Here is a 47,212-nt window from a genome sequence, read left to right on the forward strand (position 1 = left end):
GCTATGCGGCGCGCACCAAGGTGGGCAAGGAGGTGCATTTCAGCACCACCCCGGCCGGAGCCGCCCTGTGCCACCAGTACAGCGAGATCCGCGAGCAGTGTCTGATCCAGGTGATAGTGGAGAGCGGGCTGGCCGGGGCGAACGGCTCGACGGCGGAAATCGCGCAGCAACTGCGGCTGTTTGCCAGCCTCTATGATCAGGCGTCAAGGGCCGCCGCCTCCCTCTAGTTGCCCGAGCGCCCATAAAAAAAGCCCACCCCTCGCGGGGTAGGCTCTTGAGCGGCAGAGGCGGGAATTACTTGCTGCCGGTGCCCGAGTTGCGGGTCGAGGCTTGCGGCTTGCGGCGGGCCGTGGTGGCACGGGCGCGCGGCTCCTTGCCCTGCATCTCCTTGTGGCGCTTGACGGCGCGACGGATCTGGGCGGCCTGCTTGTGGCGGGTGCTCTTGCCATCCTGCTGCAGGTCGACCTTGGACTCGGTCTCGTTGGGCAGGTTGACCAGACCGCGCAGGTAGTTCACCTCGGGCAGTTTGAGCTCCTGCCAGCCACCGCGGGGGATGCCGCGATCCAGGGTGACGTCACCGTAGCGAATGCGCATCAGGCGGCTCACCTGCACTTCCTGGGATTCCCACAGGCGGCGCACTTCACGGTTGCGACCCTCGGTCAGGGTGACGTTGAACCACTGGTTCAGCCCTTCACCGCCGGCCGGCTTGATCTTGTTGAACTTGGCCATGCCGTCTTCCAGCTGGACGCCCTTGCGCAGGCGCTGCAGCATGGCTTCGGTGATCTCGCCAAAGACGCGCACCGCGTATTCCCGCTCCACTTCGTGGCTCGGGTGCATCAGCCGGTTGGCCAGCTCGCCGTCGGTTGTGAACAGCAGCAGGCCGGAGGTGTTGACGTCGAGGCGACCCACCGCAATCCAGCGGGCCCCGTCCATCTTGGGCAGACGATCAAACACGGTGGGACGACCTTCCGGATCGTGGCGGGTACACATCTCCCCTTCGGGCTTGTGGTACGCCAGCACGCGGCAGATCTGCTCCTCGGCCGCACGGGTCTTGACCTGGTGACCATCCACCCGGATCACGGCGTTCACTTCGACGCGATCCCCCAGCATGGCGACCTTGCCATCCACGCTGACCCGACCTGCGGTGATCAGGGCCTCCATCTCACGACGGGAGCCTTGACCCGCGCGGGCCAATACTTTTTGCAGTTTTTCACTCATCGGGTTTACCTGATTGTTGATCGCTGCCCGCTGACATAGCGGACAACATTGACTCCTGTGACGCGCCATCGGGCATCGTCACCACGTTCATTCTCAAGACGGCCTGCCGCTTATTGACCGTCGCTCCCCTCGCCCAGCATGACCGGCAAGGGGGAGTGCAGTTCGGGATCCAGCTCGGGGAGCTGCTCCAGACTCTGCAGATTGAAATAGTCCAGAAACTCTCGGGTGGTGGCGAGCAGCTCGGGGCGACCCACCACCTCCTTGTGACCTATGCTGCGCACCCAGCCGCGCTCTTTCAGGGTATTGATGATCTGGCTCGATACCGCCACCCCGCGGATGGCTTCTATCTCGGCCCGGGTGATGGGCTGACGATAGGCAATCAGCGTCAGGGTTTCCAACACGGCGCGCGAATATCGGGGCGCCCGTTCGCTCCACAGGCGCGACAGCTCCTCGGCGTACTCCTGGCGGGCCTGGAAGCGCCAGCCGGAGGCGACCTCCTTGAGCTCCACCCCTCGCTCGCTGTAGTCCTGCCTGAGCTCCGCCAGCAGCAGCTGCACATAGCGGCTGGTGACAGGGTAATCCGCCAGCACGCTGCTTTTCAGCTCGCTGACATTGAGCGGACGGCCGGCCACGAACAGCGCCGCTTCGATCAGGGTCTTCAGCCGTTCAGCCGGCAGCGCCATGACGCATCCCTCCCTGAGTCAGGGTCTTGAGTCGTTCAGTGGGCAGCGCCACGCTCGCTCTCCTCGTGCTGGCCAGCCAGGGCAAAGTGAATAGGCCCCAGGGGTTCGGCCTGCAGGATCCAGATCAGTTGCTCCTTGCACAGCTCCAGCAGGGCCAGGAAGGTCACCAATACCCCCATGCGCCCCTCCTCGGCCCGCAGCACCTGCTCCAGCCGCAGGGTCTGCCCCAGGGACAACATGGCGAGGATCTCCGCCATGCGCACCCGGGTCGGGATCTGCTCACGGCGGATCTGGTGATGTTCAAAATGAGTCGCGCGTTTTACCACACTTTGCATGTAAAGGGCGAGCTCAACCAGAGAAACATCGGGGGCCAGCGGCTTCAAGGCGCCAAAATCCGGTGGCAGGGCGCTGGCGATGAAGATCTCCCGCTCCAGCCTCGGCAAGGCGTTGACCCGCTCTGCGCCCAGCTTGAAGCGCTCGTACTCCTGCAGCCGGCGGATCAGGGTGACGCGGGGGTCTTCCCCCTCCTCCTCGTCCTCCAGCTCCGGCGCCTTGGGCAGCAGCAGGCGGGATTTTATCTCCGCGAGCCAGGCCGCCATCAGCAGGTATTCCGCCGCCAGCTCCAGATTGAGCCCCTGCATCAGCTCCACGTACTCCATGTACTGGGCGGTGATCTGCAGGATCGGCAGGTTCAGGATGTCGAGCTGCTGACGGCGGATGAGGTAGAGCAGCAGATCCAGCGGCCCCTCGAAGGTGTCGAGAAACACCTCGAGCGCATCGGGCGGAATAAACAAATCCTGGGGCAGCTCATGGTAGGGCTGCCCCAGTACTTTCGCGATGGGCGGGGGAAGCAGGGCCTCCCCCGTCGCACCCGGCGCGATCACCGCCTCGGGTACGGGCTCGGCAGTATCACTCAAACGGCGTCGGATCCCCGGCACCGCGACGGCGCAGCACGGGCTCGTCGTCGGAGAAGTCCACCACAGTGGTAGGCTGCTCACCCAGATAGCCGCCGTTGACCACCAGATCCAGCTGCTTGCCGAGCTTGTCGGCGATCTCTTCGGGGTCGAACTCCGCCATCTCGGAGCCCGGCAGGATCAGGGTGGTGGAGAGCAGCGGCTCACCGAGCGCCTCCAGCAATGCGAGCGCGATATTGTTGGCGGGCACCCGAATGCCGATGGTCTTCTTCTTCTCGTTCATGAGGCGACGTGGCACCTCCTTGGTGGCCTTGAAGATGAAGGTGTAGGGCCCTGGGGTGTTGTTCTTCACCAGCCGGAAGGCGGTGTTGTCCACCTTGGCGTAGGTGGAGATCTCCGAGAGATCCCGGCACACCAGGGTGAAGTCGTGGTTTGGCTCGATGCGGCGGATACGGCAGATGCGCTCCAGCGCATCCTTGTTGCCCATCTGGCAGCCCAGGGCGTAACCGGAGTCGGTGGGATAGACGATGACGCCGCCGTTTTGCAGGATCTGCACCGCCTGGCTGATGAGGCGAACCTGGGGGTTGTCCGGATGTACGTAAAAATGCTGACTCATATGCTCTTCTCGCGATAGGGGCACGCCGGGTGCCCGCTTCATGGTCAAGGGCCCCTTGGCCCATGACACTACCTTAACCTGTTTGGCACAGACTCGCCCGTACCAAAGATCCGTGTCCGCCCATTGTGCTCAGCGGCTGGCCAGCAGGCTGGCGTGCTGCTCCTGGCTGAGCCCGAAGTGATCGGGGTGGCCGAGCCAGAGCGGCATGCCCTCCTTGGGCAGCCACAGATGGCGGCCCAGCTCGGTCCAGTTGGAGGGGAAGTGAAAATCGGACCCCACCGAGATATAGAGATCGTGATCCTTGGCCCACTGACCGAGATTGGCCCGCTCCTGGGGGCTCTGCTGGGGCAGGGAGACCTCCATGGCATCGCCACCGGCCGCCTTGAAGGCCACCAGCAGCCGCTTGATCCACTTGGCGGTGAGGTCGTAACGACTGGGGTGGGCCAGCACCGCCAGCCCGCCCGCGGCATGAATAGCCGCGATGGCCTCTCCCATCTCGGGCCACTCGGCGGGCACATAGCCCTTGTTGCCCCGGCTCAGGTACTTCTTGAATACCTTTTGCATGTTGTCGGCCACCCCACGCGCCACCAGCACCCGGGCAAAATGGGCCCGGGTCACGGCGGCGTCACCGGCGAGCTGCTTGGCCTCTTCATAGGTGCCCGGGATGAGGCACTTCTCCAGACGGCGCCCTATTTCCTGAGCGCGCGCCTCGCGGCGGGCCCGCTGACCGGCCAGGAAGGTGACCAGCTGCGGATTTTTTTCATCCACCCCGAGCGCCACTATGTGGATCTCGTGGTGCTCCCACCCGGTGGAGATCTCGACCCCGCTCACCAGTCGCAGCGGCAACTGTTCGTTCTGGATCGTCTGACGGACTTCATCAAGCCCGTCAAGGGTGTCGTGGTCAGTGACCGCTAACACCTCCACCCCTTTCTCGGCGGCGCGGCGCACCAGATCGGCAGGGCTCAGCACGCCATCCGAGGCCGTGGTATGACAGTGAAGATCGAATCTCATCGGCTTGTTTCGCTCTCATCAGGGGGCCTGCTTGGGGAAAAGAAGGCAAAAAAGCGACTTGACTTGGCCGCGGCTTTATCGTTTTCTGTAGGCACTTCATTGCAAACATCTTTTTACAGGACGCTATCATGCAAACGACTTCCATCCTGACCATCTGGTGGTGGCACACTCCCTGACATGCGGGCGTGTGGTCGTTGCTGTACCTGTAATCTGACAGCAAATTAAGAACCCAAAGAAAAAGCCCGCTGACCCCAGCGGGCTTTTTTATTATCCGGCAAATGGACCTGTGATGAAACCGACAATTCAGACAAGTGCACTGACATGGCGATGGCGAACTCGCTGACGTGACGAAAACCCAATCCCAACTCGAGAGAAACGCCATGAACATCGGTTACACACAACACATGCAAGGGAAGGCATTATGACAGGCAACAAGACCCGGTTACCCCTGGGCGAATTCGACACCATCCGGCTCAATGCCCCTTATGTGACAGATCCCCTGGCGCTCTACACCCAGCTCTGCCAGCACAAGCCCAACAACCTGCTGCTGGAATCGGTGGAGATCGACTCCAAGGCCGGCACCCAGAGCCTGCTGCTGGTGGATGCCTGCATGCGCATCGAGTGCCGTGGCCGCACGGTGCTGGTCCGCGCCCTCACCAGCAACGGCGCCGCGCTGCAGCGCCTGCTCGAGCAGCGCCTTCCCGCCGTCATCACCCAGACCCGGGTGGCGGACGAGCTGCAGCTCGACTTCCCGGCCTCCGACCGCACCCTTGACGAAGACAGCCGCCTCAAGGGCAGCAGCGTGCTGGACGTGCTACGCACCCTGCAACGGGAGCTGCAATGCCCGCAGGGCAAAGAGGCCCTCTTCATGGGGGGCAGCTTTGCCTACGACCTCATCGCCTCCTTTGAAGACTTGCCCGAGGTGCCGGAAGGGAGCAACGACTGCCCCGACTACTGCTTCTATGTGGCCGAGACCCTGATCACCATAGATCACATCAAGCAGAGCACGGCCCTGCTGGCCTGCCTCTTTGGCGGCGAGCAGGACGAGCGCCAGCTCAATGAGCGTTACGCCCAGCTGACTGCGCGCCTCGAGGCCTTCAAGCAGGCCTGCCAGCAGCCGCAACCTGGGGCGCAGGGCGCCAAGCCACTCACCGGCAACCTCCAGATCGACAAGAGCGACAAGCAGTTCTGCGCCGAGGTGGAGAAGCTCAAGGGCTTCATCCGCCGTGGGGACATCTTCCAGGTGGTGCCGTCCCGCAGCTTCTCCCTCCCCTGCCCCGACCCGCTGGCCGCCTATCGCCGCCTCAAGCAGACCAACCCCAGCCCCTACATGTTCTATGTACAGGACGAGGGTTTCACCCTGTTTGGCGCCTCCCCGGAGAGCGCGGTCAAGTTCTGCGCCGCCAGCCGCCAGGTGGAGATGTACCCCATCGCCGGCACCCGCCGCCGCGGCCTGAACCCCGATGGCAGCATCAATCTGGATCTCGACGGTCGCATCGAGCTGGAACTTCGCCAGGACGAGAAAGAGGTGGCCGAGCACCTGATGCTGGTGGATCTGGGTCGCAACGACATCGCCCGCATCTCCGAGCCCGGCACCCGCTACGTGAAGGATCTGCTCAAAGTGGATCGCTACAGCCACGTGATGCACCTGGTCTCCCGGGTGGTGGGCACTCTTCGCTCGGATCTCGATGCCCTGCACGCCTATCAGGCCTGCATGAACATGGGCACCCTGACCGGCGCCCCCAAGCTGCGGGCCAGCGAGCTTATCCGCATGGTGGAAGGCAAGCGCCGCGGCAGCTACGGCGGCGCCGTGGGCTACCTCAACGGCGCGGGAGAGATGGACACCTGCATCGTCATCCGCTCCGCCTTCGTGAAAGCGGGCCTGGCCCATGTCCAGGCCGGTGCCGGCGTGGTCTATGACTCCAAGCCCCAAGCCGAAGCGGACGAGACCCGCGCCAAGGCGGCCGCCGTGCTGGCCGCCATCGCCGCCAGCCATGGCACCTCCCTGCAAGCCCTGAGCGCCCAGCAGGAGCAACATAAGGACGTGAGCCATGACTAACATCTTCCTGCTCGATAACTTCGATTCGTTTACCTACAACGCCTTGGCCGATCAGTTCCGCACTTCGAAGGAGCAGCCCCATGACTAACATCTTCCTGCTCGATAACTTCGACTCCTTTACCTACAACCTCGTGGACCAGTTCCGCACCCTCGGCTATCCGGTGCGCATCTACCGCAACAGCCTGCCGGCGAGCCGCATCATGCAGGAGATCGAAGCCTGTGACGGCGATGCCGTGCTGGTGCTCTCCCCGGGGCCGGGCGCCCCCCACGAGGCGGGCTGCCTCATCGATCTCATCAAGCTGGCCCGCGGCCGGGTGCCCATCCTCGGCATCTGCCTCGGTCATCAGGCCCTGTGCGAAGCCTACGGCGGCACAGTCGGGGCGGCCGGGGAAATCGTCCACGGCAAGCGCTCGCTGATTGAGCACAACGGTCACGGCGCCTTCGCGGGGCTCCCGAGCCCGCTGCCGGTGGCCCGCTACCACTCCCTGGTGGCGACCTATGTGCCGGAGGAGTTGCAGGTGATTGCCCACTATCAGGGCATGCCCATGGCCATAGAGCAACGGGACGAGCGGGTGCTGGGCTTCCAGTTCCACCCGGAATCCATCATGACCTCGGAAGGGGCCCGCCTGCTGACCCAGGCCCTCGCCCACATCACCCGTCCAGAAAGCCACGTGCGGTAAGGAGACCCCATGCATCAACATCTCAACACCCTCTATCAGGGGCAGTCTCTCACCCGCGACGCCGCTCGCGACGCCTTCGGCCAGGTGGTCCGTGGCGAAGTGGATCCCATCGTGCTGGCGAGCCTGCTCACCGCCCTCAAGCTCAAGGGGGAGACCCCGGAGGAGATCGCCGGCGCCGCCGAGGCCCTGCTGGCGGAGGCCCGCCCCTTCCCGCGCCCGGACTATGCGTTCTGCGACATCGTCGGCACAGGTGGCGACGGCCTCAATACCATCAACGTCTCCACCACCTCGGCCCTGGTGGCCGCCGCCTGCGGCCTGAAAGTCGCCAAGCACGGCAACCGCTCCGTCTCGAGCAAGTCCGGTTCGAGCGATCTGCTGGACAAGATGGGGATCAAGCTCGACATGAGCCCGGCCCAGGCGCGCCGCTGTCTGGACGAGCTCGGCATCTGCTTCCTGTTCGCCCCCCAGTACCACGCCGGGGTGCGCCACGCCATGCCGGTGCGCCAGGCCTTGAAAACCAGGACGCTATTTAACGTCCTGGGGCCGCTCATCAACCCCGCCCGCCCCAGCTACCAGCTGATGGGGGTCTATGCTCCCGAGCTGGTGCGCCCCATCGCTGAAACCCTGCTGGCACTGGGGCTGAAAACCGGTATGGTGGTACACGGCGCCGGGCTGGACGAAGTGGCCATTCACGGTCCGACCCAGGTGGCCGAGATCCGTGACGGCGAAATTCGCGAATACCTGCTCACCCCGGCAGACTTTGGCCTCGAGACCTACCCGGTCAGCGCCATTCAAGGGGGGGAGCCGGAAGAGAACCGCGCCATCACGGACGCCATACTGGCAGGGGAAGGCACTGCGGCCCACAACGCCGCCATCGCCGCCAACGTGGCGCCGCTGCTGGTGATGGCGGGCAAGGCCCCGGACTTCAAGCAGGCGGCCGCGCAGGTGCTGGCCAAGCTTGCAAGCGGTGAAACCCGCCTGCTCGCCCAGGCCCTCGCCACCCTGAGCCATCAGGAGGCATGATGTCAGTCAGTACTCACGGCAGCCAACAAGGCAGTACCACTCTTAGCAAGGATATCGAGATGCTCGACCCCCTCTCCTCCCCCGATGCCTTCCTGAATCGGGCGTCCATCAACCAGACCATTCTCGGCAAAATCGTGGCCGCCAAGCAGGAGTGGGTCGCGGCCCGCAAGCTGGCCCAGCCCCTGGAGAGCTTCCAGGGCGCCCTGGTGCCAAGCGATCGGGACTTCGAGGGCGACCTGCGTGCAGGCTCCACCCGCTTCATTCTCGAATGCAAGAAGGCTTCCCCCTCCAAGGGCTTGATCCGCGACGACTTCAGCCCGGAGGCCATCGCCGACATCTATGGCAACTACGCCACCGCCATCTCTGTGCTGACGGACGAGCAGTTCTTCCAGGGGGATTTTGCCTTCCTGCCCAGGGTGCGCGGCCGGGTCAAGCAGCCGGTGCTGTGCAAGGACTTCATGATTGACCCCTATCAGGTCTATCTGGCCCGCCACTATCAGGCGGACGCCATCCTGTTGATGCTCTCCGTGCTCACCGACGAGGGCTATCGCGCCCTGTTCAAGGTGGCGAAAGAGTTAGGTCTAGGGGTGCTCACCGAGGTGAGCAATGCAGAGGAGCGGGATCGCGCCGTCGCCCTCGGCGCCCCCGTGATTGGCATCAATAACCGGGATCTGCGGGATTTGAGCGTGGATCTCGCCCGCACCCAACAGCTGGCGGCCGAGATCCCCGCCGATCGGGTGGTCATCAGCGAGTCCGGCATCAACCACCGCGCCCAGGTGGCGGAGCTGCGCGCCCATGCCAAGGGTTTCCTGGTGGGCTCCTCCCTGATGAGCGAGCCGGATCTGGAGGCGGCGGTGCGCAAGCTGGTGCTCGGCCAGAACAAGGTGTGCGGCCTCACCCGCCCCGAGGATGCCGCCGCCGCCCATCAGGCGGGTGCCGTGTTCGGCGGCCTTATCTTCGTCGCCAAGAGCCCGCGCTACGTGGACATTCCCGCCGCCCGCGCCGTGATGGCGGGTGCGCCGCTCTCTTATGTGGGGGTGTTTCGCAATGCCCAGCCCCAGACCATCGCCAAGACGGTAGAGGCCCTGAACCTCGCCGCCGTGCAACTGCACGGGGACGAGGACGCCGCCTATATCGAGACCCTGCGCCCGCTGCTGCCAGCAGGCTGCCAGATCTGGAAAGCGGTCGGCATCACAAGCGGCGAGCCCCTGCCCTCCCTCGACTACCCGGCGGATCGCCTGCTGCTGGATACCAAAGTGGGCAGCCAGAGCGGTGGCACCGGCCAGGCATTCGACTGGGGCCTGCTGGGAAGTCTCGATAAAGCCGGGCTGATGCTGGCGGGGGGGCTCAATCCCGACAACGCCCTGCAGGCGGCCCGGGTGGGCTGCGTGGGCCTTGATTTCAACTCCGGGGTGGAGAGTGCCCCGGGCCAGAAGGATGCACACAAGCTGGCGGCGACCTTTGGCGCCCTGCGCCAACTGTAAGAGTGCCCTGCGCCAACGGTAAGCGTGCCCTGTGCGCCCTCTGATGCGACACCCAATTGACGTTTCGATTTCGCTTTTAGCTACAAGGAATAATGTATGACCCTGCTCAATCCGTTTTTCGGTGAATTTGGTGGCATGTATGTGCCCCAGATCCTCATCCCCGCCCTGCTCCAGCTGGAGAAGGCCTTCGTCGATGCCAAGGATGACCCTGCCTTCGTCGCCGAGTTCCAGTCCCTGCTGACCGAGTATGCCGGTCGCCCGACCCCGCTCACCCTGACCCGCAATCTGACCAAGGGCACCAAGACCCGGCTCTACCTCAAGCGTGAAGATCTGCTGCACGGCGGCGCCCACAAGACCAACCAGGTGCTGGGCCAGGCCCTGCTCGCCAAGCGCATGGGCAAGAGCGAGATCATCGCCGAGACCGGCGCCGGTCAGCACGGGGTCGCCACTGCACTGGCCTGCGCCCTGCTCGGCCTCAAGTGCCGGGTCTACATGGGGGCCAAGGATTGCGAGCGCCAGAAGCCGAACGTGTTTCGCATGAAGTTGATGGGGGCCACCGTCATTCCGGTGCACTCCGGCTCCAGCACCCTGAAAGATGCCTGCAACGAGGCGCTGCGCGACTGGGCCGCCAACTATGAATCGGCCCACTACCTGCTCGGCACCGCCGCCGGCCCCCACCCCTTCCCCACAATAGTGCGGGAGTTCCAGAAGATGATCGGGGAAGAGGCCAAGGCCCAGTGCTTCGAGAAGGAAGAGCGCCTGCCCGACGCGGTGATCGCCTGCGTCGGCGGCGGCTCCAACGCCATCGGCATGTTTGCCGACTTTATTGATGAGCCGTCGGTGCGCCTTATCGGCGTCGAGCCCGGTGGTCACGGCATCGAAAGCGGCGAGCACGGCGCGCCGCTGGGTCACGGCAGCAAGGGGGTCTTCTTTGGCATGCACTCCTACCTGATGCAGGACACTCAGGGCCAGATCCAGGAGTCCTACTCCGTCTCGGCGGGTCTGGACTTCCCCTCCGTCGGCCCCCAGCACGCCCACCTGGCCGCCATCGGCCGTGCCGAGTACCCCTCGGTGACCGACAAGGAGGCGCTGGACGCCTTCCAGGAGCTGGCCAAATCCGAAGGCATCATACCGGCGCTGGAGTCCTCCCACGCCCTGGCCCACGCCCTCAAGATGGCCCGCAGTGAACCGGAGAAAGAGCAGGTGCTCATCGTCAACCTCTCCGGCCGTGGCGACAAAGACATCTTCACCGTTGCCGACATTTTCGAGAAAGAAGGAACCTTGTCATGAATCGCTACGCACAACTCTTCTCCCGTCTGGACAAGGCCAATCAGGGCGCCTTTGTGCCGTTCGTGATGCTGGGTGACCCCACCCCCGAATTGTCCCTGGCCATCGTCGATGCCCTGGTCGAGGGGGGCGCCGACGCCCTCGAGCTCGGCATTCCCTTCTCCGATCCGGTGGCGGACGGCCCCACCATTCAGGGTGCCGCCCTGCGTGCCTTTGCCAGCCACACCACCCCGGACGACTGCTTCACCCTGCTCGCCCGCATCCGCGCCAAGTACCCGGAACTCCCCATTGGCCTGCTGGTCTACGCCAACCTGGTCTATGTGCGCCACATCGACGGCTTCTACGAGAAGTGCCAGCAGGCGGGGGTGGACTCCGTGCTGGTGGCCGACGTGCCGGTGCAGATGTGCGAGCCCTACAAGGCGGCGGCCGACAAGTTCGGCATCGACAGCATCTTTATCGCCCCGCCCAACGGTGACACCGAGACCCTGAAAGCCGTGGCCGAGCTCGGCAGCGGTTACACCTACCTGGTGAGCCGCGCCGGCGTGACCGGCGCCGAGACCAAGGCCGGCATGCCGGTGGATGGCCTGATCAACACCTTGCGCGAGTTCAATGCTCCCCCCGCCCTGCTCGGCTTTGGCATCAGCGAACCGGCCCAGGTGCGTGAAGCGATCGCCGCTGGCGCCGCCGGTGCCATCTCCGGCTCCGCCGTGGTGAAGATCATCGAGACCCACCACAAGAACCCGGAACATATGCTCACTCGCCTGAAGGAGTTTGTGGAAGGGATGAAGGCTGCGACCAATCGATAGGGAATGGCATTAGCCAAATGCCATTGGCCGTGTCTACAGAAAAGGGAGCCTGATAGGCTCCCTTTCTATTTCCTGCTTATTGCCGCTCCCAGCGTCTTTATCCCCTCTCCCCTTGGGAGAGGGTCAGGGTGAGGGAACCCATAATCCCCCGGCGTTATCGAATCGTAGGTTCGAATAGCGCAGCGTATTCGGACATTCGCGATCCAGGCGGAGTTAATCCGAACTCCCGAGCCAGCGGTGAGGCGTTTGATGCGGCTGCGCCGCATGGGACGCGAGGACTCCGTCCTCGACGGGGTTTCGCCCGCCCTTCGGGCTGAGGCTAGTGACTTTGGAAAGACCCAAAGTCACCAAAAGTCTTCTCCCCCGCCAAGCCGCCCGCCTACGGCGGATTCCCTCATCTCGCTCTCTGGGTCGGACGGAACGCCGCAGATGGTACATCCATGTACCAACTGCGGCTGCGCCGTCATCCCTGACGGCGCTCCTGACCCATTGAGCTCGACTCGGCAGCTTGGAGGGGGATCAAAACCGTGCCCGCCTGAGGCTACCGTGCAACAGTGAACAAGCACCCTCTCCCTCTGGGAGAGGGCTGGGGTGAGGGGAATTTCCGCACTCTCTCTACTAACCCAACAACCCATTTAAAGCAGCTGTTTATCACTAATTGGTTGAACCCGCTCAGATTTCTATCAACCACCCCTTCCCATGCCTCGTTCAGGGCCCTTAAGATAGCCAAACGACGATCCATCTTGTGGGAGAGCATCATAGGAATGATTGCTGACATAACACAGGTTAAAAGCAGCAGACTGGGGACTGTAACTCAGGGGCGGTAGCGTTTCCGAAGATAAATATTTCTAGGGAATTTTAATAACTATCTTCCTAGCTAGCATTTATTTTAGTAGAAGAAGGTAAACGCCAACTAAACAATGAAAGAAGTCATGAGAAAACTGCCTAATAGGAAATTACATGCACAGTGAACTTATAGAAACACACTGTTCAAAACCACCTCATACCAAGCAATTAATCAAATAACAAAACAATCATTTAATTATGTTCACTTTAGATGTAAACACCCCTTAGAATCAAATTAATACTTATATCACAATAGTACTGCAGGAGAATTTATGGCAGCTAGTGAAGATGTATATCGTGAGGCACAAGTAAGACTACACAGGATTTTAGGTAGTTACTTGTCTATGCAGGCATGGAAACTTGGTGCCGATAGTTTAGTTATCCAAAGAGAGGAGCTTTTAAATTTCCTAAAATTAACTAGAATGAAAAACGTTAGGGTTGATTGGATAAAAGAAGACCTAAAACATCTATTCAAATATACCCAGACAACTTTCTACTTAAAATCAGGGAATTATGCAGAGCTTTATTTGTCAAGAAAGGAATTCCCTAAAAACATCTGCAGTGATTACATGGAAACTAAACAGCGGATTGAAAAGTTTAAAGAGTATGGACTAATACTTGTTGATGTTCATTTACCTACCGAAGGAGAACTAATCAGTAAAATGGCTTTGATAATGTCTGGAATAGAGAAAGCTTAGCTTACTATGCCATTCAATATCTTTGTGATTCGTTAAAAAATTAGGACACCCATCTTTCTGAGCAAGATGTTGTATCGACAGAACACAAGAGATGGGAGTCCAAATTTTGTTGTTCGCGGCTTGGGTGTTAGCATGTTTTAAAATTGTACGACTGCACATAACAAGGGGCAACAACCGAGCTTCGGCAATTGTGCCAGACGTTATGCACTAAAGGAGTGCAGTATGCGGTATCAGGTGATTAGACGTGATCTGACTGAAACTACCAGAAAGTGTGACTTCTGCCCACAGTATTTAACCTCTCTGAAAGCTTATGTCTTAGAACATTTAGAGACAGGAGAGTTGTCATACGCAGGGCCAACCTGCGCAAAGAATAATGCTGGGGAAGGTTCGTTATCCGGGATTCCAGACTTAACCAAATTTACTTTCCCAAAAAATGATCGAGAAGGCGGTGGTTATGGTGGCGGAGGGGGTGTACTTGCGGACAATCCAGAGAAAAGAGCGATTGAGTACTTAATGCTAAGAGAATCGAAGCTTGTTGGCGAACTCAAATGTTCATACTCAGTGTTGAAAAAATACTATGAAAAACACAATAGTCAGCGACTTTCGGAAGCTGATATTCGCCATATAAATAATATTGCAGCTAAAGCCCCCGAAAACCTCCGTCCAGAAACGCTGCAAAAAATATACAACTATTTATTTTGGATTGATGTGGCTATAGCAAAATTGCCGGAAGAGAAAACTGAGTTCCTGGCTGGTGTCAGAAGCACTATTGTTTCGAAAGGTAAAATTTCAGAAAAACAAACCGCATCTATAAATAAGTGGCTTGAAAATATTGACGGCGTACCACAGTTAAAATAGCGCATGACAGGTTGCCGTAAAATCAGGACACCCACCTTTCTGAACAAGATGCTACAAAGCCAGCACAAAAAAGGGGGGCGTCCCAGTTTCTTTACATTTATCTATTAGGCAAATAATGATTGTATACCTGCTTTTACTACTTCTATTTTCAACCCATACCCTGGCACTTGATCCCGTATCAGTTGCAATTTCACCTGATCAGAACCATACCGTTTCACTAGCCAAGCAGGCGCAGCTGAGCCAGCAAGAAAAAAAGATAACTCTAAGCTGCGCCAATCAAATGCTCACTTTTGAGCAGGATGGTATGGGGGATATCAAAAGTACCGTGCAACGCTACGACTATCCACACTTTAGTCTGCTGACACTCCCGGTGAGCTCGGGTTATGGCGGGGTAAATATATTCTACCGTCTGGTGAGACTGGTTGGCAGCGATTGCTCGCTCGCGACCGATAATGAAATTGCCAATCCAGAACTGATGTCAGACAAGATTGAGAGTTCGATGAAATCTGGCCCCAGATATATTGATCGTACCTATCAGCTCAACGCTGACGGTGAGATGACGCTTGTCAGCGAGCGGGAGAATTACGCCAATTTCTGTATCGAAACTCTACATCCGGCCGAGATTGCCGCTATCGACTGCAATAGCAAAACACCGGATATCTACCTGACAGTCGGTGTGCCACGAGCCTCTTTTTATGCCAGCGCCGAGAGCGAGAACCCACGAAAGAGTTACCTCATCAAGGGTGATCGGGTACACCTACTTGATTTCAGTTTTCCGTATGCCCGCTACAAAGTGGCGTTTCACGGCAAGAGGGTCACTACCGGCTGGATTGCTGCTGCGGATATCGATTTACCACAATGAGTCGCAACAAAATCAATCCCGACATCAAGGCTACCCCCGGCAGCCAGACCCAGTAGAGCTCGGAGAGGATCACCGCCTCACCTCGGGCGGTGAGATAGGCTTCCAGCTTGAAGGGGGCAACCCGGATCACCTGCCAGGGGGCGAAGAAGCGTTCGTCACGCCATGGCCAGAGCCAGCCAACCCCCTTGCCGCCGGTGGTGAGGGAATCGAGCAGGCTGTGGGAGAGCAAAGAGACCAGCAGAAACAACCAGACGGTGGCGACGCTCGCCCGAAATTGGCGGTGAAACAGCATGGCCAGTGTGGGCAGGGCAAAGGCGAACAGCAGGGAGTGGGTAAAGCCGCGGTGGCCAAAGACATGGCCGTAGGCGACCCCCAGTTTAAAGGCGAGCACATCGGCATCGGGCAGCATGGCGATGGCAACCCCCGCCAGCAGCAGGCGCGGCGGGATGATCCGGCTGCCAAGCCCGAGCCCAAGGCAGAGGGGTACGGCGGCGTGGGTGACTATGGTGGGCATAGGGTGAAGCTCCAACTGAAAACGTTGGCCTACCTTATTCCCGCTCGGTGAAGTGAAGGTGAAGTTGCGGGTCGCCAGCCTTGAGCCCATGGCGGGCATTGCCTACAATGACCCACTTTTTATCAAACTCAGGTCTATAAAATGAGCGACAACAAACCTGCACTGCCCGACCGCCTGGCGGCCAACCCGCGCAGCCCGCACCATGTGGCAGAGTGCTTCCAGCACGAGATCGGCATTCGCGTGAACGGCAAGGAGCGCACCAATGTCGAGGAGTACTGCATCAGCGAAGGCTGGGTGAAGATCCCCTCCCCCAAGGCCAAGGATCGCTACGGCAATGCCATGCTGATCACCGTCAAGGGCACTGTCGAGGCCTTCTACGCCTAAGCTGCGTATGGCCGCGACGCCCCGAGCAGGGGTGCGACCCTGTGATCCCAGAACACCGGCCAAGCGCCGGTGTTCTGCTTTTTGGGCCGGCCCTGGCTTATAGGCGGGCTCTCTTTCTTTGTTCTCCTTTGCCTTCCTTTTTCTTCCTTTCCCTCCCTCTCTTTCGCCTTTTCCCTTTCGCCTAGGCCCTGATCCGGTTGGCGAGCAGCCTTTTGCATCCAGACAAGGGTGGCGCTCTTGTCATCCCTGCCGGTTTACCCAGGCCATCGCCGCACCGCTCATCCTCGGGAGCGCGGCTTGCCGGCCTGCCAGCGTTGCAGCGCGGCGCCCGCCAGCACCAGCAGGATGCCGAGCAGATCGCTCGCTGCCAGCCGTCCGGCCAGGGCATCGAGCAGGGCGCCCCCCGCCAGCTGGCCCGTGACGATGAGCAGGGCGCAGGCCAGGGCGCCGACCCGGCCTATGGCCCAGCTGCTGATGGCGACGAACAGCGCCCCCAGCACGCCGCCGAGCAGCAGCCAGGGGTCGAGCCCGGCGAGCCGCTCCCAGGGCGCCCCCTTGAGGATGAGCAGGGCGCCGAGCAACCCGAAGCCGAGCAGGTGGTTGGCAAGGGAAGCCGTCATGGTGCCCCGGGCGCTGGCGAGGCGGCCATTGAGGGTGCGCGACAGGCTCACCGCCACGCCGTTCAGCAGTCCCAGCAGGATCAATATGGTCATGGTGTTTCTCCTAACGCAGCACGATAAACAGGGCGCCAGCCAGCACCAGCAATGCGGCGAGCAGTCCCAGCAGGATCAATAGGGTCATGGTGTTTCTCCTAGCAGAGCACGATAAACAGGGCGCCGGCCAGCACCAGCAAGGCGGCGAGCGCGTCCTTCCCCGAGGGGCGGCGGCGGGCCAGCCCGAGCCAGCCGAGGCCATCGCACAGGGCACCAAACAGCAGCTGACCGAGCAGCAGCAGGGCCAGGGTGCCCGCCATGCCGAGGGGGGAGTTGAGGCACAGGGCCGCCAGCACCACGGTAAGCGCCCCCGGCAGACCGCCGAGCCAGGCCCAGGGCGGGGCCGCCTCCGGCGTCGGGGGCCTTGGGGAGAGCCACCACAGGAGCCCGGCCACCAGGCTGCCGACCCCATGGGCCAGCCAGCTCGCGAGCCAGGGGTCGGTGGCGTGGGCCAGGGCGCCGTTCTGGGCGATCATCAGCGCCAGCAGCAGGCCAGCAACGAAGGCGGCCAGGGCGCCTATGCTCTGGCCGAGTGTCTGGCCGAGGGCGGGGCGGTCGGGGCCGCGGTCAACAAGAGGGGGGATCATGGGGTTGCTCCTTGGTTGAACTGACGAGCAGGGTAAATTGTTTTTGATTTGGGGATAATCCACGCTTCTGGAACAACATTGTTTCCATATCGAGAACAACATGAACCAGGAAGCCTTCGCCCTGCTCCCGGCCTTCGTCGCCGTGGTGGAGTCGGGCTCTTTCTCCGGCGCCGCCCGTCAGCTCGGTCTCAGCAAGTCGGTGCTGAGCAAGAAGGTGAGCCAGCTCGAGCAGGCCCTCGGCTGCCAGCTCCTCTATCGCACCACCCGCTCCCTCACCCTCACCGAGGCGGGGGAGCGCTACTTCGAGACGGTGCGCCATGCGGTGCGCCTGGCCTGCGACGGGGAAGATGCCATCGGCGCCCTGCAATCGGCCCCCCGCGGCCTGCTGCGGGTGACTGTGCCCATGGTCTATGGCCGGCGCCACATAGCCCCCCTTGTCCCCGAGTTTCTCGCCCTCCACCCCGAGGTGCAGTTGCAGCTCGAGATGAGCGATGCCCAGCAGGATCTGGTGGCCGAGGGGTTCGACGTGGCGGTGCGCATCGGCGAGCTGGAGGATTCGAGCCTGGTGGCCCGCCGCCTCGCCCCCTGTCTCAGCACATTGTGCGCCGCCCCCGCCTACCTGGCGCAGGCCGGCACGCCCCGCACCCCGGTCGATCTCGAGCGCCACAACTGCCTCTTCTACTCCCTGTTTCGCGGCGGCACCCAGTGGCGGCTGCACGGGCCCGAGGGGGAGGTGGCCATCACCCCCAGGGGCAATTTCGAGGTCAACAACAGCGACGCCATCCACACCGCGCTGCTGGCGGGGCTCGGCATCGGCAACATGCCGGACTTCATCGTGGCGCGGGATCTCGCCGCCGGCCGGCTGGTGCCCGTGCTGCCTGACCATGCCCTGCCCGAGCACGGCATCTGGTGCGTCTATCCCAGGCGCCGCCACCTGCCCGCCAAGGTGGAGGCCTGGCTGGCCTTCCTGCAGGAGCGGCTGGGGCTGCGCTGAGGGCACCATCGGGATAACCGTAAGGGTTCACGTTTTTTTCATCGGGAAGGGAGTAGAGTAGGCAGCAAACCAAGCATCTGTTTTTATTGGAAAAGCATTCAGGGGACGAGCCACGGTATCGCGCCCCTCACCCCAGGGGGAGCCCCATGATGAAGAAAACCGCGATTGCCCTGACCCTCACCAGCCTGCTGGCGCTGCCGCTCTTTGTCGCATCCGATGCCTGGGCCGCCCCGGTGCGCTCCCTGCAAAAGGAGCAGAATTACGATCAGTACATCAGCAAGCGCCAGGTGGTGGACCAGCTGCTGGCAGACGCCGCCCGCATCTTCCACTCCCCCGCCCGGGTCTCCGATGCGGGCTTCACCGCCAAGATGCCGAGCAACATGGAGCAGGTGACCACCCTGCTGCTGGAGGCGCACCAGCTCGAGCCCTATCGCACCGATCTGCTCATCTCGGCGGCCAACGCCCAGATCTACAACGGCAACGTGGAGAGGGCCATCGCCCTGTTCGAGCAGGCCCTCACCGCCGCCCCGGACGATCTGGACATCAACACCTATCTCGCCACCTGGCTGCGCTTCAAGGGCGATCAGGCCAAGTCCGATGGCTACCTCAAGCGGGTCGGCGAGCTCAACGCCGGTCGCGCCGCCGACTTGCAACGGCTGTTCGCCACCGTGGACCGGGTGGTCGCCACCCCCCTCAAGGAGCGTCAGGGACGAGGCGAGAAGAAGGGGCGCCGCGCCATCGTCACCCTGGGCTATGCCCTCAATCCCGATGGCTCCATGCACGAGATCCTGCTGGGGCGCCTCGAGACCACCCGCGCCCTGGCCCAGGCCGATCCGGCGGCCCTCGTCATCCTCACCGGCGGCGTGCCCCAGAACCGCCAGACCGAGGGCAAGCTGATGGCGGACTGGCTGGCAAAGAAGGGCATCGACCGCTCCCGCATCATCGAAGAGAACTACGCCACCAGCACGGTGGAGAATGCCCTCTACAGCGGCTATGCCCTCGCCCGCCACGAGATTGAGTTCGCCACCCTGGTGAGCTCGGCGAGCCACGTGCGCCGGGGCCAGACCCTGCTGGAAATCGCCTGCTGGCAGAGCGGCCCGGCCAATATCCGCATCGACAGCGTCGCCTACCCGGACAAGCCCCTTTCCGCCCTGGCCAAGGCGAGCCCGGAGGAGCTGCTCGGCATCTACCGCGACGCCCTGCGCACCTATGGCCTCTGGAGCTACCGCTCGGCCCCGCTGGTGGAGCGCTGATCCCCTGGCCCCGCCACCCTGGCGGGGCCTTTTCCTCTCTTCCCCCTGCCAGTCACTGCCCTCCCTGCTGGCCTGCCCCTGTGCGCACTTTCCGGCACCTGGGGTCTGGCGCTTTGCCCCTTGCGCCAACCACCCGATAGACGGCGGGTGAGCAAGCTATTCACCTCCCGGCATATCTCAAACAGATCATTGATTTACCGTTCTTTTTCTAAGAACCAAACGGCATGAGAACACCCTTCTCGTTCCTTCGCACTCGGGGATGTTCAGATAAAGATGTGGCTTCCAACCCCCCCGAACAAGGAAGTGCATCATGACAGCAAAAGGCATCTCTCTGTGGCTCGCGGCCTTAGTGCTGCTCGGCCAGTCCGCCCAGGCCCTCGAGGTCACCGTGGCCTACCAGACCTCGGCCGAGCCCGCCAAGGTGGCCCAGGCCGACAACAGCTTCGCCAGGGAGAGCGGCGCCACCGTGGATTGGCGCAAGTTTGACAGCGGCGCCAGCGTGGTACGGGCGCTCGCCTCCGGCGATGTGCAGATAGGCAACATCGGCTCCAGCCCCCTGGCGGTGGCGGCGAGCCAGAACCTGCCCATCGAGGTGTTCCTGCTCGCCTCCAAGCTTGGGGAGTCCGAGGCCCTGGTGGTGAAGCAGGGGCTCGCGAAACCCGAAGATCTGGCGGGCAAGCGCATCGCCGTGCCCTATACCTCCACCACTCACTACAGCCTGCTGGCGGCCCTCAAGCACTGGAACATCGACCCCACGACGCTGCAGATAGTGAACCTGCAACCGCCGGCCATCATCGCCGCCTGGCAGCGGGGAGACATCGACGGCGCCTATGTCTGGGCCCCGGCCCTCAACCAGCTCACCAGGGAGGGCAAGGTGCTGACCGACTCCGCCCAGGTGGGTGACTGGGGGGCGCCGACCCTGGATGTCTGGGTGGTGCGCAAGGACTTTGCCAAGGCCCATCCCGAGGTGGTGCAAGCCTTCGTGAACAGTACCCTGGCCGCCCAGCAGGCCTACCTCGCCAACCCCGACGGCTGGCTGGCCCAGCCCGAGCATCTTGGCAAGCTCGCGGCCCTGAGCGGCGTTCCCGAGGCGGACGTCCCCACTCTGGTGAAGGGCAATACCTATCTCGATGCGAAGGCCCAGAGCGCCGAGCTGGGCAGCCTGGTCAACCAGACCATCATCGACACCGCCCGCTTCCTCGAGAGCCAGGGCAAGGTGCCAAGCGCCGCCTCGGATTACCGCCAGTTCGTGACCGATCGCTTCGTGAAAGCCGTGGCCCAGTAAACCGGAGGAGACGACCATGCTGCAGCTCTCTCATGTGTCCGCCGAGTACGCCGGCAGGCGAGTGCTCGACAACATCAGCCTCTCCCTGCCCGAGGGGGAGCTGATGGTGGTGCTCGGCCCCTCGGGATCGGGCAAGACCACCCTCCTCAACCTGGTGGCGGGCTTCGAGCCCTGCCACCACGGCCAGATAAGTCTCGAGGGAAAACAGGTCACCGGCCCCGGCGCCGAGCGCGGCGTGGTGTTCCAGAGCGAGGGGCTGCTGCCCTGGCGCAACGTGCTGGACAACGTGACCCTCGGCCTGCAACTGGCGGGGGTGCCCAGTGCCCAACGCACCGAACAGGCCCAGGCACTGCTGCGTCAGGTGGGGCTGGAAGGCGCCGGCAATCGCGCCATCTGGCAGCTCTCCGGCGGCCAGCGCCAGCGGGTCGGCATCGCCCGAGCCTTGGCCACCCGGCCCCGCCTGCTCCTGCTGGACGAGCCCTTCGGCGCCCTGGACGCCTTCACCCGGGAGCAGATGCAGACTCTGCTGCTGCGCCTGTGGCACGAGCATCGGCGCCAGGTGCTGCTCATCACCCACGACATCGAGGAGGCCATCTTCATGGCCACCGAGCTGGTGCTGCTCTCCTCCTCCCCCGGACGGGTGATGGAGCGGCTGACCCTGGAGTTCGGTCGCCGCTTCGCCGCCGGGGAGCCCTGCCGCAGCATCAAGTCCGACCCGGCCTTCATCGAGCGCCGTGAATACGTGCTGGGGCGAGTGTTCGCAGAGCGGGAGGCCTTCCCATGACCCTCGCTCTCGCCCGGCAGCGGGATGTCACCCACGCACGCGCAACGGGCTGGCCCCTGCCCCGCCGTCTGACCCTGAGCCTCGCCACCCTGCTCGTCCTGTTGGCCCTGTGGTGGCTGGTGGCGCACCTTGGCTGGGTCGATCCCCTGTTCCTGCCGCCCCCGGAGCGGGTGTTGGCACAGCTCATCACCATCGCCGGGCCCCAGGGCTTTATGGACGCCACCCTGTGGCAGCACCTGGGGGCGAGCCTCGGCCGCATCCTGGTGGCCCTGGTCGCGGCGGCCTTTTTTGGCATCACTGTGGGCATCGCCATGGGGCTCAGCCCCACGGTGCGCGGCGGGCTGGACCCCCTCATCGAGCTCTACCGCCCGGTGCCGCCACTGGCCTACCTGCCCCTGATGGTGATCTGGTTTGGCATAGGCGAGACCTCCAAGGTGCTGCTCATCTATCTGGCCATCTTCGCCCCCGTGGCCCTGGCGACCCTGGCGGGGGTGCAGAGCGCCAACGCGGTGCGAGTGCGGGCGGCCCAGGCGCTGGGAGCATCCCGGCCCCAGGTGCTGTGGCACGTGATCCTGCCAGGCGCCCTGCCGGACATCCTGACCGGGCTGCGCATCGGGCTCGGGGTGGGCTGGTCCACCCTGGTGGCGGCCGAGCTTATCGCCGCCACCCGGGGGGTGGGCTTCATGGTGCAATCCGCCGGCGAGTTCCTCGCCACCGACGTGGTGCTGGCAGGCATTCTGGTGATCGCCCTGATCGCCTTCGTACTGGAACTGGGCTTGCGCGCCCTGCAGCGCAGGCTGACCCCCTGGCACGGAGAAGGACAATGAACCACAAGCTGACCGCTCCCATGGTGATCCTTCACATCGCCTTCGTACTGGAACCGGGCCTGCGCGCCCTGCAGCGCAGGCTCACCCCCTGGCATGGAGAAGGACAATGAACCACAAGCTGACCGCGATCCTTCACATCGCCTTCGTATTGGAACCGGGCCTGCGCGCCCCCTGGCATGGAGCAAGACAATGACCGACAAGCTGACCATCACCCCCCTGGGCCCCCATATCGGCGCCGAGATCGCCGGCGTCAATCTGGCCGAGCCCCTGACCCAGGGGCAGTTCGAGCAGATCCATCGCGCCCTGCTCAAATACCAGGTGCTGTTCTTTCGCGACCAGCCCATCACCCCGCGAGCGCAGCGGGCGCTGGCGAACCGCTTCGGGGATCTGCACATCCACCCCGTCTACCCCCACACGGAGGAGGCCGAGGAGATCATCGTGCTCGATACCCACGACGACAATCCGCCGGACAACGACAACTGGCACACCGACGTGACCTTCATCGAGACGCCCCCGGCGCTGGCCATTCTGGCCGCCAAGCAGCTGCCTCCCACCGGGGGGGACACCCTCTGGGCCAGCGGCATCGCGGCGCTGGCAGCCCTCTCCCCCCCCCTGCAAACCCTGCTGGCGGGGCTGGAAGCCGAGCACGACTTCACCAAGTCCTTCCCGGCTCACCGCCACGACGGCAGCGAGGAGGAGCGACAGCGCTGGCAGGCGGCCGTGGCCCGTCACCCGCCCCTGCGCCACCCGGTGATCCGCACCCATCCGGTGAGCGGTCGGCAGGCCCTGTTCGTCAACGAGGGGTTCACCACCCGGCTGCCCGGGCTGCCCCCAAAGGAGAGCGAGGCACTGCTCGGCTTTCTGTTCGAGCACATCCGCCGCCCCGAGTTTCAGGTGCGCTGGCGCTGGCAGGAGAACGACATCGCCATCTGGGACAACAGGGTGACCCAGCACTATGCCAATGCCGACTACCTGCCGGCACGCCGGGTGATGCACAGGGCCACCATACTCGGGGACAAGCCCTTCTGGCGCCCGAGCTGACTTGCGCGACGTCCCCTCGCCCAATGAAAAAGCCCGCCAAATGGCGGGCTTTTTGTACCGGCGGCGGGCCCTCAGCCCTTGAGCTCCAGCCACAATGGTGAAGCCCCAAGATCAGGCTGAATGGCGTGCTTGGGTGTCGCCGACGGGCCCTCATCCCTTGAGCTCCAGCACTGTGGTGAAGCCGCCAAAGATCATGCGGGCCCCATCGAAGGGCATGGTCTGGTGCATGGGGCTGGCCGGATCCATCCTGGGGTCCTTCATCATCTTGGTCATGGCCTCGTCCCGCACCGCCTTGCTCGGCCACTCCACCCAGGAGAAGACCACGGCTTCGTCCTCCTTGGCCGCCACCGCGCGGTAGAAGTCGGTCTGCTTGCCGTGGGGCACGTCATCCCCCCAGCACTCCAGCACCCGGGTGGCCCCATATTCGAGAAAGATGGGGTCAAACAGCCCAGCATGATCGATCAGGGCCTGCTTGTTGACCGTGGGCACGGCGATCACGAATCCGTCTACATATGACATGAGAGGTTCCTCCTGTGGTTGAGGATCTCAGCATAGCAGCCGTGCCCCTGGCCGCCCTCGGGGCCCGGTCACCCTCAGAGGGAGACCAGCCGCTCCAGATCGCTGCGGGTCAGGCGCTTGCTGTCCACCTTCACGTAGAGGGAGTGCTCCTCGCGCACCAGCAGCACGTCGCTCACCCCGTCGCAGGCGCGGATCCGCTGCTCCAGCGCCGGGGTGGCCTCGACCCCCTCCGGCAGCACGATGCGCAGGCTGCTGACGTAGGGAGGCTCCGCCATGGTGAGGCTCACCCCGAGCCAGAGCAGGGCCAGCACGGCGCAGCCGCCAAACACCAGAGGACCGCCCCCCAGGCTGTAGAGCAGGCCGCCGAGGCTGCCGCCGATGGCGACCCCGAGGAACTGGCTGGTGGAGTAGACCCCCATGGCGGTGCCCTTGTAGCCGGGCGGGGACTCCTTGCTGATAAGGGACGGCAGCAGGGCCTCCATCACATTGAAGCCGACGAAGAAGAGCTGCAGCCCGGCGAGCAGGCCCCAGAGTTGCAGGCCGCTCTGCCAGAGCACCAGCTCGGCGGCCAGCATCACCCCCACGCACCCGATGAAGACCCGCTTCATCTGGCGGTGCTTCTCGGCATAGATGATGAAGGGCACCACACTCACGAAGGCGACCAGCATGGTGACCAGGTAGGCCTGCCACTGGTGCTCCCGAGCCAGGCCCGCTTGTTCGAGCAGGGGCGGCAGAGCCACGAAGCTCGACATCAGCAGGGTGTGAACGCAGAGGATGCCGAGGTTGAGCCTGAGCAGGCGCGGGTTGGTGAGCACGGTGCGAAAACCGCCACGCACCATGGCGGACTCGCGATTCTGCAGGTGGGCCGCCGGGGTCGGCACCACCCAGATCACCATGGCGATGGCCGCCAGCGCCAGCAGGGCGATGAGCCAGAACAGACCGGAGAGTCCCACCGCCTGGGTGATCAGGGGGCCTGTCACCATGGCGATGGCGAAGGTGATGCCAAAGCTCACCCCGATGAAGGCCATGGCCTTGGTGCGATTCTGCTCCCGGGTGAGATCCGACAGGAGCGCCATGACGGCGGCGGAGATGGCGCCGCTCCCCTGCAGGGCGCGCCCGACGATGACCCCCCAGATGGAGTCGCTCAGGGCGGCGATGACGCTGCCCAGCGCAAACATCAGCAGGCCGCCGACGATGAGGGGCTTGCGGCCGATGCGATCGGAGAGCAGGCCGAAGGGGATCTGGAACAGGGCCTGGGTCATGCCGTAGATGCCGATGGCAAGGCCGATCAGCGCCTCGGAGGCGCCCGCCAGGGACATGCCGTAGGTGGTCAGCACCGGCAGGACCATGAACATGCCGAGCATGCGCAGCGAGAAGACGGAGCCGAGCGCCCAGGTCGCGCGGCGCTCGCCCCTCGTCATGGTGAAATCATTCATGATGGCCTCGATAGGTCAGGGAGAGGAGACAGAAAGGGGCGGATGACAAGGCACGCCACACCCGAGAAAGCCGACAAGGTGCCCCGTGGGGCGGGCCTCATAATAACAGAGCCGGGAAGGTTCCCGGCTCTGGATTCTATTGATTTTCCCGCGTTGCATCACAACACCGAGTCTGGCTGGCACCTGCCTCAGGGCAGCATGCTCACCAATACAGGCGCGGCATCCGGCTGGAAGTCCACCGACATCATCACGCTCAAACACGTGATGGTGACGATGGAGAACATGAACAGCTTGCGGGCCCAGAGGGAGTCATCCACCGCCGCCTTGTAACCGGACAGCGCCATCCCCAGCCACCAGACGCTCACCGCGGTGGCCACCACCAGATACTTGTAACCGGCGTAGCCGCCGAGGAACAGCATCAGGGTCGGCACCATGAACGCCAGTATGTAGAGGGTGATGTGGAGCTTGGCCACCGGGATCCCCTTCACCACCGGCAACACCGGGATGTTGGCGGCCTGGTAATCCTTGAAGCGGAAGATGGCGATCGCATAGGAGTGCGGCATCTGCCACAGGCTGAAGATAGCCAGCAGGATAAACGCCCCAGAGTCGAACTGGCCGCTCACCGCGCAGTAGCCGATGACGGGTGGCGCGGCGCCGGAGAGGCTGCCGACCAGGGTGCCATAGACCGAATGACGCTTCATGTAGAGGCTGTAGACCCCCACATAGACCAGGAAGCCCAGCACCGCCAGCAAGGCGGCAAACGGATTGGCCGCGAAGTAGAGCAGTGCAATGCCCGCAACGCCCAGTGCCGTCGCATACCAGAGCGACACACCGGGGGCGATGAGCCCCCTCACCAGGGCGCGGTTCTTGGTGCGCTCCATGATGCAGTCGATGTCCCGGTCGATGTAGTTGTTGAACACGCAACCGGAGGCCACCACCAGTGACACCCCCACCATGGTCAGGATGAACAGGGGCACATCCAGGCTCCCCTTCGAGGCCAGCAGGAAGCCGCCGATAACCGAGATGAGGTTACCGAAGATGATGCCCGGCTTGGTCACTTGCAGGTATTGCTTCATCATCACATCAACCCGCTCAGTGAACCATCATGTTGATGTTGAGGTTGTACATGATCCACAGGGAACCCACGACCACGATGGCGATGATGAGCACGGTAAAGACCAGTGCCACCAGGTTCCAGCGCTCCTCGGAGGAGGTGTTCATGTGCAGGAAGTAGACCAGGTGCACGAAGATCTGCACCACCGCCATGGCCACTACTGTGCCGAGCACCATGGCATGGGAGGCGGAGCCGTCCATCACCATCCAGAACGGGATCGCGGTCAGGATGAGTGACAGCACGAAGCCGGTCAGGTAGGACTTGACGCTGCCGTGGCTGGCGCCGTGATTGTCAACGGAATGAGTGCTCATTTACATGACCCCCTTCAGATAGGTTCTGACACTGTCGTGGCTGGCACAGTCAATATTGTCAACAAAATGACTCATTTACATGACCCCCATCAGATAGACCACGGTGAAGACGCAGATCCACACCACGTCCAGGAAGTGCCAGAACAGGCTCAGGCACATCAGGCGCGTGCGGTTGCGCTCGGTCAGCCCCTTCTTGCTGATCAGGACCATCATCACGATGATCCAGATAAGGCCGCTGGTCACGTGGATACCGTGGGTACCGACCAGGGTGAAGAAGGCGGAGAGGAAGCCGCTGCGATCCGGGCCCGCATCATTGACGATCAGATGATGGAACTCGTAGATCTCCATGGCGATGAAGCCGGCGCCGAGCAGGAAGGTGACCAGCAGCCAGGTGTTGACCGCGGAGACCTTGTTCTTGTTCATGGCCAGCATGCCGAACCCGAAGGTGATGGAGCTCAGCAGCAGCAGCATGGTTTCGGCGAACACGAACGGCAGTTCGAAGATGTCCTTGCCGGTGGGGCCGCCGGCGGTGCCGTTGACCAGGACCGCATAGGTCGCGAACAGGGTCGCGAACAGGATGCAGTCACTCATCAGGTAGATCCAGAAACCGAATACCTTGGTGGCACCGGCATCATGGTGCCCATCCTCATGGGCACCGTGAGAGTGATGTAGAACGTCAGTCGCCATGGAGTTAAGCCACCTTGTTGATATTGTCGAAATGCTGACCTTCGGGTGCCCATGTTTTCTGGGCACCGTTGAGGTGAATGTGATCTGGAGCGCCAGTTGTCATAGCGTCAGGCCACCTTGTTGATATTGTCGAAATGCTGACCTTCGATGCGCTCGATCTCGTCAACCTGTACGTAGTAGTCCACATCGTCGTTGAAGCTGTGGATGATCCAGGTGGCGATCATGCCGACGAAGCCGGCGATGGCCATCCACCAGATGTGCCAGATCATGGCAAAGCCGAACACCACGCTGAAGGCGGCGATGATGACACCGGCACCTGAGTTCTTCGGCATGTGGATGGGAGCGTACTTGGCCGGCTGGCGATAGGCGCTGCCGTCCTCTTTCGCTTCCCAGAAGGCGTCCAGACCGGTCACCTTGGGCTCGATGGCGAAGTTGTAGAAGGGCGGCGGAGAGGAAGTGGCCCACTCCAGGGTACGGCCACCCCAGGGATCGCCGGTCCAGTCACGGTTCTTCTCGCGGTCACGGATACTGACCACGACCTGGATGAGCTGGCACAAGACGCCGATGGCGATGAGGCCGGCGCCGCAGGCGGCAACAACCAGCCAGCCGTGGAACTCGGGATCGATGTTCTGGCTGACACGACGGGTCATGCCCATGAAGCCCAGCACGTAGAGCGGCATGAAGGCCACGAAGAAGCCGGTGATCCAGAACCAGAACGCACGCTTGCCCCAGACGTCATCGAGCTTGAAGCCGAACGCTTTCGGGAACCAGTAGGTGATACCGGCGAAGCAACCGAACACCACGCCGCCGATGATGACGTTGTGGAAGTGGGCAATCAGGAACAGGCTGTTGTGCAGCACGAAGTTGGCGGCCGGTACGGAGAGCAGTACCCCGGTCATGCCACCCACGGTGAAGGTGATGATGAAGCCGACGGTCCACAGCATGGGCGAGGTAAACTCGATGCGACCGCGGTACATGGTGAACAGCCAGTTGAAGATCTTCACCCCGGTCGGGATGGAGATGATCATGGTGGTGATGCCGAAGAAGGCATTCACGTTGGCCCCAGACCCCATGGTGAAGAAGTGGTGCAGCCAGACCACGAAGGAGAGCACGGTAATGGCCACGGTCGCCCACACCAGGGAGGTGTAGCCGAACAGCTTCTTCTTGCAGAAGGTCGCCACCACTTCGGAGAAGATCCCGAATACCGGCAGCACCAGGATATACACCTCGGGGTGACCCCAGGCCCAGATCAGGTTGATGTACATCATCATGTTGCCACCCATGTCATTGGTAAAGAAATGGGTACCCAGGTAGCGGTCTGCGGTGAGCAGGGCGATGGTGACGGTCAGGATCGGGAAGGAGGCAATGATCAGGATGTTGGCGCACAGGGCGGTCCAGGTGAACACCGGCAGACGCATCATGGTCATGCCGGGGGCACGCATCCGGATGATGGTGGCAAAGAAGTTGACACCGGTCAGCAGGGTACCTAACCCGGAAATCTGCAGACTCCAGATCCAGTAATCGACCCCGACCCCGGGACTGAACTCCAGCCCCGACAAGGGCGGATAGGCCAGCCAGCCGGTCTGGGCGAATTCACCGACCCCGAGGGAGACGTTGATCAGCACCACGGCCGCGGCGGTAAACCAGAAGCTCAGGTTGTTCAGGAAGGGGAAGGCGACGTCACGGGCACCGATCTGCAGCGGCACCACGATGTTCATCAGGCCGATCACCAGCGGCATGGCCACGAAGAAGATCATGATGACGCCGTGGGCGGTGAAGATCTGATCGTAGTGGTGCGCGTTCAGGTAGCCTTCGCTACCGGCGGAGGCCATGACCTGCTGACCACGCATCATGACCGCATCGGCGAAGCCGCGCAGCAGCATGACCATCCCTAAGATGAGATACATGATACCGAGGCGCTTGTGGTCCACCGAGGTGAACCACTCTTTCCACAGATATTGCCACTTGCCGTAATAAGTGATGAGACCGGCAAGCGCCAGCCCACCCAAGATGATACCGGCTATCGTAACCATGATGATGGGTTCATGGTACGGAACAGCCTCGAGTGTCAATTTTCCAAACATCGATTATTCCTCGGATCCTGCTTTCACACTCTTGTCAGCCATGGACGTGGCCATGTGTCCGGCATGCTCGTCGTGACTCATGGCCGCGTGGTCCATGGGTTCTGCTTTTGCAGCGTCATGGTTCATGGCCTTGTGGTCCATGGGTTCTGCTTTCGCGGCGTCATGCTTCATGGCCTCGTGGTCCATGGCGCCATCTTTTGCAGCGTCATGGCCGCCATGGGACATGCCGCCCATGAACTTGTTGATCACATTGACGAACAGCTTGGGATCGGCGCTGGCGAAGTACTCAACCGGGTGGTTTTCGCTCTTCTTGGCCAGGGCATCGAACTCACCCATAGTGCTCAGCATCTTGGGAGACTGTTTCACCTTGGCGACCCAGGCATCGAAACCGGCCTGGTCCTGGGTGGCAATCGCCTTGAACTTCATGCCAGAGAAACCGGCACCGCTGTAACTGCCGGAGATCCCCTTGTACTGACCCGCCTCGTTGGCAATCAGGTGCAGCTTGGTCTGCATCCCGGCCATGGCGTAGATCTGACCGCCCAGCTGGGGGATGAAGAAGGAGTTCATCACTGTGTCTGAGGTCACCCGGAAGTTGATCGGGGTGTTGACCGGGAAGGCCAGCTCGTTGACCGAGGCGATCCCCAGCTCCGGATAGACGAACAGCCATTTCCAGTCCAGCGAAATCACATCGACCTGGATCGGCTTGACGTCAGATTCCAACGGCTTGTAGGGGTCGAGGGAGTGAGAGGTTTTCCAGGTAATCACCGCCAGGATGGCGACAATAATGACGGGCACGGTCCAGACGACCGCTTCAATCTTGTTGGAGTGGGACCAATCCGGGGTGTATTTGGCAGTGGTATTGGATGCTCTGTATTTACGAGCAAATGCCACCGTCATAATAATCACAGGAATCACCACGATTAACATCAACCCGAGTGCGGTCAATATCAGTGACTTCTGCTCCAGACCAACCTGCCCCTTGGGGCTCATCAGAGCCATGTCGCAGCCACTCAGCAAGCCAGCGGTTGCCATCAACAGCAAAGCGCCCAAGCCCCTCTTTACTTCAAAAGGTCTCATGCAATGTCCTCATCGTTTCAAGGCTTATTGGTATAATAAAAATGCCGCATTTTATTGCATCAGACCGGCATGTGAACAACATGAAAAATTAATCCCAAAAATGTTCCAAGGGTGGTGAAAACAGGTATCAGATGTTAATCGCTTGACAGCGACCAATTTATTAAATTCACAGTTCATCAATTCATCTCCCGTTAATTTATCTCCCCGCCAAAATCGCTCACCGATTAATCAAAACGGTCCATACCCCTTATTTCAAGAGGGAGAAACAGGGCAAGGAAGAGTCATTCAACCCCCTCCAGATGCACAAGCGCCCTCTCCCTTCCTTGATCTGGATGCGTATATTCCGAGGTGGAATAAAAAAATAATTAATCAAACGAATGTATGATTAACTTCCCGGGACCGAAAGAAGTGCAGAAGGGGCTGCCCTGTCTGGGGCCCGCCATGAAAAACGGGCCTCATGTAAGGCCCGTTGAAGACGACACCCCACCTCGGGGTCTCCCTCAGGGGTGTTTATGCTCCATTCGGGTCGCCACAGCGATGCGGTTCCAGGCATTGATGGTGACCACCTGCATCAGGCACTGGGCCAGCAGGGTTTCCCCCAGCAGGGCCAGGGCCTGTTGGTAGGTCTCCTCGGTGAGCCCTCGCTCGCCGATCAGGGTTACCTCGTCGGTCAGGGCCAGCACGGCCCGCTCCCGCTCATCGAACAGCGGGGATTCGCGCCAGGCGGACAGCGCCAGCAAGCGCTGGGGGCTGTCGCCGTGATTCATCGCCACCTCGGCGTGCATCTCGATGCAGTAGGCGCAGCCGTTGAGCATGGAGGCCCGCAGCTTGATGAGCTCCTTGAGCGACAGGGGAATGTCGGTGCCGCCGAGATAGGTTTCCAGCCCCCGCATGGCCTGGATGGCGGCGGGGATCTGGCTGGCGAGCTGGATACGGTGAGACATGGCAAGACTCCTTGGATGAGCGCCCCCATGGGCGATGAGCACATTGTTCACGCTTTCATCCATGGATAGAATACCACCACAACCTGCAACAGTTTTGCATTTACTGCAAAGGTATACCCATGCTGGATCGCGTCCGTATCCTGGCTCAGGTGGTGGAGTCGGGCAGTTTCTCCCGGGCCGCCCGCGCCCTCAACCTGGCCCCCTCCTCGGTGACCCGCACCATAGATGCGCTGGAGCAACAGCTGGGGATCCCCCTGTTCAAGCGCAGCACCCGCCAGCTGGTGCTGACCGAGCAGGGGGAGTACTTCCTGGCCCGCTCGGTGCGCCTGCTGGAGGAGGCGGATCAGCTGGTGCAATCCCTGCAGCCCCTGCCGGTGGCGCCAGAGGGCCCGCTTCGGGTCTCGGTGTTCGAGAGCTTCGGCACCACCTGGCTGGCGCCGCGCCTGCCGGCCTTCCTGGCCCGCTACCCCGGGGTGCGGCTCGAGATCGAGCTCGACAACCGGCTGGTGGATCTCGACGCCGAAAACGTGGACCTGGCGGTGCGCATCGGACGCCCCGTGGACAGCGGCCTCCATAGCCGCCATCTGCTCACCAACCGGACCCTGCTGGTCGCCTCCCCCGCCTATCTGGCCCGCCACGGCGAGCCCGCCCATCCCGATGAGCTGGCGCACCACAACTGCCTCATCCGCGGCCATGGCCGTCAGCGCCAGCACTGGTATTTCCGGCAAGGGGCGCAGCGGCACAGGGTCGCGGTGCGGGGCAACCTCGCCTCGGTCGGCGGCACGCCGCTGCTGTGCGCGGCCGAGGCGGGCGCCGGCATACTGCTGCTGTCGAGCTGGATGGTGCAGCAGGGGCTGGACAGCGGCACCCTGCTGCCACTGCTGCCCGAGTGGCAGGCCTCCCCGTACGAGGATCGTCATGACGAGATCCATGCGGTGTTTAGGGGCGGCCGCTTCTTGAAGCCCCAGACCCGCGCCTTCATCGACTTTCTGATCGAGGTGATGACGCCCTTGCAAGGGCCGCGCTGATGGCTGCGTCCTGGCCATGGCTTATGGGAAAAGCAGACGCCGGGCAGAGTGCCCGGCGTCCGGTGTGAACAACACGTTCAGCGCAAGAGTTCAGCCCGCGGGTTCAGCGAGCATTGCGCCCATCCGGGGGTGAGGTGACACCGCGATAATCCCCGTAAGGGAAGACGCTGCGCAGGCGCTGGGCCACGGGCTCCGGGATGGAGCGGGAGAAGACCAGCCTGACCCCGTTGTCGTCGCGCTGACCCAGGATGCGGCCCCGCACCGGATCCTGCTGCAGGATCTGCTTGGCCTGGGCCAGGAAGCGCGGCGGCACCGAGCCTCGCTTCACCTGCACCTTGCCAGGGGCAAGCCGGATCTCGAACAGGGCACCACGCCCCAGCTTCATCAGCCACCAGATGAGGGCTATCGCCACCAACAAAGACAACCAGGCCATCCGCTTGCTCCTTGAATACCTCAGTTTTCGTCAGTATAGGCCAGCGTCGGCTGGCAATTATTTGGTGAGCCTCACGCTTTGTCCATCACGCTGGCGAGCGTCTCAGCAATCCTTCCCCCAGGCCACCAGCGTCTCACGATAGAGCGCCAGCAGGGCCTGATCCCGCACCGCCACCCCGACCCGCTGGGCCGGATAGCCCGCCCACTCATCGTGGGGGTGGGACTTGCCGTCGAACTTCTGCAGGGTGTGGCCGATGGCGGGGCCATGGTCGATGACCCGCACCGGTCCCTCCCGCAGGGTGAACAGCTCGGGATCGATCACGTAGGCGATGGCGGACGGATCGTGCACGTGGCAGCCATTGAGGCCGATGCGCTCGGAATAGAAGCGCAGGTAGAAGCGGCTCACCGCCCACAGGAAGCGGCCGGGCTCACCAGCGTCGTCCCGCAGGGCATCCAGGTAGGCACTGCTGAAGAAGCTCTGCTGGGTCACGTCCAGCCCGATGATCACCACGGGCCAGGGGGCGGTAAACACCCGGTCGGCCGCCTCGGGATCGTCGTGAATATTGGCCTCGGCATAGGGGGTCACGTTGCCGCGATGGCCGTTGACGCCAAAGGCGCCCCCCATCACCACCACCTGCTTCACCAGCGAGGTGATCTCGGGGGCGGCCTCGAGCGCCAGCGCCAGGTTGGTCAGCGGCCCGATGGTCACCAGGGTGATCTCGCCGGGGTTGGCCTTCACCGTCTCGACTATGTATTGCCAGGCCGGGCGGGGATCCGGGGTCAGGGTCACCTCCCCCGCCTCCACATCCCCCAGCCCGCTCGGGCCGTGCACTACCGTGGTCGGCCCCACGGGCTCGCGCAGCAGCGGCGCGGCGGCGCCCTGGGCTACCTCTGCCTTCATGCCGTATTTCTGCTTGAGCCAGAGGGCGTTGCGGGTCCCGTTCTCTATGGTGGCATTGCCAAACACAGTGGTGATGGCGAGCAAGTCGATGGCGGGGTGGGCCTCGGCAAAGAGTATTGCCATGGCGTCGTCGATACCGGGATCGGTATCCAGAATGATCTTGTGGGTCATGGGGCCTCCATATGGCAGAAGTGCCAGTGTAGCGACCCCGGGCCCGATTAACAGCGTCAGGATCACAGCCTGGGGTTTCATCTGCCTCAAGCATGCTGGCGTCATGACAAAAACCGGGCTGCGCCATGGCGGGCACGAGCCCTTGCCTTGCCTTGCCTTGCCTTCCGGATCAGGCTGACATCACTGCCGGGACGGCTCTACCTCGGCCTCCTGACCCCTGGCCGTGCGTTTCAGCTGCCCCATGAACTGCTTGAAATGGGGGAGAAACTCCTTGAACAGCTCCTCTTTGCGATGCTGCATCATCACTTCGCCGAACAGCTTCAACCCGACGATAAACGCCTGATGTTCCTGCTCCGACATGGGCAGCTTCCCCTTGCTGAGCGCCAGGATGGCAAATATGTCGTCGTGATTCTGGCAATCGAACTGCAACGGGGGCACCTCGCGGTCCAGCGCCTGGACCTGTACACGATACGGGTGTGGCATCTTTCATCTCCTCTCGGGCTGGGCTTTTGCCCACATGGTTGATAAAATCAATTACACCAATTTAAGTTGACTTTATCAACCATGAACCTGTCAAACCGTCTCTTCCGGATCCTCGATCACTACAGAATCGCCCTGGCGCAGCATTTTCGGGCACAGCAGATCGCCCTTAGCCCCCTCCATTACAAGGTGCTGCAACTGATCCACGCACAGGATCCGGCCACACCACAGCTCATCGCACAGCTGACGGGCCGCGACAAGGCGCAGGTGACACGCCTGCTACAGGAGATGGAGAAACAGGGGATGATAGAGAAACGGCCCCATCCGACGGATAAACGCAGCATCTGTCTGGCCTTGACCCCGCTGGCCTGCGAGCGCGTCAACCAGGGGGAGCAGCTGGCCGCATTGCTCGACGAGCGGTTGTGCTCCCTGCTGGAACCGGCAGAGGTAGAGCAGTTGCAGCAACTGCTGGGCAAGATAGAAAAAGGGCTTGGATCAACCGATTAGATCCAACACCTGCATCAAGGGCTCCATTGCCTGATTTGTGGCCAACCAGCACGGCCCCCGCTGACGCCGCCTTGTGAGCCGCTCCCGGAGATGGTATCACTGGCCCCTCTCTCCCCACTCCTCGCCGAGGCACCAACGTGATCACCCTGATTAAAGAGTCTGACCAGCTGAAGATGCCCTGGAAAAACAGGCAGGGCACCACGGCCCAGATCCTTGTCTCCCCCCCGGGCTCGAGCCTGGAGAAGCTCGACTTTGACTACCGGCTTAGCTCGGCCCCCATCAAGGCGGCGGGCCCCTTCTCCAAATTTCCCGGCTATCAGCGCATCCTGCTGCCCGTCAGCGGCGCCGGTTTCGTGCTCAACGGCCACCCCTATGCCACCTTCGAGGCGGCCCATTTCAGCGGGGATGACGAGACCCACTGCGAGCTGCTGAAAAAGGAAGTGACGGATCTGGGGCTCATCTACGACCCGGCGCGCATCGGCGCCAACGTGCGGGTGCTCAATGTGCCCTTCCCCCTGACCCTCACCCTGGAGGCGGACAAGACCTACCTCTGCCACCTGCTGAGTGGCCAGCTGACGGTGGCAGGCCAGGCCGTGGCCATCAACGAGACCCTGGTGGTGCAGGGGGAGGAGAGCATCCACTTCGAGTGCGGCAAGAAGACCACCCTCGCCTTCTTTACCCTGCAGCCCATCGGCTGATCCGGCATACCGTCAGCGTCTGGGGGCACGTCCCCCGCTGTCGAGGCAGGCCTGCATGGAGTCGTAGGGGGTGTAGTGCTTGGTGCGACTGTAGTAGGTGCCGCCCTGGGGGTGGCAGATGCCGCTCCTGCTCTTCTTGACCGGGGGCTCCGCTGCCAGCGCCAGGGCGCATAGCAGCAGCAGGCAACCGCTGATCACCCATTTCATGGCTTTCATGACGACCTTGGTTCCTCTTGGGCAGGCCCATCAGGCCCGAAAGGCGCCCATTTTACCCTTTCACTCCCCTGCTCACCCGGCGCCGGATCATAAAACGGCGCGCGATACCGCCCGCACGGGCACCCAACTGATGCCGCAATCACGGCAAGCGGGCACAAAAAAGCCGGGATATCCCGGCTTTTTCCTGTCAGGCCAGCGCGGCTCAACCGACCTTGAAGGCCCCCTTCATCATGGCGAAGTGGCCGGGGAAGGAGCAGAAGAAGGTGAGATCCTTGCCCGCCAGCCCGTCGGTCTTGAAGGTGACGCTGGTGCTCTCGCCGCCCCCCACCAGCTTGGTGTGCGCCAGGATACGGGCGTCGTCCTTGGGCAGGTAGTCGTGATCGACGCCTGCGCTCATGCCCGCGGTGGCGATGGCCTGATAGTCGGCGGTGTTGGCCAGCACCCAGTTGTGACCCATGTTGGCCACCGGCAGCTTGCCCGTGTGATTGAGGGTGACAGTCACCTCCTTGCAGGTAGCCGGCACGCTCATCTCCTTCTGATTGAACTGCATGGCGTCATTGCCTTCGATGACCAGGGCGCACTCATCGGCCAGCGCCGGGGCAGCCAGGGAACTCAGAAGCAGCAGGGTTAACACCTTTTTCATCATCTTCTCCTTTGATTGGCGAGGAATGGCAACACCCTTGTCTGGCGAATCGCACGTCGACACGCAAAGATGCTGTCATGATCGATCTTCATTGTACCCAAATGTTACCGAAGGGCTGCCGCTTTTGCTCAAAGCTGCGGACCAGGTCACTTCCCGAGTCCATTGAACTGTGGAACAGATCGGCCGGCTTCACCCCAGCGCGGCTTAATTATTTTCACCCGGACCCGGCCCCCGGGGCTCGTCAATGGCGGCGCCCTTGGCTAAGCTGCTCCCCCGTCGATGACTCCCGCGAGAATGCAAGATGAAGCCCCTCTCCCTGGCCCCCCGCGGCCTGCTGCTCTCCCTGATGCTGCTGTTGACCGCCTGTCAGCCGGCGCCGACCCAGACCCGCATTCAGGGCAACACCATGGGCACCTACTATGCGGTAACCCTGAGCGACCCCTTCCCCGGCGGCCAGGCCGCGCTGCAGGGGGAGGTCGATGCCCTGCTGGCGCGCATCAACCAGGAGATCTCCACCTATGATCCTGGCTCCCTCATCTCCCGCTTCAACCAGGATGCGGGCAAGGCCCCCATGCCCATACCGGCCAGCATGGCCAGGATTGTGCAGCAGGGCATGGATGCGGGGCGCCTCACCCAGGGCAAGCTGGACGTCACCGTGGGCCCCCTGGTCAACTTGTGGGGCTTCGGGCCGGACAAGCGCCCGGTCAAGCGGCCCACCGCAGAGCAGATCGCCAGGGCGCGGGAGCGGGTCGGCATCGACAAGCTCAGCCTGACGCCGCAAGGGGACCATTTCCTGCTTGGCAAGGCCATCCCCGACCTCTATCTGGATCTCTCCACCCTGGGGGAAGGGGCGGCGTCCGATGACATCGCCGCGCTGCTGGAGCGCAAGGGGGTGCACAACTACCTCGTCGAGGTGGCGGGCGCCGTGCGCAGCAAGGGGCACAACGACAAGGGCAACCCCTGGCGGGTGGCCATCGTCGAGCCCTCGGACAGGCCGGGCGCCATCGAGGATGTGGTCACCCCGAACGGCATGGCCCTGAGCACTGCCGGCAGCTACCGCAACTATTACGAGCTCGATGGCCGACGCTACTCCCACATCATAGATCCCGCCACCGGCGAGCCCGTCACCCACAAGCTGGTCTCCGCCAGCGTCATCACCCCCACCGCGCTCGAGGCCGACGCCCTCGACACCGCCCTCATGGTGATGGGGCCCGAGCAGGCGATGGCCTTTGCCACCGAGCACAAGCTGGCGGTCTATCTCATCGAGAAGACGGCCACGGGCTTTGCGGCGCGCCACACCCCTGAGTTTGCCCCCTACCTGGTGCGCAGCCAGCCATGAACGACGAGGCCCCGCAATGCGGGGCCTTTTCATGACGGCGCGCTATTCGATGGGGATGCGATGGGGCGCCGGGGTGACCGCCTGCTTGGGCAGTTGCAACGTGAGGATGCCGTTCTCGAAGCGGGCGCTGACCTTATCCGGCGCCACCTCCACCGGCAGCTCGACGGTGCGCGACACGCTGCCATAGTAGCGTTCGCTGCGCAGGGATCTCTCCTCCTTGCTCTGGCTGTCGTGCTGGCGGATCTCCGCCTTCAGGGTCACCAGCTTGCCGTGCACGTCCACGTGGATGTCCTCCTTGGCCACCCCGGGCAGCTCGGCCTGCAGCAGGTAACCGCCGTCGCTCTCCCTCAGATCCAGCGTGATCCGGCTGGGCAGGGGATCCCCGTGCAGGGGCCGGATGTAGAAGCCGGAGGCCATGTCGTGGAACAGGTCATCAAACAGGCTGGTGCGGCTCGGTAGCAAACTCATTTGATTCCTCCTTGTGGTGCGGGTGATGTCTGCAGATCGCCGGGATCTGCCTCCCTTCAAGTCTAAAAACCGGGTCGAACCGCGCCACTGCCATCTCGCGTCCGGTTGACGAAGATCAAGGGCGCACCATGATTTTTTTGCGGACTGCCTCTTGCCCTGGCGGGAAAAACGGGGCCCCTTCCCATGTTCAATTGCCTGTCTGCGGACTTTGGTGGCACACTTCTCCCACCAGCCCGCAGCGCCTCGATGCAAGACAGATGCAGACACCGGATCCCGCACCAGAGAAGAAAGCCCAGCCCAAACCCAGGCGCATCCTGCTGGTCAACGAGCAGCGTTCCTTTCAGATGATGATGAAGGCGATGCTGATCAACATCGGCATCAACCGCATCACCTACATCAATTCTGCCGACGAGGCGCGCCGCCGCTGCCAGAAGGAGAGCTTCGACATCTATCTGCTGGACTACGAGCTGGGAGCGGGCGAGAACGGTCGCCAGTTGCTGGAGAGCCTGCGGGACCAGCAGCTGATCCCGCCCCAGAGCGTGGTGATCATGGTCAGCAGCGACAGCTCCCGCGCCATGGTGCTGAGCGCGCTCGAGGCCGAGCCCGACGAATACCTGATGAAGCCCTTCTCCCAGGAGCAGTTCTCGTTTCGCTTGAAGCGCGCCCTCGCCCGTCGCCAGTCCCTGGAGAGCGTCTTCATCGCCCTCACCCAGAACGATATGCCGGCGCTGATCGAGGCTTGTGCCAGACAGGCCGATGCGGTGCCGCGCTTTGCCAACTTCTGCCGCTGCCTGCAGGCCGACACCCAGCTTAAGCTCGGCCAGGCCAAGGAGGCGCGCAGCCTGATGCGCCAGCTGCTGGCCGCCCAGGAGAACAGCTGGGCCAGATTGACCCTGGGCAAGGCCTGCTACCGTCTGGCACTCTTTGACGAGGCGGTGAGCCACCTGCAGGCGACGCTCAAGAACACCCCCCTGATGGTGGAGGCCCACCTCTGGCTGGCGGAGTCCCTGCTATCCCTTGGCAAGGAGGAGCTGGCCCAGCAGGAGCTGCGCCGGGCGGTGGACATCTCCCCCCAGTCGGTGCAGCTCTCCCGCCGGCTGGCAGAGGTGTGCCTGCAGCGCCACGACTACGGCCAGGCCAAGGATGTGCTGCTCGCCCTCATCGACCTGTCGCGCAACTCCATCCACCGCACCCCCCACTACCTGGGGGCCTACATCCAGACCCTGACCCTCTACGCCCTCAACAGCAACGACGGCTATCACATCGCCAACCTGCAAAAGCAGGTGAACTCGGCCCTGTCGCGCATTCGGGATTCCCTGATGATGTCGGAGTTCAACTACCCGGTGTTCGAGCAGATCTGTCAGGCCAGGGTGCGCATCGCCCTGGGGGAGCTGCTCAAGGGCAAGAAGATGCTCTATCGCGCCAACCAGAACTGGCTCGACAAGCCCGAGACCATGCCCCCCGCCCTGCTCGGCGAGACCATACTCGCCCTCTACCAGCTCGGGGAGTTCGAGTACGCCGAGAGCCTGCAATCCCTGCTGGCGGAGGATGAAGACCGGCTGCTCACCACCTGCATCCAGGTGACCCGCGACGACAAGACGGTGCTGGAGCGCCGTCAGCGCTACCAGCAGCTCAACGATCTCGGCATCAAGGCCTACCAGAGCGGGGAGCTGGAGCAGGCCCTCGGCCATTTCCGCGAGGCCCTACGCCGGGCTCCCGCCAATACCGGCGCCGCCCTCAACAAGATCCAGGTGCTGCTGCAACTGATGCAGAAGAACCGCAAGAGCCCGGAATTCGGCGCCGAGTGCAAGGAGACCCTGGAGGTGCTGGAGGGCATCCCCCTGAATCCCGCCCAGCAGGATCGCTTTCGCAAGCTGCGCCAGGAATTTAACCAGCTAGCCTAGCCAGCGGCACCTCTCCCTCACCTATGCTGATACAGACTCAGACAAGGAGGGGCGACAGCATGGGGATGTGCCGATACCTGGTGGCTGATGGCCGCCACTGCAGCGAAGAGGCGGGGGATCACGACCTGTGCCACTGGCACGACCCCCATGCCTCCCACTCGTCACCGGACACGGCCGCGGCGCTGGAGCGCTATGTGCGCCAGGGGGGCCTGTGCCACGGGTTGCAACTGGCCCGCGCCGATCTCGCCGGTCTCAACCTGGTGAACAGAGAGGGGCCACAGGGATTCCTGCTGGAGCAGTGCAACCTCTATCGCGCCAACCTGAGAGGCGCCCACCTCTATGGCATTCGCATCAAGGGCGGCAGCCTGATGAAGGCCGACCTCAGCGAGGCCAACCTGCACTGCGCCGAGCTGCACGACGTCAACCTGCTCGGCATCCGCTGGAAGAACACCCGGCTCGACAACCTGGACACCGGCAGGCGCCTGATGCAGGACAGGAAGGGGCGACGCGAGCGGGACCCGGTGCAGGCCCGCGTCTGGTTCAAGGAGGCGGAGGAGACCTATCGGGATCTGCGCAAGGCCTCGGAGGCCCAGGGGATCTTCACCATGTCAGGCCGCTACATCCAGCAGGAGCTCACCATGCGCCGCCTGCAGATGCCGTTCTGGTCCTATCACCGCTTCGCCTCCTGGATAGTGGATCTCTTCTGCGGCTACGGGGAGGCCCCCATGCGGGTGGTGCTCTTCTCCCTGCTGCTCATCTTCATCTGCAGCATCTTCTACTTCTTCTGCGGCCTCAACTTCGCGGGCAACCACCTCATCTACCGCCCGGAGGCGACCCTCGAAGAGAACGCCATCTTCCTGCTCGAATGCCTCTACTACAGCGTGGTGACCTTCACCACCCTGGGCTATGGCGACTTCACCCCGGTCGGCCTGTCGCGGATCTTCGCCGCCTTCGAGGCCTTCACCGGCAGCTTCACGCTGGCGCTGTTCGTGGTGGTGTTTGTCAAGAAGATGACCCGCTGAGCACGCTGGTGCCGCTGCGACGGCCCGGCCCGGTTCCCCTGAGCCGGGTCAGGCATAGCCACCCGGTCCCTGAACTTGCATCCAGACCGGATTCCTAGTCCAATAGCGACTAATAAAAACGACATGAGCACCCCGAACATGAAGATCATCTCTTTCAATATCAATGGCCTGCGCGCACGTCTTCATCAGTTGCAAGCCATCATCGACAAGCACCAGCCGGATGTGATCGGCCTGCAGGAGATCAAGGTGCACGACGAGGCCTTCCCGGTGGCGGACGTGGAGGCCATGGGCTACCACGTGGTGTTCCACGGCCAGAAGGGTCACTACGGGGTCGCCATCATGAGCAAGCAGGCCCCCATCGAGGTGCAGAAGGGGTTCCCCACCGATCCCGAGGATGCCCAGCGCCGCATGATCATGGCCAGCTTCAAGCGGGAAGACGGCTCTGTTATTAAGGTGATGAACGGCTACTTCCCGCAAGGGGAGAGCCAGGATCACGAGACCAAGTTCCCGGCCAAGCAGAAGTTCTACGAGGACCTGCAGCACTACCTCGAGACCCACCACAGCCCGGACGACCAGATAGCGCTGATCGGGGATATGAACATCTCCCCCACGGATCTCGACATCGGCATCGGCGAGGCGAACCGCAAGCGCTGGCTGCGGGATGGCAAGTGCTCCTTCCTGCCCATAGAGCGGGAGTGGATGGAGCGCCTCAAGGGGTTCGGCCTGACCGACACCTTCCGCGCCGCCAACCCTACCGAGTGCGAGCGCTTCTCCTGGTTCGACTACCGCTCCAGGGGCTTTGACGAGAACCGTGGCCTGCGCATCGACCTCATCATGGCGTCCGATGCCCTCAAGGACAAGGTGACCGAGACCGGCATCGACTACGAGCTGCGCGGCATCGAGAAACCCTCGGATCACGCCCCCATCTGGACCTGCTTCGCCTGATGATCGCCCGCCAGTGGGGGCATCAGGCCCTCACTGGCACTTGCTTGCTCCTTGCTGCCTACCCTTTCACCGTCCCTGTCACAGGCTGTCGCGCCCCTCCTCTCCTCCCGCCGTCAGGACCCGGGCCAACAGCTCAGGTTCAACTTTGTCACTCTATTATTAAAAAACCCTTGTATTGCAAAACGTTAAATGTGCAAACATGTCATTAACAGCCCCCATTGATATCCAATTTGCACACAACCATAGTGGCTCAACCGGCAGGAGTGTGAAGATGAAGGTTTCAGGCGCCAGGAAAGAAGCATTCAAACGCGGTTTTATGGCCCTGGCACTCGCCAGTGCGCTCACGGGTTGTGGCGACGACAAAAGCGCCCAGGCCCAGACACTGCCCCCGGTCCCCGTGGTGGTGGCCACCGTCACCCCTGCCGATGTGCCCCTCACCACCGAAGTGGTCGGCGAGACCGCCGGCTTTCGCGAGATCGATGTGCGCTCCCGGGTCGGCGGCATCCTGCTCAAGCGCACCTATGTGGAGGGCCAGCCGGTCACCGAGGGACAAGAGCTGTTCCTGATTGATCCCGCCCCCTATCAGGCGGCGCTGGAGCAGGCGCAAGGCAGCCTGGCCCAGGAGCAGGCCCGCCTCAACAAGGCCAGGGCAGACAAGGATCGCACCATTCCCCTCTATCGTCGCCAGGTGGTGAGTCGCAAGGACTATGACGACACCATAGCGAACTACGAGGCAACGCTGGCCTCCCTGCAAGCCGCCCAGGCCAAGGTGAAGGAGGCGGCGCTCAACCTCGGTTACACCAGGGTCACGGCCCCCATAGACGGCATGGCGAGCAAGAGTTCACAGTCCGAGGGCAGCCTCATCACCACCAGCGGCGACAGTGGCCTGCTCACTACCATCACCCAGTTCGATCCCCTCTATGTGAACTTCTCCTACTCGGAGCAGGATCGCCTCACCTTCGAGAACTCCCTCAAGAGCGGCAAGCTGCAAGCCCTGGACAGCACTAACTGGCGCACCCATATCCGCCTCGCAGATGGCTCCGTCTATCCCGATGCGGGCAAGATCAACTTCTCGGATAACAGGGTCGATCCCCAGACCGGCACCATTCGTGCCCGCGCCATCTTCGACAACAAGCAAGGCAAGTTGCTGCCCGGCCAGTTCGTGCGCATGACCATAGAACTCGGGGTACGCAAGAATGCCATCCTGATCCCCGAGCGCGCCATACAGCAAGCCCAGGCCGATCGCATGGTGATGGTGGTCGGTGCCGACAACAAGGTTGAGCCTCGTCTGGTCAAGCTCGGACAGAGTGTCGAGGGCGGCGTCCTGGTCGAAAGCGGCCTCAAGGCGGGAGAACGCTATGTGACCGAAGGCCTGATGAAGGCGCGTCCCGGCGCCACCGTCAAGCCCATCAGTCCGGAACAGATGAAGGCGATCAGCGCCGAGGTCATCAGTCGCAGCGGCGCTCAGTAAGGAGTTTCTATGTTTTCCAAGTTCTTCATCGAGCGCCCCATCTTCGCCAGCGTGATCTCCATCATCATAGTGCTGGCCGGGCTGGCGGCGATGCGCTCCCTCTCCATCGAGCAGTATCCCCAGATCACCCCACCCGTGGTCTCGGTCACCACCTACTACCCGGGGGCGACCCCGGAAGTGATCGCCAAAACGGTCGCCGCGCCTCTGGAGCAGCAGATCAACGGGGTGGAGGACATGATCTACATGCAGTCCTCCTCCGCCTCCAATGGCCAGATGAACCTCAACGTCTACTTCAAGATAGGGACGGACCCGGATCAGGCCACCATCAACGTCAACAACCGGGTCTCCGCCGCCATGGCGCAGATGCCCGATGACGTCAAACAACAGGGGCTCACGGTACGCAAGAAGTCGACCTCCATCCTCCAGGTCGTCACCCTGGCCTCGCCCAATGGAACCTTCGATACCACCTACCTCTCCAACTACGCTCTGCTCAACATCATCGATGAGCTCAAGCGCATCCCAGGGGTCGGCGACATCACCTTGTTCGGTGGCACCGACTATGCCATGCGTATCTGGCTGCGGCCGGACCGGCTGGCTCAGCTCGAGCTCACCCCGAGCGACGTGATAGGCGCCATCCGCGAGCAGAACACCCAGTTCGCGGCCGGCAAGATAGGCGCCCAGCCCACCACGGCGCCCATCGACTTCACCTACACGGTGCAGACCAAGGGCCGGCTCGAGGACGTGACCGAGTTCCAGAACATCATCGTCCGCTCCATGCCGGATGGCTCCAAGATCCGTCTGCGGGATGTGGCCAGGGTCGAACTCGGCGGCAAGGACTACGATGTGACCGCCAGCCTCAATGGCAAGCCGGCGGTGGGGATCTTCACCTACCTGCAGCCGGGGGCCAATGCCGTCGCTGTGGCCAACCAGGTCCATGAGACCATGGAGCGCCTCAAGGCCCGCTTCCCCCAGGATGTGGATTACCGCATCCCTTACGACACCACAGAGTTCGTGAAGATCTCCATCGAGGAGGTGGTGCACACCCTATTCGAGGCGATCGTGCTGGTGTTTATCGTGGTCTATCTGTTCCTGCAGAACCTGCGTGCCACCCTGATCCCCTGTATTGCTGTGCCGGTGTCGCTCATCGGCACCTTCGCCGGCATGCTGGTACTGGGCTTCTCCATCAACCTGCTGACCCTGTTCGGCATGGTGCTCGCCATCGGGATAGTGGTGGATGACGCCATAGTGGTGCTGGAGAACGTCGAGCGGATCATGCGCGAGAAGAAGTGCTCCCCCAAGGAGGCGGCCATTCTCGCCATGCAGGAAGTCTCAGGCCCTGTGGTGGCCATAGTGCTGGTGCTCTGCGCCGTCTTCCTGCCGGTCGCTTTCATGGGCGGCATGACCGGGGTGATGTACAAGCAGTTCGCCATCACCATCGCCGTCTCGGTCGCCATCTCGGGTCTGATAGCCCTGACCCTGTCGCCGGCCCTGTGCGCCATCTTGCTCAAAGAGGGCCATCATGAACCCGCCCGCTTCTTCGTCTGGTTCAACCGGATGTTCGACAGCCTCACCGCCCGCTACGTACGCGGGGTGGCCTTCCTCAACCGCCGGGTCGGGGTGGCGTTCACCATCATCGCGGTGATCCTGGTCTCCATCTACGGCCTGCTGATGAAGGTGCCGGGGGAGCTGGTGCCCAACGAAGATCAGGGTTACCTGCTCTCCGCCGTCATGCTGCCGGATGCCGCCTCCCTGACTCGCACCCAGGCGGTGGCCAATCAGTACGACCAGATCGCCATGGCCAACCCTCATGTGCAGGACGTGGTGACCTTCTCCGGCTTTGACATTTTGTCGAGCTCCATCGTCAGCAACCGGGGGGTGAGCTTCCTCCCCCTGAAGTCCTGGGGCGAGCGCGAGGGTGAGGGTCAGGACTCCTTCTCCCTGGCCAAGACACTGCAGGGGCTCAGCGCCATGGGACAGTCCGATGGTTTCGTCGCCTCCTTCAACCCGCCCCCGATCCAGGGCATGTCCACCACTGGCGGACTGGAGGCCTATCTGCAGAACCGCGGCAGCGGCGATGCGAAATCCTTCGCCGCCGAGGTCGACAGCCTGCTGGAGGCGGCTAAGCAACGCCCCGAACTGGCCAGCGTCACCAGCACCTATCGCGCCAATGTGCCCCAGGTCTTCCTGGATCTCGACCGCGAGAAGGCCAAGGCGCTGGGGCTGCCCATCAACGCCGTGTTCGACACCATGCAGGCCACCTTCGGCCAGGTCTATGTCAACGACTTCAACCAGTTCGGCCGCACCTACCGGGTGCAGTTGCAGTCCGAGGCGGACTACCGCGCCAGGAAGAGCGACATTCGCAACGTCTATGTGCGCTCCAACAAGGGGGATATGATCCCCCTCAGCAGCCTGGTGACGGTGCGTGACACCACGGGTCCCGAGCTGGTGGAGCGTTTCAATATCTTCCAGGCGGCCAAGATCATGGCCCAACCCGCACCGGGCTACAGCTCGGGCCAGGCCATAACCGCACTGGAGGAGGTTGCCAACGACACCCTGGGCAATGAGGCCACCCTGGCCTGGACCGGCTCCGCCTATCAGGAGAAAGAGGCCGCAGGCAGCGCCGGCACCGCGTTCGGTTTCGGCATCCTGATGGTGTTCCTCATCCTGGCGGCCCAGTATGAGCGCTGGACACTGCCGTTTGCGGTGATCACCGCCGTGCCCTTCGCCCTGTTCGGCGCTCTGCTCGCCACCTGGACTGTGGGGCTGACCAACAACGTCTACTTCCAGATAGGGCTGGTGACGCTCGTCGGCCTTGCCGCCAAGAACGCCATCCTCATAGTGGAGTTCGCCGTGATGAAGCACGAGGAGGGAATGAGCCTCCTCGAGTCGGCATTGGAGGCGGCGCGGCTGCGTTTTCGTCCCATCGCCATGACGTCGCTCGCCTTCATCCTCGGCTGTGTGCCGCTGGTGACCTCGAGCGGCGCCGGTGCCGCCAGCCGCCATGCCCTCGGCTGGCCTGTGATAGGCGGCATGCTGGCGGCGACCTTTATCGCCATCTTCTTCATCCCGCTCTTCTTCCGCCTCATCATGAAGCGATCGGAGTCGCGAGCCCAGCCCCCCAAACCCTGAGCCTGAGCCCCCGCCATGCGGGGGCTTCTTCGTCTGCCAATCCGGTATTTCTTAATCCATATCAACTCTTTGGCAGATGGTACAGGCCGAACCTTGACCTTCTCCTGTAGGTAAGGTTTACATTCATCCCATACGTCACAGGAAAGATGCACCATGTTGTCATCGAGATTGCCCACAGAACTCATCGCCCGGCTATTGCTGGCGTTGTTGCTCGTCTGCAATCTCACCCTCTGCATCAGCTGGCATGGCGCGGCGGGGG

48 protein-coding genes and 1 pseudogene (1 of these 49 running past the window's edge) are annotated in these 47,212 nt (G+C 62.5%); 26 read left to right on the top strand and 23 right to left on the bottom strand.

All coding sequences use genetic code 11. The features are described from left to right. On the top strand, positions 1–227 hold the end of the coding sequence (locus AAHB08_RS16580; RefSeq protein WP_202046709.1) for a winged helix DNA-binding protein. The gene continues 289 nt to the left of window position 1, outside the view; only the last 227 of its 516 coding nucleotides appear in the window; the start codon falls outside the window, past its left edge; its stop codon occupies positions 225–227. A 67-nt stretch (positions 228–294) separates the two neighbouring features. On the opposite strand, the gene rluB is transcribed toward AAHB08_RS16580, so the two are convergent. From rluB to rnm, 5 genes are all read right to left on the bottom strand, one after another. After that, positions 295–1,218, bottom strand: a complete 924-nt coding sequence (rluB, locus tag AAHB08_RS16585; protein WP_139439557.1) for a 23S rRNA pseudouridine(2605) synthase RluB — start codon at positions 1,216–1,218, stop codon at positions 295–297. Between the two features lie 110 nt (positions 1,219–1,328). Beyond that, positions 1,329–1,901, bottom strand: a complete 573-nt coding sequence (scpB, locus tag AAHB08_RS16590) for an SMC-Scp complex subunit ScpB (RefSeq protein ID WP_025327615.1) — start codon at positions 1,899–1,901, stop codon at positions 1,329–1,331. A gap of 35 nt (positions 1,902–1,936) precedes the next feature. After that, entirely contained in the window at positions 1,937–2,818 is an 882-nt protein-coding gene (locus AAHB08_RS16595; protein WP_202046711.1) for a segregation and condensation protein A, read from the bottom strand. Next, a complete protein-coding gene (locus tag AAHB08_RS16600) occupies positions 2,811–3,431 on the bottom strand; it encodes an L-threonylcarbamoyladenylate synthase (RefSeq protein WP_010673702.1) in 621 nt (206 codons plus the stop codon). The genes AAHB08_RS16595 and AAHB08_RS16600 overlap by 8 nt, the downstream gene beginning before the upstream one ends. Positions 3,432–3,560: 129 nt before the next feature. Beyond that, complete coding sequence (gene rnm, locus AAHB08_RS16605; protein WP_005323476.1) at positions 3,561–4,442, bottom strand: RNase RNM; 882 nt, start codon at positions 4,440–4,442, stop codon at positions 3,561–3,563. Between the two features lie 421 nt (positions 4,443–4,863). Between rnm and AAHB08_RS16610 the strand changes: the two genes are divergently transcribed. From AAHB08_RS16610 to AAHB08_RS16655, 9 genes are all read left to right on the top strand, one after another. Then, positions 4,864–6,501: an anthranilate synthase component 1 gene (locus AAHB08_RS16610; protein ID WP_342059543.1), complete on the top strand. Its 1,638-nt coding sequence runs from the start codon at positions 4,864–4,866 to the stop codon at positions 6,499–6,501. A gap of 80 nt (positions 6,502–6,581) precedes the next feature. Then, positions 6,582–7,181: an aminodeoxychorismate/anthranilate synthase component II gene (locus tag AAHB08_RS16620; RefSeq protein ID WP_005323478.1), complete on the top strand. Its 600-nt coding sequence runs from the start codon at positions 6,582–6,584 to the stop codon at positions 7,179–7,181. A 9-nt stretch (positions 7,182–7,190) separates the two neighbouring features. Next, positions 7,191–8,204: an anthranilate phosphoribosyltransferase gene (gene trpD, locus AAHB08_RS16625; protein ID WP_139439552.1), complete on the top strand. Its 1,014-nt coding sequence runs from the start codon at positions 7,191–7,193 to the stop codon at positions 8,202–8,204. Next, on the top strand, positions 8,201–9,688 hold the full coding sequence (gene trpCF / locus AAHB08_RS16630) for a bifunctional indole-3-glycerol-phosphate synthase TrpC/phosphoribosylanthranilate isomerase TrpF (RefSeq protein ID WP_342059544.1): 1,488 nt from the start codon (positions 8,201–8,203) through the stop codon (positions 9,686–9,688). The genes trpD and trpCF overlap by 4 nt, the downstream gene beginning before the upstream one ends. 96 nt (positions 9,689–9,784) lie before the next feature. Continuing rightward, positions 9,785–10,978, top strand: a complete 1,194-nt coding sequence (trpB, locus tag AAHB08_RS16635) for a tryptophan synthase subunit beta (protein WP_342059545.1) — start codon at positions 9,785–9,787, stop codon at positions 10,976–10,978. Further along, on the top strand, positions 10,975–11,781 hold the full coding sequence (gene trpA, locus AAHB08_RS16640) for a tryptophan synthase subunit alpha (protein WP_342059546.1): 807 nt from the start codon (positions 10,975–10,977) through the stop codon (positions 11,779–11,781). Before trpB ends, trpA begins: the two co-directional genes overlap by 4 nt. A 1,118-nt stretch (positions 11,782–12,899) precedes the next feature. After that, complete coding sequence (locus AAHB08_RS16645) at positions 12,900–13,325, top strand: hypothetical protein (RefSeq protein WP_342059547.1); 426 nt, start codon at positions 12,900–12,902, stop codon at positions 13,323–13,325. A gap of 222 nt (positions 13,326–13,547) precedes the next feature. Next, positions 13,548–14,183, top strand: a complete 636-nt coding sequence (locus tag AAHB08_RS16650; RefSeq protein WP_342059548.1) for a hypothetical protein — start codon at positions 13,548–13,550, stop codon at positions 14,181–14,183. A gap of 115 nt (positions 14,184–14,298) precedes the next feature. Further along, the gene (locus tag AAHB08_RS16655; protein WP_342059549.1) at positions 14,299–15,045 is read left to right on the top strand and encodes a hypothetical protein; all 747 of its coding nucleotides are present in this window, start codon (positions 14,299–14,301) and stop codon (positions 15,043–15,045) included. Here the strand turns inward: AAHB08_RS16655 and AAHB08_RS16660 are convergent. Beyond that, positions 15,002–15,559: a metal-dependent hydrolase gene (locus tag AAHB08_RS16660; protein WP_342059550.1), complete on the bottom strand. Its 558-nt coding sequence runs from the start codon at positions 15,557–15,559 to the stop codon at positions 15,002–15,004. The genes AAHB08_RS16655 and AAHB08_RS16660 overlap by 44 nt on opposite strands. A gap of 141 nt (positions 15,560–15,700) precedes the next feature. Here AAHB08_RS16660 and AAHB08_RS16665 point away from each other — a divergent pair, with 141 nt between their 5' ends. Next, the gene (locus AAHB08_RS16665; protein WP_005332143.1) at positions 15,701–15,943 is read left to right on the top strand and encodes a DUF3297 family protein; all 243 of its coding nucleotides are present in this window, start codon (positions 15,701–15,703) and stop codon (positions 15,941–15,943) included. A gap of 278 nt (positions 15,944–16,221) precedes the next feature. On the opposite strand, the gene AAHB08_RS16670 is transcribed toward AAHB08_RS16665, so the two are convergent. Together AAHB08_RS16670 and AAHB08_RS16675 are read right to left on the bottom strand one after the other, a co-directional pair. Further along, positions 16,222–16,656, bottom strand: coding sequence for a DMT family transporter (locus AAHB08_RS16670; RefSeq protein WP_342059551.1), 435 nt, complete (start codon positions 16,654–16,656; stop codon positions 16,222–16,224). Positions 16,657–16,754: 98 nt separating this feature from the next. Continuing rightward, entirely contained in the window at positions 16,755–17,243 is a 489-nt protein-coding gene (locus AAHB08_RS16675; RefSeq protein ID WP_342059552.1) for a DMT family transporter, read from the bottom strand. 100 nt (positions 17,244–17,343) lie between these two features. Between AAHB08_RS16675 and AAHB08_RS16680 the strand changes: the two genes are divergently transcribed. The 6 genes from AAHB08_RS16680 to tauD all read left to right on the top strand — a co-directional run bounded on the left by AAHB08_RS16680 (position 17,344) and on the right by tauD (position 23,427). Continuing rightward, positions 17,344–18,237, top strand: coding sequence for a LysR family transcriptional regulator (locus AAHB08_RS16680; RefSeq protein ID WP_342059553.1), 894 nt, complete (start codon positions 17,344–17,346; stop codon positions 18,235–18,237). A 149-nt stretch (positions 18,238–18,386) separates the two neighbouring features. After that, positions 18,387–19,490 carry a YdcF family protein gene (locus tag AAHB08_RS16685; protein WP_342059570.1) on the top strand — a complete coding sequence of 368 codons (1,104 nt, stop codon included), beginning with the start codon at positions 18,387–18,389 and terminating at the stop codon, positions 19,488–19,490. 310 nt (positions 19,491–19,800) lie between these two features. Next, positions 19,801–20,775, top strand: a complete 975-nt coding sequence (gene tauA / locus AAHB08_RS16690; RefSeq protein ID WP_342059554.1) for a taurine ABC transporter substrate-binding protein — start codon at positions 19,801–19,803, stop codon at positions 20,773–20,775. Positions 20,776–20,791: 16 nt separating this feature from the next. Beyond that, entirely contained in the window at positions 20,792–21,559 is a 768-nt protein-coding gene (gene tauB, locus AAHB08_RS16695) for a taurine ABC transporter ATP-binding subunit (RefSeq protein ID WP_342059555.1), read from the top strand. Further along, positions 21,556–22,386: a taurine ABC transporter permease TauC gene (tauC, locus tag AAHB08_RS16700; RefSeq protein WP_342059556.1), complete on the top strand. Its 831-nt coding sequence runs from the start codon at positions 21,556–21,558 to the stop codon at positions 22,384–22,386. The genes tauB and tauC overlap by 4 nt, the downstream gene beginning before the upstream one ends. 189 nt (positions 22,387–22,575) lie before the next feature. Beyond that, positions 22,576–23,427: a taurine dioxygenase gene (gene tauD / locus AAHB08_RS16710; RefSeq protein WP_342059557.1), complete on the top strand. Its 852-nt coding sequence runs from the start codon at positions 22,576–22,578 to the stop codon at positions 23,425–23,427. Positions 23,428–23,577: 150 nt separating this feature from the next. Here tauD and AAHB08_RS16715 read toward each other — a convergent pair whose 3' ends face one another. From AAHB08_RS16715 to AAHB08_RS16750, 9 genes and pseudogenes are all read right to left on the bottom strand, one after another. Then, positions 23,578–23,946 (bottom strand): DUF1428 domain-containing protein, encoded by a 369-nt coding sequence (locus AAHB08_RS16715; protein WP_043133720.1) that lies wholly within the window; start codon positions 23,944–23,946, stop codon positions 23,578–23,580. A gap of 74 nt (positions 23,947–24,020) precedes the next feature. Then, positions 24,021–24,185 (bottom strand): hypothetical protein, encoded by a 165-nt coding sequence (locus tag AAHB08_RS21180; protein ID WP_404838547.1) that lies wholly within the window; start codon positions 24,183–24,185, stop codon positions 24,021–24,023. Between the two features lie 147 nt (positions 24,186–24,332). Further along, positions 24,333–25,382 (bottom strand): annotated as a pseudogene (locus tag AAHB08_RS16720) (MFS transporter); the annotation flags it as partial. Positions 25,383–25,570: 188 nt separating this feature from the next. After that, on the bottom strand, positions 25,571–26,464 hold the full coding sequence (gene cyoE / locus AAHB08_RS16725; RefSeq protein ID WP_342059559.1) for a heme o synthase: 894 nt from the start codon (positions 26,462–26,464) through the stop codon (positions 25,571–25,573). Between the two features lie 10 nt (positions 26,465–26,474). Continuing rightward, on the bottom strand, positions 26,475–26,807 hold the full coding sequence (locus tag AAHB08_RS16730) for a cytochrome o ubiquinol oxidase subunit IV (RefSeq protein WP_319913330.1): 333 nt from the start codon (positions 26,805–26,807) through the stop codon (positions 26,475–26,477). A 75-nt stretch (positions 26,808–26,882) separates the two neighbouring features. Further along, positions 26,883–27,494 carry a cytochrome o ubiquinol oxidase subunit III gene (locus AAHB08_RS16735; RefSeq protein ID WP_202046728.1) on the bottom strand — a complete coding sequence of 204 codons (612 nt, stop codon included), beginning with the start codon at positions 27,492–27,494 and terminating at the stop codon, positions 26,883–26,885. Positions 27,495–27,601: 107 nt separating this feature from the next. Beyond that, positions 27,602–29,578, bottom strand: a complete 1,977-nt coding sequence (gene cyoB / locus AAHB08_RS16740) for a cytochrome o ubiquinol oxidase subunit I (RefSeq protein WP_139436392.1) — start codon at positions 29,576–29,578, stop codon at positions 27,602–27,604. A gap of 3 nt (positions 29,579–29,581) precedes the next feature. Beyond that, complete coding sequence (cyoA, locus tag AAHB08_RS16745) at positions 29,582–30,655, bottom strand: cytochrome o ubiquinol oxidase subunit II (RefSeq protein WP_139436390.1); 1,074 nt, start codon at positions 30,653–30,655, stop codon at positions 29,582–29,584. A 500-nt stretch (positions 30,656–31,155) separates the two neighbouring features. After that, positions 31,156–31,599, bottom strand: coding sequence for a carboxymuconolactone decarboxylase family protein (locus AAHB08_RS16750; RefSeq protein WP_319913329.1), 444 nt, complete (start codon positions 31,597–31,599; stop codon positions 31,156–31,158). Between the two features lie 119 nt (positions 31,600–31,718). Here AAHB08_RS16750 and AAHB08_RS16755 point away from each other — a divergent pair, with 119 nt between their 5' ends. Further along, positions 31,719–32,627, top strand: a complete 909-nt coding sequence (locus AAHB08_RS16755; RefSeq protein ID WP_342059560.1) for a LysR family transcriptional regulator — start codon at positions 31,719–31,721, stop codon at positions 32,625–32,627. Positions 32,628–32,730: 103 nt separating this feature from the next. On the opposite strand, the gene AAHB08_RS16760 is transcribed toward AAHB08_RS16755, so the two are convergent. The 3 genes from AAHB08_RS16760 to AAHB08_RS16770 all read right to left on the bottom strand — a co-directional run bounded on the left by AAHB08_RS16760 (position 32,731) and on the right by AAHB08_RS16770 (position 34,614). Further along, on the bottom strand, positions 32,731–33,060 hold the full coding sequence (locus tag AAHB08_RS16760; protein ID WP_202046731.1) for a DUF3634 family protein: 330 nt from the start codon (positions 33,058–33,060) through the stop codon (positions 32,731–32,733). A gap of 102 nt (positions 33,061–33,162) precedes the next feature. Beyond that, positions 33,163–34,131 carry a nucleoside hydrolase gene (locus AAHB08_RS16765; protein WP_342059561.1) on the bottom strand — a complete coding sequence of 323 codons (969 nt, stop codon included), beginning with the start codon at positions 34,129–34,131 and terminating at the stop codon, positions 33,163–33,165. Positions 34,132–34,311: 180 nt separating this feature from the next. Then, positions 34,312–34,614 carry a DUF3861 domain-containing protein gene (locus AAHB08_RS16770; RefSeq protein ID WP_139436382.1) on the bottom strand — a complete coding sequence of 101 codons (303 nt, stop codon included), beginning with the start codon at positions 34,612–34,614 and terminating at the stop codon, positions 34,312–34,314. Between the two features lie 81 nt (positions 34,615–34,695). On the opposite strand from AAHB08_RS16770, the gene AAHB08_RS16775 reads away from it, so the two are divergent. Both AAHB08_RS16775 and AAHB08_RS16780 read left to right on the top strand, forming a co-directional pair. After that, a complete protein-coding gene (locus AAHB08_RS16775; protein WP_342059562.1) occupies positions 34,696–35,118 on the top strand; it encodes a MarR family winged helix-turn-helix transcriptional regulator in 423 nt (140 codons plus the stop codon). Positions 35,119–35,255: 137 nt separating this feature from the next. After that, positions 35,256–35,816 (top strand): HutD family protein, encoded by a 561-nt coding sequence (locus AAHB08_RS16780; RefSeq protein WP_319913324.1) that lies wholly within the window; start codon positions 35,256–35,258, stop codon positions 35,814–35,816. 12 nt (positions 35,817–35,828) lie between these two features. Here the strand turns inward: AAHB08_RS16780 and AAHB08_RS16785 are convergent, their stop codons facing one another. Next, positions 35,829–36,032 (bottom strand): hypothetical protein, encoded by a 204-nt coding sequence (locus AAHB08_RS16785; protein WP_342059563.1) that lies wholly within the window; start codon positions 36,030–36,032, stop codon positions 35,829–35,831. Between the two features lie 202 nt (positions 36,033–36,234). Beyond that, complete coding sequence (gene azu, locus AAHB08_RS16790) at positions 36,235–36,675, bottom strand: azurin (protein ID WP_342059564.1); 441 nt, start codon at positions 36,673–36,675, stop codon at positions 36,235–36,237. A 301-nt stretch (positions 36,676–36,976) separates the two neighbouring features. Here azu and AAHB08_RS16795 point away from each other — a divergent pair, with 301 nt between their 5' ends. Continuing rightward, a complete protein-coding gene (locus tag AAHB08_RS16795) occupies positions 36,977–38,014 on the top strand; it encodes an FAD:protein FMN transferase (RefSeq protein ID WP_342059565.1) in 1,038 nt (345 codons plus the stop codon). A 42-nt stretch (positions 38,015–38,056) separates the two neighbouring features. Here the strand turns inward: AAHB08_RS16795 and AAHB08_RS16800 are convergent, their stop codons facing one another. Then, a complete protein-coding gene (locus tag AAHB08_RS16800; RefSeq protein ID WP_342059566.1) occupies positions 38,057–38,482 on the bottom strand; it encodes an Hsp20/alpha crystallin family protein in 426 nt (141 codons plus the stop codon). 257 nt (positions 38,483–38,739) lie between these two features. Between AAHB08_RS16800 and AAHB08_RS16805 the strand changes: the two genes are divergently transcribed. The 5 genes from AAHB08_RS16805 to AAHB08_RS16825 all read left to right on the top strand — a co-directional run bounded on the left by AAHB08_RS16805 (position 38,740) and on the right by AAHB08_RS16825 (position 46,953). After that, positions 38,740–40,386: a response regulator gene (locus tag AAHB08_RS16805; RefSeq protein ID WP_342059567.1), complete on the top strand. Its 1,647-nt coding sequence runs from the start codon at positions 38,740–38,742 to the stop codon at positions 40,384–40,386. Positions 40,387–40,445: 59 nt separating this feature from the next. After that, positions 40,446–41,408 carry an ion channel gene (locus tag AAHB08_RS16810; RefSeq protein ID WP_139436368.1) on the top strand — a complete coding sequence of 321 codons (963 nt, stop codon included), beginning with the start codon at positions 40,446–40,448 and terminating at the stop codon, positions 41,406–41,408. A 138-nt stretch (positions 41,409–41,546) separates the two neighbouring features. Further along, positions 41,547–42,353, top strand: a complete 807-nt coding sequence (gene xthA / locus AAHB08_RS16815; protein WP_139436366.1) for an exodeoxyribonuclease III — start codon at positions 41,547–41,549, stop codon at positions 42,351–42,353. A 271-nt stretch (positions 42,354–42,624) separates the two neighbouring features. Next, a complete protein-coding gene (locus AAHB08_RS16820) occupies positions 42,625–43,824 on the top strand; it encodes an efflux RND transporter periplasmic adaptor subunit (RefSeq protein ID WP_342059568.1) in 1,200 nt (399 codons plus the stop codon). 9 nt (positions 43,825–43,833) lie between these two features. Next, complete coding sequence (locus AAHB08_RS16825; protein ID WP_342059569.1) at positions 43,834–46,953, top strand: efflux RND transporter permease subunit; 3,120 nt, start codon at positions 43,834–43,836, stop codon at positions 46,951–46,953. The last annotated feature ends 259 nt before the right edge of the window (positions 46,954–47,212 follow it).

The sequence above is a fragment of the Aeromonas sp. OTU364 genome, from assembly GCF_038440395.1.
Lineage (GTDB): Bacteria > Pseudomonadota > Gammaproteobacteria > Enterobacterales > Aeromonadaceae > Aeromonas.

Bases quoted from the DNA above. Each gene is read 5' to 3' on its own strand.
- scpB (WP_025327615.1), bottom strand. From the start codon at position 1,901: ATGGCGCTGCCGGCTGAACGGCTGAAGACCCTGATCGAAGCGGCGCTG.
- trpA (WP_342059546.1), top strand. From the start codon at position 10,975: ATGAATCGCTACGCACAACTCTTCTCCCGTCTGGACAAGGCCAATCAG.
- AAHB08_RS16760 (WP_202046731.1), bottom strand. From the start codon at position 33,060: ATGGCCTGGTTGTCTTTGTTGGTGGCGATAGCCCTCATCTGGTGGCTG.
- AAHB08_RS16785 (WP_342059563.1), bottom strand. From the start codon at position 36,032: ATGAAAGCCATGAAATGGGTGATCAGCGGTTGCCTGCTGCTGCTATGC.
- AAHB08_RS16660 (WP_342059550.1), bottom strand. From the start codon at position 15,559: ATGCCCACCATAGTCACCCACGCCGCCGTACCCCTCTGCCTTGGGCTC.
- AAHB08_RS16825 (WP_342059569.1), top strand. From the start codon at position 43,834: ATGTTTTCCAAGTTCTTCATCGAGCGCCCCATCTTCGCCAGCGTGATC.
- trpB (WP_342059545.1), top strand. From the start codon at position 9,785: ATGACCCTGCTCAATCCGTTTTTCGGTGAATTTGGTGGCATGTATGTG.
- trpCF (WP_342059544.1), top strand. From the start codon at position 8,201: ATGATGTCAGTCAGTACTCACGGCAGCCAACAAGGCAGTACCACTCTT.
- AAHB08_RS16735 (WP_202046728.1), bottom strand. From the start codon at position 27,494: ATGGCGACTGACGTTCTACATCACTCTCACGGTGCCCATGAGGATGGG.
- rnm (WP_005323476.1), bottom strand. From the start codon at position 4,442: ATGAGATTCGATCTTCACTGTCATACCACGGCCTCGGATGGCGTGCTG.
- tauB (WP_342059555.1), top strand. From the start codon at position 20,792: ATGCTGCAGCTCTCTCATGTGTCCGCCGAGTACGCCGGCAGGCGAGTG.
- AAHB08_RS16810 (WP_139436368.1), top strand. From the start codon at position 40,446: ATGGGGATGTGCCGATACCTGGTGGCTGATGGCCGCCACTGCAGCGAA.
- xthA (WP_139436366.1), top strand. From the start codon at position 41,547: ATGAAGATCATCTCTTTCAATATCAATGGCCTGCGCGCACGTCTTCAT.
- AAHB08_RS16795 (WP_342059565.1), top strand. From the start codon at position 36,977: ATGAAGCCCCTCTCCCTGGCCCCCCGCGGCCTGCTGCTCTCCCTGATG.
- azu (WP_342059564.1), bottom strand. From the start codon at position 36,675: ATGAAAAAGGTGTTAACCCTGCTGCTTCTGAGTTCCCTGGCTGCCCCG.
- AAHB08_RS16680 (WP_342059553.1), top strand. From the start codon at position 17,344: ATGAACCAGGAAGCCTTCGCCCTGCTCCCGGCCTTCGTCGCCGTGGTG.
- AAHB08_RS16750 (WP_319913329.1), bottom strand. From the start codon at position 31,599: ATGTCTCACCGTATCCAGCTCGCCAGCCAGATCCCCGCCGCCATCCAG.
- AAHB08_RS16770 (WP_139436382.1), bottom strand. From the start codon at position 34,614: ATGCCACACCCGTATCGTGTACAGGTCCAGGCGCTGGACCGCGAGGTG.
- AAHB08_RS16600 (WP_010673702.1), bottom strand. From the start codon at position 3,431: ATGAGTCAGCATTTTTACGTACATCCGGACAACCCCCAGGTTCGCCTC.
- AAHB08_RS16715 (WP_043133720.1), bottom strand. From the start codon at position 23,946: ATGTCATATGTAGACGGATTCGTGATCGCCGTGCCCACGGTCAACAAG.
- AAHB08_RS16675 (WP_342059552.1), bottom strand. From the start codon at position 17,243: ATGATCCCCCCTCTTGTTGACCGCGGCCCCGACCGCCCCGCCCTCGGC.
- AAHB08_RS16765 (WP_342059561.1), bottom strand. From the start codon at position 34,131: ATGACCCACAAGATCATTCTGGATACCGATCCCGGTATCGACGACGCC.
- AAHB08_RS16620 (WP_005323478.1), top strand. From the start codon at position 6,582: ATGACTAACATCTTCCTGCTCGATAACTTCGACTCCTTTACCTACAAC.
- tauD (WP_342059557.1), top strand. From the start codon at position 22,576: ATGACCGACAAGCTGACCATCACCCCCCTGGGCCCCCATATCGGCGCC.
- trpD (WP_139439552.1), top strand. From the start codon at position 7,191: ATGCATCAACATCTCAACACCCTCTATCAGGGGCAGTCTCTCACCCGC.
- AAHB08_RS16730 (WP_319913330.1), bottom strand. From the start codon at position 26,807: ATGAGCACTCATTCCGTTGACAATCACGGCGCCAGCCACGGCAGCGTC.
- AAHB08_RS16775 (WP_342059562.1), top strand. From the start codon at position 34,696: ATGAACCTGTCAAACCGTCTCTTCCGGATCCTCGATCACTACAGAATC.
- tauC (WP_342059556.1), top strand. From the start codon at position 21,556: ATGACCCTCGCTCTCGCCCGGCAGCGGGATGTCACCCACGCACGCGCA.
- tauA (WP_342059554.1), top strand. From the start codon at position 19,801: ATGACAGCAAAAGGCATCTCTCTGTGGCTCGCGGCCTTAGTGCTGCTC.
- cyoB (WP_139436392.1), bottom strand. From the start codon at position 29,578: ATGTTTGGAAAATTGACACTCGAGGCTGTTCCGTACCATGAACCCATC.
- AAHB08_RS16655 (WP_342059549.1), top strand. From the start codon at position 14,299: ATGATTGTATACCTGCTTTTACTACTTCTATTTTCAACCCATACCCTG.
- AAHB08_RS16670 (WP_342059551.1), bottom strand. From the start codon at position 16,656: ATGACCATATTGATCCTGCTGGGACTGCTGAACGGCGTGGCGGTGAGC.
- AAHB08_RS16805 (WP_342059567.1), top strand. From the start codon at position 38,740: ATGCAGACACCGGATCCCGCACCAGAGAAGAAAGCCCAGCCCAAACCC.
- AAHB08_RS16665 (WP_005332143.1), top strand. From the start codon at position 15,701: ATGAGCGACAACAAACCTGCACTGCCCGACCGCCTGGCGGCCAACCCG.
- AAHB08_RS16820 (WP_342059568.1), top strand. From the start codon at position 42,625: ATGAAGGTTTCAGGCGCCAGGAAAGAAGCATTCAAACGCGGTTTTATG.
- AAHB08_RS16610 (WP_342059543.1), top strand. From the start codon at position 4,864: ATGACAGGCAACAAGACCCGGTTACCCCTGGGCGAATTCGACACCATC.
- cyoA (WP_139436390.1), bottom strand. From the start codon at position 30,655: ATGAGACCTTTTGAAGTAAAGAGGGGCTTGGGCGCTTTGCTGTTGATG.
- AAHB08_RS16685 (WP_342059570.1), top strand. From the start codon at position 18,387: ATGAAGAAAACCGCGATTGCCCTGACCCTCACCAGCCTGCTGGCGCTG.
- AAHB08_RS16800 (WP_342059566.1), bottom strand. From the start codon at position 38,482: ATGAGTTTGCTACCGAGCCGCACCAGCCTGTTTGATGACCTGTTCCAC.
- AAHB08_RS16755 (WP_342059560.1), top strand. From the start codon at position 31,719: ATGCTGGATCGCGTCCGTATCCTGGCTCAGGTGGTGGAGTCGGGCAGT.
- rluB (WP_139439557.1), bottom strand. From the start codon at position 1,218: ATGAGTGAAAAACTGCAAAAAGTATTGGCCCGCGCGGGTCAAGGCTCC.
- AAHB08_RS16650 (WP_342059548.1), top strand. From the start codon at position 13,548: ATGCGGTATCAGGTGATTAGACGTGATCTGACTGAAACTACCAGAAAG.
- AAHB08_RS16645 (WP_342059547.1), top strand. From the start codon at position 12,900: ATGGCAGCTAGTGAAGATGTATATCGTGAGGCACAAGTAAGACTACAC.